This is a genomic window from Polyangium jinanense, assembly GCF_028435365.1.
Window position 1 is genome coordinate 1 of the sequence record NZ_JAGTJJ010000014.1, and the last position, 57,671, is coordinate 57,671.

General features: G+C 69.5%; 46 protein-coding genes (1 of these 46 running past the window's edge). 14 read left to right on the plus strand and 32 right to left on the minus strand.

What is annotated here, in order from left to right; translation table 11 throughout:
- Positions 1-134 precede the first annotated feature (134 nt).
- On the minus strand, positions 135-725 hold the full coding sequence (locus tag KEG57_RS23325; protein ID WP_272423057.1) for a malonic semialdehyde reductase: 591 nt from the start codon (positions 723-725) through the stop codon (positions 135-137).
- 28 nt (positions 726-753) lie between these two features.
- A complete protein-coding gene (locus KEG57_RS23330; RefSeq protein WP_308215639.1) occupies positions 754-2,361 on the minus strand; it encodes a protein kinase domain-containing protein in 1,608 nt (535 codons plus the stop codon).
- 35 nt (positions 2,362-2,396) lie between these two features.
- Here KEG57_RS23330 and KEG57_RS23335 point away from each other — a divergent pair, with 35 nt between their 5' ends.
- On the plus strand, positions 2,397-2,837 hold the full coding sequence (locus KEG57_RS23335; RefSeq protein ID WP_272423059.1) for a CAP domain-containing protein: 441 nt from the start codon (positions 2,397-2,399) through the stop codon (positions 2,835-2,837).
- 33 nt (positions 2,838-2,870) lie between these two features.
- Here the strand turns inward: KEG57_RS23335 and KEG57_RS23340 are convergent, their stop codons facing one another.
- The 8 genes from KEG57_RS23340 to KEG57_RS23375 form a co-directional block, all read right to left on the minus strand.
- A complete protein-coding gene (locus KEG57_RS23340; protein ID WP_272423061.1) occupies positions 2,871-4,430 on the minus strand; it encodes a 3,4-dehydroadipyl-CoA semialdehyde dehydrogenase in 1,560 nt (519 codons plus the stop codon).
- An 81-nt stretch (positions 4,431-4,511) separates the two neighbouring features.
- On the minus strand, positions 4,512-5,549 hold the full coding sequence (locus KEG57_RS23345) for a hypothetical protein (RefSeq protein ID WP_272423062.1): 1,038 nt from the start codon (positions 5,547-5,549) through the stop codon (positions 4,512-4,514).
- Between the two features lie 142 nt (positions 5,550-5,691).
- Positions 5,692-7,176, minus strand: coding sequence for a TolC family protein (locus tag KEG57_RS23350; protein WP_272423063.1), 1,485 nt, complete (start codon positions 7,174-7,176; stop codon positions 5,692-5,694).
- Positions 7,177-7,236: 60 nt separating this feature from the next.
- Entirely contained in the window at positions 7,237-7,914 is a 678-nt protein-coding gene (locus KEG57_RS23355) for a tetratricopeptide repeat protein (RefSeq protein WP_272423064.1), read from the minus strand.
- Positions 7,915-8,032: 118 nt separating this feature from the next.
- Positions 8,033-10,285: a DEAD/DEAH box helicase gene (locus tag KEG57_RS23360; protein WP_272423065.1), complete on the minus strand. Its 2,253-nt coding sequence runs from the start codon at positions 10,283-10,285 to the stop codon at positions 8,033-8,035.
- An 18-nt stretch (positions 10,286-10,303) separates the two neighbouring features.
- A complete protein-coding gene (locus tag KEG57_RS23365; RefSeq protein WP_272423066.1) occupies positions 10,304-10,795 on the minus strand; it encodes a hypothetical protein in 492 nt (163 codons plus the stop codon).
- Positions 10,796-10,814: 19 nt separating this feature from the next.
- Positions 10,815-11,831, minus strand: a complete 1,017-nt coding sequence (locus tag KEG57_RS23370; protein ID WP_272423068.1) for a tetratricopeptide repeat protein — start codon at positions 11,829-11,831, stop codon at positions 10,815-10,817.
- Between the two features lie 194 nt (positions 11,832-12,025).
- Positions 12,026-13,876 carry a L,D-transpeptidase gene (locus tag KEG57_RS23375; RefSeq protein ID WP_272423280.1) on the minus strand — a complete coding sequence of 617 codons (1,851 nt, stop codon included), beginning with the start codon at positions 13,874-13,876 and terminating at the stop codon, positions 12,026-12,028.
- A gap of 231 nt (positions 13,877-14,107) precedes the next feature.
- Here KEG57_RS23375 and KEG57_RS23380 point away from each other — a divergent pair, with 231 nt between their 5' ends.
- The 3 genes from KEG57_RS23380 to KEG57_RS23390 all read left to right on the plus strand — a co-directional run bounded on the left by KEG57_RS23380 (position 14,108) and on the right by KEG57_RS23390 (position 17,385).
- Entirely contained in the window at positions 14,108-15,649 is a 1,542-nt protein-coding gene (locus tag KEG57_RS23380; RefSeq protein WP_272423069.1) for a hypothetical protein, read from the plus strand.
- Positions 15,650-15,759: 110 nt separating this feature from the next.
- On the plus strand, positions 15,760-16,941 hold the full coding sequence (locus tag KEG57_RS23385; RefSeq protein ID WP_272423070.1) for a serine/threonine-protein kinase: 1,182 nt from the start codon (positions 15,760-15,762) through the stop codon (positions 16,939-16,941).
- 183 nt (positions 16,942-17,124) lie between these two features.
- Positions 17,125-17,385, plus strand: coding sequence for a hypothetical protein (locus tag KEG57_RS23390; protein WP_272423072.1), 261 nt, complete (start codon positions 17,125-17,127; stop codon positions 17,383-17,385).
- A gap of 52 nt (positions 17,386-17,437) precedes the next feature.
- Here the strand turns inward: KEG57_RS23390 and KEG57_RS23395 are convergent, their stop codons facing one another.
- The 9 genes from KEG57_RS23395 to KEG57_RS23435 form a co-directional block, all read right to left on the minus strand.
- Positions 17,438-21,616 carry an LBP/BPI/CETP family protein gene (locus tag KEG57_RS23395; RefSeq protein ID WP_272423073.1) on the minus strand — a complete coding sequence of 1,393 codons (4,179 nt, stop codon included), beginning with the start codon at positions 21,614-21,616 and terminating at the stop codon, positions 17,438-17,440.
- Between the two features lie 129 nt (positions 21,617-21,745).
- Entirely contained in the window at positions 21,746-22,723 is a 978-nt protein-coding gene (locus KEG57_RS23400; RefSeq protein ID WP_272423075.1) for a hypothetical protein, read from the minus strand.
- A gap of 78 nt (positions 22,724-22,801) precedes the next feature.
- Positions 22,802-23,728 carry a PfkB family carbohydrate kinase gene (locus KEG57_RS23405; RefSeq protein WP_272423076.1) on the minus strand — a complete coding sequence of 309 codons (927 nt, stop codon included), beginning with the start codon at positions 23,726-23,728 and terminating at the stop codon, positions 22,802-22,804.
- A gap of 11 nt (positions 23,729-23,739) precedes the next feature.
- Positions 23,740-24,618 (minus strand): S-methyl-5'-thioadenosine phosphorylase, encoded by an 879-nt coding sequence (gene mtnP / locus KEG57_RS23410; RefSeq protein WP_272423077.1) that lies wholly within the window; start codon positions 24,616-24,618, stop codon positions 23,740-23,742.
- Positions 24,615-25,244, minus strand: a complete 630-nt coding sequence (gmk, locus tag KEG57_RS23415; protein ID WP_272423078.1) for a guanylate kinase — start codon at positions 25,242-25,244, stop codon at positions 24,615-24,617. The genes mtnP and gmk overlap by 4 nt, the downstream gene beginning before the upstream one ends.
- A 47-nt stretch (positions 25,245-25,291) precedes the next feature.
- Positions 25,292-26,170 carry a YicC/YloC family endoribonuclease gene (locus KEG57_RS23420; protein WP_272423079.1) on the minus strand — a complete coding sequence of 293 codons (879 nt, stop codon included), beginning with the start codon at positions 26,168-26,170 and terminating at the stop codon, positions 25,292-25,294.
- A gap of 20 nt (positions 26,171-26,190) precedes the next feature.
- Positions 26,191-27,252, minus strand: coding sequence for an NAD-dependent epimerase/dehydratase family protein (locus tag KEG57_RS23425; protein ID WP_272423081.1), 1,062 nt, complete (start codon positions 27,250-27,252; stop codon positions 26,191-26,193).
- A gap of 37 nt (positions 27,253-27,289) precedes the next feature.
- A complete protein-coding gene (locus KEG57_RS23430; RefSeq protein WP_153817484.1) occupies positions 27,290-27,607 on the minus strand; it encodes a hypothetical protein in 318 nt (105 codons plus the stop codon).
- A gap of 17 nt (positions 27,608-27,624) precedes the next feature.
- A complete protein-coding gene (locus KEG57_RS23435; RefSeq protein WP_136929694.1) occupies positions 27,625-28,137 on the minus strand; it encodes a DUF507 family protein in 513 nt (170 codons plus the stop codon).
- Between the two features lie 191 nt (positions 28,138-28,328).
- On the opposite strand from KEG57_RS23435, the gene KEG57_RS23440 reads away from it, so the two are divergent.
- The gene (locus KEG57_RS23440; protein ID WP_232379562.1) at positions 28,329-29,069 is read left to right on the plus strand and encodes a Crp/Fnr family transcriptional regulator; all 741 of its coding nucleotides are present in this window, start codon (positions 28,329-28,331) and stop codon (positions 29,067-29,069) included.
- Positions 29,070-29,395: 326 nt separating this feature from the next.
- Here the strand turns inward: KEG57_RS23440 and KEG57_RS23445 are convergent, their stop codons facing one another.
- From KEG57_RS23445 to KEG57_RS23470, 6 genes are all read right to left on the minus strand, one after another.
- Entirely contained in the window at positions 29,396-30,478 is a 1,083-nt protein-coding gene (locus KEG57_RS23445; protein ID WP_272423086.1) for a TIGR04552 family protein, read from the minus strand.
- Positions 30,479-30,512: 34 nt separating this feature from the next.
- Positions 30,513-30,692 (minus strand): hypothetical protein, encoded by a 180-nt coding sequence (locus KEG57_RS23450; RefSeq protein WP_272423088.1) that lies wholly within the window; start codon positions 30,690-30,692, stop codon positions 30,513-30,515.
- Positions 30,693-31,030: 338 nt separating this feature from the next.
- Positions 31,031-31,504, minus strand: a complete 474-nt coding sequence (locus tag KEG57_RS23455) for a hypothetical protein (protein WP_272423090.1) — start codon at positions 31,502-31,504, stop codon at positions 31,031-31,033.
- Positions 31,505-31,517: 13 nt separating this feature from the next.
- The gene (locus tag KEG57_RS23460; RefSeq protein ID WP_272423091.1) at positions 31,518-31,958 is read right to left on the minus strand and encodes a c-type cytochrome; all 441 of its coding nucleotides are present in this window, start codon (positions 31,956-31,958) and stop codon (positions 31,518-31,520) included.
- A 119-nt stretch (positions 31,959-32,077) separates the two neighbouring features.
- On the minus strand, positions 32,078-32,692 hold the full coding sequence (locus tag KEG57_RS23465) for an OmpA family protein (RefSeq protein ID WP_272423093.1): 615 nt from the start codon (positions 32,690-32,692) through the stop codon (positions 32,078-32,080).
- A 424-nt stretch (positions 32,693-33,116) separates the two neighbouring features.
- The gene (locus KEG57_RS23470; protein WP_272423095.1) at positions 33,117-34,199 is read right to left on the minus strand and encodes a hypothetical protein; all 1,083 of its coding nucleotides are present in this window, start codon (positions 34,197-34,199) and stop codon (positions 33,117-33,119) included.
- Between the two features lie 281 nt (positions 34,200-34,480).
- Between KEG57_RS23470 and dnaE the strand changes: the two genes are divergently transcribed.
- Positions 34,481-38,110 (plus strand): DNA polymerase III subunit alpha, encoded by a 3,630-nt coding sequence (gene dnaE, locus KEG57_RS23475; protein ID WP_272423096.1) that lies wholly within the window; start codon positions 34,481-34,483, stop codon positions 38,108-38,110.
- Positions 38,111-38,428: 318 nt separating this feature from the next.
- On the opposite strand, the gene KEG57_RS23480 is transcribed toward dnaE, so the two are convergent.
- Both KEG57_RS23480 and KEG57_RS23485 read right to left on the minus strand, forming a co-directional pair.
- Positions 38,429-39,280: a hypothetical protein gene (locus KEG57_RS23480; RefSeq protein WP_272423097.1), complete on the minus strand. Its 852-nt coding sequence runs from the start codon at positions 39,278-39,280 to the stop codon at positions 38,429-38,431.
- Between the two features lie 352 nt (positions 39,281-39,632).
- Complete coding sequence (locus KEG57_RS23485) at positions 39,633-40,568, minus strand: AAA family ATPase (protein ID WP_272423099.1); 936 nt, start codon at positions 40,566-40,568, stop codon at positions 39,633-39,635.
- Positions 40,569-40,644: 76 nt separating this feature from the next.
- Between KEG57_RS23485 and KEG57_RS23490 the strand changes: the two genes are divergently transcribed.
- Positions 40,645-41,916 (plus strand): DUF4388 domain-containing protein, encoded by a 1,272-nt coding sequence (locus tag KEG57_RS23490; RefSeq protein ID WP_272423101.1) that lies wholly within the window; start codon positions 40,645-40,647, stop codon positions 41,914-41,916.
- Positions 41,917-42,236: 320 nt separating this feature from the next.
- On the opposite strand, the gene KEG57_RS23495 is transcribed toward KEG57_RS23490, so the two are convergent.
- Complete coding sequence (locus KEG57_RS23495) at positions 42,237-43,745, minus strand: sigma-54-dependent transcriptional regulator (protein WP_272458810.1); 1,509 nt, start codon at positions 43,743-43,745, stop codon at positions 42,237-42,239.
- A gap of 79 nt (positions 43,746-43,824) precedes the next feature.
- On the opposite strand from KEG57_RS23495, the gene KEG57_RS23500 reads away from it, so the two are divergent.
- The 6 genes from KEG57_RS23500 to KEG57_RS23525 all read left to right on the plus strand — a co-directional run bounded on the left by KEG57_RS23500 (position 43,825) and on the right by KEG57_RS23525 (position 51,743).
- Positions 43,825-44,682, plus strand: coding sequence for an outer membrane protein assembly factor BamD (locus tag KEG57_RS23500; protein ID WP_272423103.1), 858 nt, complete (start codon positions 43,825-43,827; stop codon positions 44,680-44,682).
- Between the two features lie 5 nt (positions 44,683-44,687).
- Positions 44,688-45,014 (plus strand): hypothetical protein, encoded by a 327-nt coding sequence (locus KEG57_RS23505; RefSeq protein ID WP_272423104.1) that lies wholly within the window; start codon positions 44,688-44,690, stop codon positions 45,012-45,014.
- A gap of 86 nt (positions 45,015-45,100) precedes the next feature.
- Positions 45,101-45,577 (plus strand): transcription elongation factor GreA, encoded by a 477-nt coding sequence (gene greA, locus KEG57_RS23510; RefSeq protein WP_272423106.1) that lies wholly within the window; start codon positions 45,101-45,103, stop codon positions 45,575-45,577.
- Positions 45,574-48,915 carry a sulfatase-like hydrolase/transferase gene (locus KEG57_RS23515; protein ID WP_272423108.1) on the plus strand — a complete coding sequence of 1,114 codons (3,342 nt, stop codon included), beginning with the start codon at positions 45,574-45,576 and terminating at the stop codon, positions 48,913-48,915. The genes greA and KEG57_RS23515 overlap by 4 nt, the downstream gene beginning before the upstream one ends.
- A 123-nt stretch (positions 48,916-49,038) precedes the next feature.
- Positions 49,039-50,367 carry a tetratricopeptide repeat protein gene (locus KEG57_RS23520; protein ID WP_272423111.1) on the plus strand — a complete coding sequence of 443 codons (1,329 nt, stop codon included), beginning with the start codon at positions 49,039-49,041 and terminating at the stop codon, positions 50,365-50,367.
- Between the two features lie 11 nt (positions 50,368-50,378).
- On the plus strand, positions 50,379-51,743 hold the full coding sequence (locus tag KEG57_RS23525; protein ID WP_272423112.1) for an outer membrane protein assembly factor BamB family protein: 1,365 nt from the start codon (positions 50,379-50,381) through the stop codon (positions 51,741-51,743).
- Between the two features lie 458 nt (positions 51,744-52,201).
- Here KEG57_RS23525 and KEG57_RS23530 read toward each other — a convergent pair whose 3' ends face one another.
- Positions 52,202-52,750, minus strand: coding sequence for a GNAT family N-acetyltransferase (locus KEG57_RS23530; protein WP_272423114.1), 549 nt, complete (start codon positions 52,748-52,750; stop codon positions 52,202-52,204).
- Between the two features lie 21 nt (positions 52,751-52,771).
- Positions 52,772-54,331, minus strand: coding sequence for a hypothetical protein (locus tag KEG57_RS23535; RefSeq protein ID WP_272423116.1), 1,560 nt, complete (start codon positions 54,329-54,331; stop codon positions 52,772-52,774).
- 292 nt (positions 54,332-54,623) lie between these two features.
- Here KEG57_RS23535 and KEG57_RS23540 point away from each other — a divergent pair, with 292 nt between their 5' ends.
- On the plus strand, positions 54,624-56,408 hold the full coding sequence (locus tag KEG57_RS23540) for a serine/threonine protein kinase (RefSeq protein WP_272423118.1): 1,785 nt from the start codon (positions 54,624-54,626) through the stop codon (positions 56,406-56,408).
- A gap of 325 nt (positions 56,409-56,733) precedes the next feature.
- Here the strand turns inward: KEG57_RS23540 and KEG57_RS23545 are convergent, their stop codons facing one another.
- Both KEG57_RS23545 and KEG57_RS23550 read right to left on the minus strand, forming a co-directional pair.
- A complete protein-coding gene (locus KEG57_RS23545) occupies positions 56,734-57,507 on the minus strand; it encodes a hypothetical protein (RefSeq protein ID WP_272423119.1) in 774 nt (257 codons plus the stop codon).
- Between the two features lie 122 nt (positions 57,508-57,629).
- Positions 57,630-57,671 carry the end of a carboxylate-amine ligase gene (locus tag KEG57_RS23550; protein ID WP_272423120.1) on the minus strand. Its footprint extends 1,086 nt past the window's final position, so the window shows 42 of its 1,128 coding nt (coding positions 1,087-1,128); the start codon falls outside the window, past its right edge — the gene reads right to left on this strand; the stop codon is at positions 57,630-57,632.

Here is a 57,671-nt window from a genome sequence, read left to right on the forward strand (position 1 = left end):
TTCGCCCGGCCGACCGCGCGCATCGCGCGCTGTCGCCCCGGGTCCAGCGCTTGCGCTGGTCCGGGTGCAGGGGCGGATAGCCCCTGCTGGGGTCCGGGGTGAAACCCCGGCGCTACGCTGTGGAGGAGCCCCTCTCAGAGAATCGTGCAGGCCTCGTCGAAGCTGAAGCGAGGGCTGCGCGGGAAGAGTTTCGTGGCGTCGCCGTAGCCGAGGTTCACGAGGAAGTTCGAGGCGTAGCGGCCGTCGGGGAAGAACTCGCGGTCGAGTTTGTCGTTGTCGAAGCCGGACATGGGGCCGCAGTCGAGGCCGAGCGCCCGCGCAGCGAGCATGAGGTAGGCGCCCTGGAGCGTGCCGTTGCGGAACATGGTCTTCTCGGCGAGGGCCTCGTTGCCCACGAACCAGGAGCGCGCGTCGGCGTGCGGGAAGAGCTTGGGCAGCTCGTCGTAGAAGCGGCGGTCGTTCGCGAGGATCGCCGTGACCGGCGCGGTGCGGGTCTTCTCCTGGTTGCCCGCGGAGACCACGGCGAGCAGGCGCGCCTTCGCCTCGGGGCTCTTCACGAAGACGACCCGCATCGGCGCGCAGTTCGCGCTCGTGGGGGGCATCTTCGCGAGATCGTAGATCTCGCGCAGCACGTCGTCCTCGACCGGGCGCTCGAGCCACCCGTTGTGGGTGCGCGCCTTGCGGAAGAGTTGATCGAGCGCGTCGTCGTCGAGCCGATTCGCCATGCGATCCGTCACCTCTCTGGAGACCCGTTCATTGCGTCAGAAAAAACACGACGGCGCCCACCGTGATCCCCACGAGGACCGCGATCGGGACGAGGAGCCAGAAGCTCGTGCCGCCCTTCTTTTTGCGCGCCACCGCGCGCGGTTTGTCCGTGGCGAGCGGGGCCGCGGCCTTGCGCGTGTCGGAAGGCACGCTCACGACGATCGGCGGCTTCGGCGACGCGGGCTTCTTCAGGCCCGGCGGAGGCTCGCGGCCCGTGGCGAGCGTGTCCGTGACCGACGGCGCCGCGGGGATGGTCGGCGAGGAGCCGAGGACAGGCTCGGCGTCGGCCGGGACGCGGATGATGACGCCGTCCTTCGAGATTTTTCCGCCCTCGGGATCGGTGTCGCGCTCGGCATCGTCCGGAGACGCAGCGGGCTTGATCCCCTTGCGCTTGATCGTGAGCTCCTCGGACGGGAGCGTCGACTGCTCGGGGATCGTGGCGTGCGCAAAGCGGACCGACTCGACCGGGACCTCGGCGATGTTGCGGCGCGCAGCGGATGTCGGCGCGTCCTCGCGCGAGGTGCCGCCGAGCCGATGCGGCGTGGTGCGGAGCTCCGGCAGGACTTTTTCCAGCGCGGCCTTGAGCTCGGTGGCGCTCTGCTGCCGCTGCGCGGGCCATTTTTCGAGCGCGGTCAGGATGATGGCCTCGAGCCCTTTGTGCATGAAGGGCGTGGCGTGGCTCGGACGCGGCGGCGGCTGGCGGATGTGCTTGAGGGCGATATCGATGATGGAGTCGCCGCTGAAGGGGATCTGGCCGGTGACGAGCTGGTAGAGGAGCACGCCGCACGCGTAGATGTCGCTGCGCTGATCGACGCCCTCGCCGCGGCATTGCTCGGGGGACATGTACTCGGGCGTGCCGACGATGACGCCGACCGTGGTGATCGCGGAGCTCGGCGCCGCGCTGATCGGCGGCGCATCCCCGCCTTCGCCCCCTTCCTTCTGCGGCTGCTCCTTGTCGAGGATCTTCGCGATGCCGAAGTCGAGGACCTTGATGCGCTCGCGGCCGGCGGCATCGGGCTGGCCGAGGATCATGATGTTCTCGGGCTTGAGGTCGCGGTGCACGACGCCCTGGTCGTGCGCGACCGTGAGCACGTCGCAGACGTCGATCAAGATGCGCGCGGCCCGCGCCTCGGACAGGCGCCGCTCGACCGAGAGGATCTCGAAGAGATCGCGGCCCTGGAGCAGCTCCATCGCGATGTACGCGACGTTCCCGTCGACGCCGTAGTCGATGATCTGGACGGTGTTCCTGTGGTTGAGGCGCGAGGCGGCCTTGGCCTCGCGGCGGAAGCGCTTGGCGAAGGTGGTGTCGCGCGCGAGCTCCGGGTGCATGACCTTGACCGCGACCTCGCGCGGGTCGGCATCCTGCACGCCGCGGTACACGGTCGCCATCGCTCCCTCCCCAAGGAACGAAGTGATCCGGAACCGACCTGCCAGGGTGCTTCCGATGAGGGCCGCGGCGGTGCTCATACGAACGGGAACATCCGGCAGCCTAACGCGATAAGATGCCCCGTATGGTGAAAATGTGCCGCTCGGCTTCGTCCCGCGGGTCCGTTTGGCCCATGCTCCCCGTCCTCGGTGCGCTCGGTCTCGCCCCATGCGTGGGCTGCTCGACGGTCGAGTACGCAGATAGTGTGAGCCAGGCAAATCCGCTCGACGCCGTCGAGAGTGAGCTCGTCGTCAAGCTGAACGAGATGCGCACGACGGCCGGCGTGCCCGTGCTGAAGGTTTGCGCGACGCTGAACGAGTCGGCATCGGCGCACAGCGACGACATGCGGGACAAGGGGTACCTGAAGGACGTAGGGCTGGACGGATCCACGTCGGTGACGCGCGCTTGCGAGGCGGGATTTTCCGTGGCGTGCGACGGGACCGTGGGAATGGCCGAACTTCTGGCGAAGGGTTACGCCGGCGCCGCGCAGACGCTGGAGCAGTGGGCCACGGACACAACGACGCAGCCGGTGCTCGTGAACGGGGATTTCTCGACGCTCGGCGTGGGTCGGTCGATGGGCGGGGAAGCGCCGATCTGGACGCTCGATCTCGCAGCCGCACAGGATCCGAGCTGCGGCGATCTTTAGGAGGAAGCGCGCCGTGGGGCGCGCCCCCACGACTCAGCTCTTCAGATCGAGCGCGGCTTCGAGGATGGGCCGCGCGCCCTGGATCGCCGCGCGGTGCGAGTAGAACGCAAGGCCGCGGCGTCCGCCGAGCTCCTCGCCACCACCCGCGCGGCCAGGGCCGCCGTGCACGCTCTGCGGGAGGACCGTGCCCGGGCCAGGCGTCTGATCGGCAATCTTCTCGCTGCCGAAGTAGAGGCGGCCGTGGTACGGCGACAAACCGAAGATCATGTCGGTGACGAACGCGCGATCGTCGCTGTACACCGAGCCGACGAGCATGCCGCCGCCGCGGCGGACGAGGTCCGTCGCGCGGGCAGAGGACCCGTCGTAAGGGACGATGGTGGCGCAGGGACCGAAGACCTCGTGCTGGTGGACGTCACGCGCCGCATCGGGATCCTTGCAGTGGAGGAGCGTGGGCGGGACGAAGTAACCCTTGCCGTCCTGCGCGCCGACGCGCTCGAAGGAGCCGTCACCGAGGACGATCGAGGCCTCCGCGGCGAGCTTCTGGATGCCGGCGCGGATGTCACGGAGCTGCGCAGCCGTCGCGAGCGGGCCGACAGTGACGCCTTCGAGCGCAGGGTCGCCAACCTTGACGTCGCGCAGGAGGCTCGTGAGCTCGTCCTTGATCTCGCCCTCGATCGCCGCGGGGACGAGGATGCGGCGGATGGCGGTGCACTTCTGTCCGGCCTTCTGCGTGATGTCGCGGGAGACCTCGCGCAGGAACATGCGGTACGTGTCGGAGCCGGAGGTGACGTCGGGCCCGAGGACGGCCGTGTTGAGGCTGTCGGCCTCGATGTTGAGGCGCACCGAGCCGTGCACGACGGCCGGCAAGGCGCGAAGGCGCGCGCCGGTGTCGGCGGATCCGGTGAAGGCGAGGACGTCCTGGCCACCGAGGTGATCGAGCATGTCGCCGGGCGCGCCCGCGATGAAGGAGAAGGCGCCCGCGGGGAGGATGTTCGCCTCGACGAACAGGCGCGCGATCCGATACGCGAGCAGGGCCGTGCTCGTCGCGGGCTTGGAGACGACGGGCATGCCGGCGAGGAGGGCACAAGCAGCCTTCTCGGCGAGGCCCCAAGCGGGGAAGTTGAAGGCGTTGATGTGCACGGCGACGCCCGCGCGGGGGACGAGGACGTGGAAGCCGAAGAAGCGCGGGCTGCGGCCGAGCTTTTCGCCCTCGCCGTCGACGAGGAAGCGCGCGTCGCCGAGCTGCTTGCCGAGCTCGGCGTAATACGCGAGCGTGCCGGAGGCGCCGTCGATGTCGAACTTCGCGTCGCTGCGGGTGTTGCCGCCGTTCTGGATGGCGACCTCGATCAGGGCGTCGCGGTTCGCGTGGATAGCGCGCGACAAGGCGAGGAGCAGCTCGCCGCGCTGCGCGAAGGAGAGGGCGCGGAGCGCAGGGCCGCCGACGTCGCGAGCGTGGGCGAGGGCGCCCGCGAAGTCGATGCCCTCCGTGCTGGCCTCCGCGATGGGCTCTTCCGTCGTCGGATTGACGAGCACGGCCGCCTTGCCAGAGCCGTGAACCCAGGCACCTGATACGTAGCTTGCGAGTCGTTCCATCGGTCCGCGCTCTATACCGCGGACACGCGCCTCGCGGAACCCGGGAGCGCGAGAGGCCGAGCGAACCCGGCCCCCTCCTGATCAATCCATGAAGTCGGGATCGTCGCAGGGAGCCTGACGCAGCGCGCGCTTCGTGACGGTCTTGTTCGAGGAGTCGCCCTTCTTGGTCTTGATCTCGACGCTCTCGGGCGTGTCCTGGAACCAGAACTCGATCGTGGTGGGCAGCTCCCAGATGTTCTTCGTCGGGTCGAGGGTCTTGAAGCGGTCCTGGTTGCCGAGCCCGACACTGATGGTCTTGTACTCGTCCGTCTGGACGATGAAGCAGGTCTTCGAGTCGGCCGCGCGGCCAGGGGCGTAGACGTAGCCGTTCGTGCCCGACTTGAACTCGAAGGTGAAGCTCTCGAGCACCTTGCCGCTCGCGTCCTTCGCTTCGAGCTTGTGCGCGCCGCTCGCGACGTTTTTCGTGACGACGACCGCCGCGTTCTCCGTGGCCGCGTTCTTCAGGTCCTTGGCGAGCTCTTGGCCGTCGAGCGTGACGCTCACGCCGTCCTTGCCCGTGACGTTGACGATGCGGACCGACGGGTGCGTGTAGCCGTACCACACGAACGCGCCGATCCCGGTGGCGCCCAGGACCACGGCGACACCGATGCCCACGACCTTGAGCATGTTGAAGCCGCCGCCCTGCGCCTGCTGCGGCATGGGCGCGCCCATCGGAACGCCCATCGGGGGAGCACCCATGGGAGCGCCCATCGGCGGAGCGCCCATCGGAGCGCCCATTGGCGGCGCACCCATCGGCGCTCCGGGCTGCGGGCCGTACCCCATGCCAGCGTGCGGAGCATTTCCGTACGGCGGCGGCTGCCCCACGCCAGCCTGCGGAGCATCTCCGTACGGCGACGGCTGCCCCATGCCAGCCTGCGGACCATACCCGGGATACGGCGGCGGCCCCATGCCAGCGTGCGGAGCATTTCCGTACGGCGACGGCTGCCCCATGCCAGCCTGCGGGTCATTTCCGTGCTGCGGAGGGCCGTAGGCGCCTCCCTGCTGCGGATAGCCTTGCGGCGGATAGCCGGGCGGACCTCCCGGGGGATACCCCCCACCCGGGGGCGGCATGTTGGCCATGGCGGATTCTCCTTCGATACGAGACGTCGTCGCGCCGCGTCACGCGAGCGCGCACCCCCACGAAAACGAGCGTGCGCGGCGATGATAGGAGGGATCCGAAGCGGCTGTCTCGGGCAAAGAGGGAAAACCGCGGCGAGCTCTCTCAGCCGTCACAGACGGCCGCAGCAAGCAGCGCGCCGATCCTCGCGCGGACGAGCTCGAGCTCCCGCACCGCGAGATCGAGCTCAGCCTGGCGGAGGCTCTGCGCGGACGTGACGAGCTCGAAGCTCGTGGCCGTGCCGGCGTCGTACGCGAGCTGCGTGAGCCGCGCCGTCTCGCGCGCCAGATCCCGCGCCTTTTCCGAGATGACGAGCGCCTGCTCCGCGACCTCGACGGCGCGCATGGTCTGCTGCGTGTCGAGCCGCGCTTGCCGCTCGGCCGCCTCGAGCCGCGCCTCCTGCTGCTGGACGGCCGCGCGCGTCGTCCGGACCTCGCCGTAGCGGCTGCCCTCGTAGATGGGGATCGTGAGGACCGCGCCGATGGTCCACGTGTAGTTCTTGAGGTTGCCCTGGCCGAGGTTCATGGCCGTGAGCGTCGTGGTCGCCTCCGCCGTGGGCAGGAAGCCGAGCCGCGTCTCCCGGGCCTGGCGCTTGGCCACCTCGAGCTGCTGGCGCGCCGCCACAACGTCGGGCCGATCCTCGGGTTTACCCGCGGAGCACGTGCTCTCGATGCTGTGCTTCATGTCGTCGAGCGAGATCGTGGGCGGCACGCCGTACGCCACGTTCTCGCCGAGCGCGAGGCCAAGCGACTCCCGCGCGCGGCGCAGCGACTCGTCGCTCTGCACGATCTGCGTGCGTGCGAGGTTCGTGTCCTGCTCGGCGCGGACGACGTCGAGCTGCGTGCCCGTGCCGAGCCGCGCCTTTCGTTTCGTGAGCTCGAGGCGCTCCAGCGAGGTGCGCAGGCCGCTGCGATTGATTTCGCTCGTGCGCTCCGTCGTGACGACATTGACGATCGCCACCGCCAGGTTCGCGAGGAGCTGCCGCCGCCGATCCGAGACGCTGGCGCGCGCCGCGTCGACGTTCTTTTGCGCCGTTCCGATCGCGTACCAGTTGCGCAGCGACAGAATCGGCACGCGCGCCGTGACGTCGCCGCGAAGGACGGGCGTGTACGGCAGCGGGATGTACTGCGCCGGCGTGTTGTCGATGAGGCACGTGCCCTGCGTCCTCTCGTCGTTGGTAGGGACCGCCGGGCCCACGGGGCAGAAGAGGAACCTGCCGTCCGACAGGATCATGTTGTGGTTGACCGATCCCGTGGCCGTGACCGTGGGCAGCGCGCGCCCGAGGGCCTGCGTGCTGAGCCCCTCCGCGCGCGCGACCTCCGCCTCCGCGATACGCAAATCGGGCGCGCGCGTCTCGACGATCGTGACCGCCTCGCGCCAGGTCGCGAGCGTCTTCGGCGCGGCGGGGACCGGCGCGAGGAGCGGATCGTCCACGGCGATCGTCGGCGGCGTCGCCGCGGGCGCTTGCGGCGCGGGGGGCTCTGGCACGCGCGGCGCGGCCGGCTGCGCGGCGAGCGGCGCGGAGACGAGCAACGCGAAGGAGAGGAGCGGCGTAACGAGCGAGGCTCGGACCCAGCGAGAACGGCGCATGGCGCTTCGATGTAGCACCGCGCGGGCGACGACAAGCGGGAAGCGGATCGAAAGCAGCAGTTAGTCGCGCGCGGAAGGACGCTGGCGCGCCCGCTGCTTCTTCGGTTTGGCGCGCCGCTCACGGCCCGAGGCTTCCACGCTCTCCGGCGCGCCGGCATCGAGCCAGCGCCAGAGCGCCATCTGATCGGCCGTGGCCCCGCGCCGGATGGCGCGCTTGAGCACGCGCTTGGCGAGAACGAGCTTGCCGGAGCGCGCGAGGGCATGCGCGTAACTCGCAGCGATGTCCGCCTCCTCGGGCTGCGCCTCGCTGGCCTTCGCGAGCAAGGGGAGCGCGTCGTGCGGGCGACCCAAAGCCACGTCGTAGAGGTGGCCGAGGTTATGCGCGTACCAGGGGTTGTCCGGCGAGAGCGCGAGGGCCCGCTCGTAGGCGCGCGCCGCATAACGGAAGTTTCGCAGGAGCGACTGCGCGAGGCCCATGACGGCCCACGCCCCATCATCCCGGCCGTCATGCGCGAGGACCTTGCGCGCGAAGAGCGCCGCGCGCCAAGGGTCGTGCTCGACGCCGAGCTCGGCGAGCTGCCGATGCGCCGCGACCCAGGGCACGCTGCCCGGCTCGGCGATGCGGGTGATGCGCGCGAGCAGGGGCAGGATGTCCTCGACGCCGAGGCCCGCCGCGATCGCGCCGTCGACCTCTTGCCGGAGCCTCCCGACCTCGTCCTCCCATCCGCGCCGCGCCATATCCAAGGGGATACGACCTTCGTGCATTCTCCGCCAGCGGGGTAATTGGAGAGCAGGACGCCGGAAGTGATCCGGCGTCCCGAGTGTCGACCAAGGGCGGAGATCGCCGGGAATTGGCTCAGGGCTCGACGACGCCCGCAGCGTCCGCGTCGATTTCGCTGCCCGCGGCGCCGCGCTCCCGTGCCGGCTCGGCCATTACGGTGCGACCGGCAAGCGTCGCCCCCGACAACCCAGCCACGGCACGCGTGAGCTCGGTGCGCCGGACGCTGACGAACGCGTTGCGCTCGCGGACGCGGATCCGCTTGACATCCGCCTTGTCGAGGCCGATCTGGTCGAGCAGGAGCGACTGAAGGTCGGCCGCGCGGACGCCGTCGCGGCGACCCACGCTGACGAAGACCTCGGCGTAGTCCCCGGACGAACCCTCCTGCGGGCGCCCCGGATCCGTGTCGTCCGGCCCCACCTCACGCGCGACCTCCCGCGGACCCGAGAGCGCCGCGTCGCCGAGAATCGGCTCGTCGTCGCCCTCCTCCTCCGGCGGCTGCCAGCTCGTGAAGTCGGCGTGACGAACCGGCGCTGCGGCGCGCGCCTTCGGCGGCGGCAACGGATCGGCCGCGCTGACGGGCGTCGGCGGAACCTCGTCCCCGCCACGCGCGCGGGCCGGCCGCGGCATCTCGGGCCGAGCCTCGCGGCGACTGCGCGTACGGCGCCCCGACTCCCGCGGCTCGCGCTCCTCGCCCGAGGCGCGCTCCTCGCGCTCCTCCCGACGCGGCCGTTCCTCGCGCTCCTCGCGACGAGCACGCTCCTCACCGGCCGCGCGTGGCTCGCGCTCCTCGCGGCGCGGCTTCTCCTCACGCGCCTCGCGCTCCTCGCGGCGCGGCTTCTCTTCGCGCGGCTCGCGCGCGGGCTTGGCCTCGGCCTTCGCCGGGGCAGGGGCCGCCTCGACGCGCTTCGGCAGAGGACCGGCGCGGCGCGCAGCCGCCGCTTCGTCCTTCACCGTCGGCCGCGCGCCCAGATGATCACGCAAGAGCCCCGCGAGAATCCGCTCGTTCGCGTCATGCGAAAGAATGCGACGCGCGAGGGAGAGATCGTCCGGGTGCGTACCTTTCGGAGCGAACGCCTCGGCGAGCATGTTCACGAGGTCCGCCTCGGCGCGCGTCTTGAGCTCGCCCTCGGTCGGGATCTGCCGCTCGATCGGACGGATCTTGTACGTGAGCCGGACGAGGTAGAGCCCGCCGATGTCCTGCGGCGCGATGAGCGAGATCGCGGTGCCCGTGCGGCCCGCGCGTCCGGTGCGGCCCGTGCGGTGGACGTACGCCTCGGCGTCCTGCGGGAAGTCGTAGTTGATGACGTGCGTGAGGAGCGAGATGTCGATCCCGCGCGCCGCCACGTCCGTCGCGACGAGGAACCGGAGCCGGCCCTCGCGCGTCGCGCTCATGACCTTCTCGCGATCGGACTGCGGCAGGTCGCCGTTGAGCCAGTCCGCATCGAAGCCCTGGCGCTGCAGCGCGTTCGCCACGCGCTCGGTCTCGTCGCGCGTGTTGCAGAAGATGACCGCGCTCTCCGGGTTCTCGACCTCGATCACGCGGATGAGCGCGCCGAGCTTGTCGCCCGCGACCATGTACACGAAGTGATCGATGGAGAGCGCGCCGATGTGGTCGCCCGAGAGCGTGACGAACTCGGGGTTCTTGAGCTTGCTCTTCGCCATCCGCTCGATGTCGGGCGGCAAGGTGGCCGAGAAGAGGAGCGTCTGGCGGTTCTCGGGCAAACGCTCGAGGATCGCGCTGAGCTCACGCTCGAAGCCCATCGAGAGCATCTCGTCGCACTCGTCCAGGACGAGCAGGCGGATGGTCTTCGGCTCGAGCGTGCCGCGGCGCAGATGATCGAGCACGCGGCCAGGCGTGCCCACGATGACCTGCGCGCCCGCGGCGATCGCATCGATCTGCCGCGGCATCGGCGCGCCGCCATACACGGGCACGACGCGCACGCCCTTGCGCTTGCCAAGCCGCTCGATCTCGGCCGTCACCTGCAGCGCGAGCTCGCGCGTCGGGCAGAGCGCCAAGACCTGCACGTTCGCAGCCGAGCGCTTGACGATGTGATCGACGATCGGCAGCCCGAAGGCCGCCGTCTTGCCGGTGCCGGTGCGCGCTTGCACCACGGCGTCGCGCCCGCGTGTCGCGGGCTCCCACACGGCGACCTGCACCGGCGTGGGGTTCACGTAACCGATCTCGGCCAGCGTCTCGCGCAGCTCGGCCGAGAGGGGCAGGACGTCGAAGGTGGGCGCGGTCGCGGCTGCCTGGCCGGCCGCTGCGGGATCACTCGTGCGAGCCTCGGAGGCGTTCGCGCCCTGGGAGGTGGGATTCTGGTCTGTCATTCGTCGCCGCTCTGGAGTTCAGGGGCCTTTGGGGGGTTCGCTGGCTTTCGCGAGATCGGTGTTCACGATCTCCTGCACCTGGCGCCGCAGCGGGGCCAGGTCCGAAGCCTCCCGCCGCGCTGCATGTTCCTCCGCATAGCGGAGCCGCTCGATGGCGTCGAGAGCGCCCTCGTCCTTCGCCGACCCCTTGCACGTGGTCGCGACACCCTCGAAGTACTTCCACTCGGGCTCGAGCGCCGCCCGGAAGCGCGCGATCGCCCCGTCTTCGCCGTCCGTACCGGGGGCGGCCGCCCGCGCCCGATCGACGGCCCCGACGAGGGCCCGGAGCCCCTCGTGGCAGCCGCCATACGGGGAAGGGGGGTGCGCAGTGAAGAACACCTGGACGGAGATCTGGATGGTGCCCGCGAGGCAAACGGCGCCGATGATGCCGTAATAAATCGCCCCGGCGACCGTGCGGCCGCGTCTTCGGGCGGATACGGGCCTCGCGGGCCTCTCGGGGTCGGGTTCCATGGCGAACGGTCCCCGCCCGTCAGTTGAGCTCGCTCTCCGGGCGTTCGGCCTGCTCGGCCTCGAGGAACGTCGCGGTGATCTCGCGTTCGAGCGCCAAGCTGATCTCCCGCTCGATGCCCTCGACGCTGCCCGCGAGCCGGGCGACGTTGATGGCATACACGAAGATCCGCGCACAAGGCGCATCGTTCCGTCCGCCACGCGAGAGCTCGTCGGAGACGAGCCCATCGAGCAGGACGAGCGCCCGCGGATCGACGCCCTCGGCGACGAGCTCCATGCCCGGGACATCGGAGACGTACACATCGGCTCCGTCGACATACCGACGCAAGACGGGATTCAGCCCGGCGATCGCCTTCTGCGCGAGGCCGGCAAACGCCTCGCGACCCGGCGCCCACGGAGGCAGCCCCATCTCGATGTCGAGCTCGCGCGCATGCAAGAAGGCCTGCGTTGCGCCGCGCATGTCGCCGCGTTCGTCGCGAACGAGCCCGAGGTAGTAGTACGCCTCGACGTGCCGCGGATCTTTCATCGCCGCCTCTTCCACGAGCCGCGCGGCCCGCTCCGTCTGCCCGATCTCGTATAACGCGCGCCCGACGAGGAACGTGTGGTTCGGGTTGTCGTAAGGCCCGCTCGGAATCCGCTCGACCACCCGCGCCGCCTCTTCCGTGTCCCCCTTCGCGAGCAGGGCATCGAACTTGAGGAGGAGCGCATCGATGATCTCTTCGTCGACCTCGGCGAGATCGAGCGCCTGGTCGCACATCTCGATCGCCTGGTCGTACTCGCCGAGCGGGTGGATGTAGACCTCGGCGGCGTTGAGCATCGCCTCCAGGTACGTGTCGTCGAGTGCGATGGCCTGCCGGTAATTCTCGATCGCCTCCTCGCCGTCCCCTTCGAGGGCCGCGACGTAACCGAGGAGGTTGTGGGCCTCGGGGGAGTTGGGATCGAGCTCCAGCGCTCGGCGCGCCGAAGCCTCGGCGCCGCGGGTATCCCCACGCTGAACGAGATCCCACCCGCGATCGAGGTGGGCCGAGAACTGGTCCATGACGGCCTCAACAACTGTTCGACACTCCGCCCCAAGTCAAGTCTCTTGGGGAGGGTGTGGGCTCGATGGCCCACACCCTACGGCCCTCAACTCCGCTTCGCTTCGTTCGGGCCTACCCGGCGTTCGGGGCTGCTGGCTCGCTGGATATGTCCAGATTACCAGAAAGGCCGTAGGTGCTGGTTTTTTCTGAGGGATTACTCGTGGACGACCACGAGCGTGCCGCGGTTCTCGGGCGTGGACCAGACGGCATGCCAGCCTCGAGGGAGGCGAGGCTCGGCCCAGAAGAAGATCTTCTTCGCGTCGAGCGGCGACAGGTTCACGCATCCGTGGCTCATCTCGCGGCCGAAGTTCGAGTGCCAGAACGCGCCGTGCAGCGCATACGAGCCCTCGAAGTACGCGACGTACGGGACGTCCTCGATGCTGTAGGGCAGGTCGCCCGCAACCGTGCCGTCGCCGTCCATGGTCACGGCGATGTGCTTCTCGCGGATCCGGAACGTGCCCTTGATCGTCGAGTGATCCTTCGCCTTGTTCGTCGACTTCCGCCCCGGCGACACGAGCGCCGCGTACACGGGCTTGTCGCCCTCGATCGCGAGGATCGTCTTCCGCGTGATGTTGACGTCGATCCACTTCTCGCCCGGCGCGAGATCCGCCGGCGGAGGGCCAGGCTCGGTGTAGGTGGCGTCGACGCCCTTCATCCACCAGCCTTCGGTGGTCTGCCGGTACACGACCGACTTCACCGTCGCCGTCACGCCCGTGAGCCCGACCGCAGTGAACCGAGGCGCCGGGCCCTTCACCTTCACGTTCTTGTGCTCGTCGTCGATCTCGAACTTCGACGACTTCGTCGCGAGGATGAAGCCGACCTGCTTGACGCCCTCGGGCACGTCGATGCCCTGCGAGGTCGGGGGCTTGACGATGTACATGCGGTCGCTCGGCGCGACGAGGCCCGCCGTGGTCTTGTACCAGAGCCGCCCGTTCCACCCGAACGTCTTGTCCACCGCGACGAAGAAGCCCTTCACCATGCGCTTCGCGACGGTGCCGTCGGCGTCCGACTCGAGCTCCTTCAGCGTGACGTTGACGGGCTTGCCCGGCTCGATCTGTTGCCACCAGGGCTTCGGCGGCTCCTCGACCGCAGGCCCCGCGTCGAGCATCGCCGCGACCTCGGCCGAAGGCATCGGCGACGGCGCGCTCGGGGCGCCTTCCTGGCTCGCCGCCGGGGCCGCCGTGTCGCCCGCCGCTGACGCGCTCGCCGAGGGCGTCGCCGCAGCCGATGCCGTCTGATCCTTCGCCGCCTCGTCCTTCGCGCTCTCGGCCTCCTCTTCGGCCTTCTTCTTCTTGCGCGCCTTCTTCGCCATCTCGAGGTACGGCTCGTACTTGATCATGTCCTCCTTCGAGGGGACCGATCGGTAGAGCGGCGTGCCGTGCGCCGTGTTGTAGGCGTAGCGGTAAGGCAGCACCTCCTCGAGGTTCGGCGCGGTGATGCCCATGCGAACCTGAGGGTTCGTGAGATCCGTCGTGGCGTACTTGCCGCAGACGTAGCCGCCGTCGAGCAGGCGATACCAGCCCTGCTGGCACGAGGCGTTTTTCGTCGGGTTCGGATCCACCGGGACCTTGCCGCCGAGCCGGATGTAGCCGAGCCGCTTCTTGCTCGACTCCATCGTCGGATAGACCGGCGTCTGCACCGCCAGCCCACCGAGCAGCGGGCCGGTGTAGGGCTTTTCGGCCTCGGCGACCTCGGCGCTCGCGTCGGCGGCCGCGTCGGCGCCCGCATCTCGGGAGTCGGCCGGCGTCGCCGTCGCGACCCGCGCAGAACCCTTCGGGGCCGGGGGCGTCGTGGGGGGAGGGGCGGGGAGCTGGCTCGTCCGCGTGGGCTTGTCGACGGAGGCGCCAGGCGGCGCATCCCCGTGGCAACCACTCGCCCACGCGACCGCGCCCGCGAGGCCCGCGGCCACCGCGAAGCCGAGCGCACTCGCCGCGAGCGTGGAAGGCGCCTTCCCCTCGGGAGGAGGAGGCGCGGGCTCGCGACCCGCCGGCACGCGGGAGTTCATCGCCACGCGGGGTCGATCTTGTTCACGCCGAGGCCGATCCACTGGAGAGCTTCCCATCGCCGAAAAAAGCGCCTCGTCTTCTCGACCAGACGGGCTCGGGGGTCTTCGTACCCGTTCCTGCATCGTCGATCCAGTTCTCTGCAAAAGGGATGAGAAAGCCGCTTGAAAGGAACGTGCCACGGAGCGCTCGGCCCCGATGACGCCCGGCCATGCGCTGCTACCGTAGGGTCCGTGGAGCAGCGGACGCGGCCCCGTGGCCGGAAAGACACGAACGAGCCGGTCACGCCTCTCGGGCGAATCCGCGCGGCCGCTCCACGCGCCTTCGTGGTTGCCCTGACGATCGCGCTCCTCCTGCACCTGCCGCTGCTGCCGACGCGTCTGTTCGCTTGGCTGTCGCTCCTCTTCGGCGAGGAGATGTCGATGGTCGACATGGAGGGCGAGGTCGTGATCCCCATCGATCTCGATCTCGTGCCCGGAGAAACCGCAGCGCCGGCGCCCGCACCGGAATCCGAGCCGACCGCCGCGGAGCCCGATCCCGCCGCCGAACCCACGAAACAAGCCGAGCCAAAGCCCAAGAAGAAAACAGAGCCGGCCGACGCAGGCCCGGATGCCGAGGCGCCAGACGCAGGTCCCGACGCAGAAGCCGAGGACGCAGGCACAAGCGACGCAGGGCCGGAGGACGCAGGGGTCCCCGATGCAGCGCCTCTCGATACGGATGGCGGCACGCAGGCGCCTGACGCAGGCGCGCCGATCGCGGAGCTGCCCGACGCAGGCGCCGACGCGGAGGTGGTCGCGAAAGCGGAGCCGGATGCGGGCCCGGATGCGGGCGCACCGGCGCCGGTCGCGGAGTTGCCCGACGCAGGCGCGGACGCCGGAGGCCCGAAGCTCAAGGATCCGCTCGCGACCGCGGGTTCGGCCGCGGAGATCGCTTCGAAAAACCCAAACGTGCAGGTGCTCATCGCCGGCGACCGGATCCGCAAGCACGAGCTCGGGACCTGGTTCAGCCGAATCCTCGTGGGCATCCCGCAGTGGCAGTCCTTCTTCAAGGACACGCCCATCGATCCCATCCGCGACCTCGACCACCTGCTCATCGCGGGCCCGCAGTTCCGCGACTCGCGCAAGGTCGTCGCGGTGATGGACTTCAACGTGCCCGAGGCAAAGATCCGCGCCTCGATCGAGGCGATCGTGAAGCGCAGCGATCCGCCGGGCCATTGGCTCGAAGACACGCCCGTGCCCGCCGCGATCGCCAAGGCCGACAAGGGCGAGCGCATCTTCGCGCTCGTCCCGGGCAAACGGATCCTCGTGGTCCTGCCCGCCGACGCGAAGGGCGAGCTCGCCAAGGTGAAGTCGACGAAGGGCTTCAACAAGTCGAGCGGCGTGGGGATCGCGCTTTCGATGGTCACGCCGCACCGGGCATTCAAGGGCCTGCCGTTCCAGATCCCCGATACGTTCAAGTGGATGCGGCTCTCCGTGACGCCCACGGACGACGGCGGCGCGGACGTGCTGCTCGAGGCGCAGGACAAGGACGCGGACCTGGCCCAGAAGCACGCCGGAGAGCTCGGGCCGATCGTCGAGGGGTTCCGGAAGGTCGAGATTCCTTTCATCGGCCGGTTCGAGGTCCTCGGGCCGACGCCGTTCGTCGCGGAGGGGGACCTGGTCCGCGCGACCACGCACGTGACGAACAAGCAGCTCAAATACATCATGAGCGCGGTCGAGCAGCAGCTCGCGAAACAAGCGAAAGCCGCGGAAGAGGGCGGGAAAAAAGCGCCCTGACGCACGGTCGGCCCACGGCCGGGCCTTCGAAAGAGCCCGGAAGACTAGCCAGGGCGCGCGCGTTCGGTTAAGTCGACCCGCGCGCGACGCGCGACAGAGCACGCCCTGCCATGCCCGCCGACCAAACGCCTCACGAAGTCCTCGCCGAGCTCGCCGGTCATCCGCGCGGCGACGATCTGGCCCGCCTCGTCCACGCCATCGCGTTCGCCTGCGCCGACGAGCGAAGGACCTCGCTGCCCGACGGGGCCCGCGACGCCGCTTCCAGGCTCGGCCTCTCGGCCGAAGACGCCGAGACCCCCTTCGGCAACGTGCTCGCCGCGCTCGAACGGAGCCCGAACGAGCCCACAGGGCCGGCGACACGCGCACTCCTGTCGGCGCTGCTCGCCCGCGGCATCGCGCTCGCCCCGCCGGAAGGCGTGGAAGCCGAGCGGCGCGTGGTCGAGGCGCTCGCGTGGGTCGCCGCGCACACGCCATTGGATGCGCTGTCCGCGATCGATGCTGCGCTCGGGCCGAAGGCTGACGGGCTCTGGCGAGAAGCCGCGGCGCTCGTGCGCAGGGCAGACGAAGGAGCCGCGCCGCTCGTGGGTCGCGCCGGGGCGCTCGTGGTGGCCGCAGCGCTCGGCGCGAGCTCGTCGCCGGCTGCGCGGGACGACGCGCGGACGCTCGCCGCCGAGGCGCGTGATCCCGTGGTGCGCGCGCTCCTCCAGGACGCGCGGAGCCCCGGCGCGGCCGCGGCCGCCGGTGAGCTCGTCCCGCCGCCGCGTGGTCCGGTGGCGCTCGTGCTGCTCGCCGTGACAGGCCTGCTCTTCCTGATGCCGATCGCCCGCCTGCTCGGGCGTTTCGTGCTCCGCTACCGTTGCCCCGCGGAGATGCGGGTCTCGCCGCGCTCGATCACGGTGCTCGCGAAGACGGAGCTGCTCGGACGGACGGTACGCGAGCGGGAGATGGTCTTCCCGGTCGAGGGTCTGACGCGCGTGGCCCGCGAGGTGCGCTATCCGCGGCTCGCGATGTACGCGGGGCTCTTCGCGCTGGCGATCGGCAGCTACGTGGGCATCTCGCTCTTCGTCGACGGTGCGCGCGCGGGCTCGCCGGATCTGCTCGGCATGGGCGCGCTGCTCGTGGCCGTCTCCATCGCGATCGACTTCGCCCTGACGAACCTGATGCCCGCCTCGCGGGGTCGCTGCCGCGTGGTGCTCGTGCCGCAGAAGGGCCCGACGGTCGCGCTCGGTCGCCTCGATCCAACGCTCGCGGACAGCGCGCTCGGCCGCTTGCTCCAGGGCAGCTCGTCCTGACGGCGACGCCTCTCGGAAAAACGATCGACAATTTGGCCCGACGCGCGCGCCTCGGATAGGGGACGTCGTGTACCGGCGATCCGGCGCGCGTGGCGCAGCCGGGTGGGCGAGGACCGACCCCAGAGGCGTACGCGCGTGGTGCGCGGCCGAGGCGGCAGCCTGCCGGATCGGGAGAGGTGTCTCATGCGACGCAAGAGCGAGATGCTGGCGGAGCTCAAGCAGATGTTGAACGAGGCCCTCCGCGCGCAGAGCGCGGGCGCGAGCTACACGAAGCTCGCCAAAGCGCAGGGCGCGGTCGACGGGTACATGCGGGCGCTGCTCGACTCCGGTGTCGCCACGAAGCAGGAGCTGCTCGAGATCGTCGCCGCGGAGCGCGCGCGGGTGAACGGCCCGGCGACGCGCGAGATGCTGCTGGAGACGGCCGCGGAGATCGCCGCGGCGTAACGCGGAGAGGGAAGGGAAGGGCGCGCCCCGAAGAGCGCGCCCTCGTCGTGGATCAGGGCGAGACGATCGAGACGTCGCCGCGCGGCCCCGCCTCGTCGAGGCGGCGCCACCAGTTGACGAGCATCAACTGGCCCTCGACTTCGATCGGACGCGAGAACGCGCCGGCGAAGCCGTCCTGCTCGACGGCACGCACCTTCCAGTCGACCTGATCACCGGTCGGCGTGCCCACGGCATACCGCAGCTTGCCGGCCGTCGCGTCCTGGTAGGTGATGTGGACGGCGCCGCTCGCGCCGACGTAGATCGCCGAGTCGTCGCCGACCAGGTGCTGGCCGTCGTCGAACTTCGTCATCCCGTCGATCGTGAGGCCGTCGTCCACGATGCCCGTGAACTTCACGGTCGTGCCCTTCGTGACCTGCGCGTAGCGGAGGCCTTCGGACAAACCGTCGACGTAGGAGAGGTGCCAGTCGCCCTTCTCGTCGATGAAGAGCGAAGAGCCGATGCCCATGTCGCCGGTGTCCGTGCCATCGGCTGCCTGCCCGTCGACGATCGTCGTCTGCCACATGCCCGCGTTCTTCGAGGCGATCACGAGGTTACCCCGGATGCGATCGTAGAACGCGAGGCCAAGCGCGCCCGCGGGATCCTGCGCGAGCGAGATGTAGTCGCCGATGGCCTCGGGGTAGGTGTCGATCTTCGCAGCGTCGAACGTGTCCGCGCACTGCGTCGCGCCGCCGATGTCCACGCACGCCGAGCCCGATCCGCACTTGGGATCGCACGCCGTGAGCTTCTCCTGGCAGCGGCCGGTCTCCTGCACGCACACGTCGCCGAGCGCGCAGTTGTACGCGCGGCACGGCGTGGCTTCGTCGACGGCCACGTCCTCGAACGTCCACTCCGCAGCCCCCGGCGTCGCAGTCGTCGCCGCCGCGATGCGGACCTTCGAGGTGATCGCACCGTCCTTGCCAGGCTCGATCGAGAGGTACGCGATGGTGGGTTTGTCGCCACCCGCCATGAGGAGCTTCGCGTACCGCCCGATGTCGGCCTGCGCCTTCTGCTCGACCGTGACGATGTTCCACGTGCCGCCCACGCGCTGGGCGAACTTGAGGGCCTTGTTCGTACGGTCGTAGTAGGCAACGGCGGGGTTACCGTCGCTGCTCACGGCGATGCTCGTCCACGTGCCGACGTCGTCACCCGAATCGAGCTGGCCGCCGCGGAAGCCGTTCTTGTTGAACTTCGTCGGATCGACCGCGGGCTCGGCCGGGACGCCGTCGATCGCGGACCAGCCGACGCTCGTGCCGTTCCACGTGCCGACGACGAGATCACCCCAGCTATTTTCGTTCGCCCAGTCCGCCTCGACGTACCCGGCGACCCAGATCCCCTTGCCGGAGACCGCGACCGACGTGTACGCGCCGATGAGACCGGGTTCGAGCGTCGTGCAGCCAGGCGCGACGCAGCTATAACCCGCCGCGATCGCACTGTCGTCACCGCCGCAGTTGCAGCCGGCGAACGAGCCCGCCGCGCCGATGATCGCGAGCCCGGAGAGCGCGCGGATCGTGCGGCGCGACGAAGCGCGACGCGCGGGAGCGGGAGCCGCCACAGGCTTCGCAGCCACGGCCTTCGGCGAGCGGCGACGGCCGAACCGGATCACCGCGCCGAGCAGCGCGAGGCCAACGATCCACATGGGCTTGCCCTGCGTGCGATCGTCGCCGACGACGGCGCAGCCGCAGCCTTCGCCCGTGATGAGCGCGCGACCACGGATGAGCGCCTGCGAAGCCTCGGCCACGTTGCCCTCGGCGTCCTCGGCCTCGACGTCGATCTCGGCCGACTCGCCCACGTCGATCATCCCGAGCTCGGTGACGGGCTTCCACGCGGACCACGCGCCGCCGTCGAGCCGGTAGCGCACGCGGGACTCGCCGCCGCCGCCCACGAGGTCGCGCACGTCGATGGACACGCGGTTGCCTTCCTGCACCTCGCCGACCGCGATCACGGGCGGCTCGGCGTCGATCACGACATCGATCTCGGCCGGGGTCTCGTCGAGCGTCTCGGGCTTGCCCACGACGCGCGAACGCACGCTCACCGTGTGCTTGCCTTGCAGACGCAGCCACTCGTCGCGCACGTCGACGGTGCGCTCACGCGTGAACGGCTTCCACATGCCGCGATCGACACGGTACGAGTACTCGACGGGCACCGCGCCCAGGTCGCTCGGCGACGACATCTGCAGCGTCACGACCGGCGCGTTCTCCTCGTCCACCGTGCCGAGGCGGAAGCCCGTGCGATCGAGCTTCTTCTCGATCACGCGCGCCGTCGTCTCGATCGGCTCGGCCTTCGCCGCCGAACCCGGGTTCGGCGCGACGGGCGACGCCTGGCCGACGCCGAGCGTCGCGAAGATGCCGAGGTAGTTGTCGCTGCCCTTCGAGAGCTTGCGCAGGCCGGCAGAGCCCTGGCCTTCGACCGTCTCGGGGATCGTGAGCGTGAGGCCCACCGAGCTCAGCGCGTCCGCGAGGTCGATCGCGCTGATCCCGCCGAGGAACTGCGAGCCGAGGCCGCCGATGAGGCCCTGGAGCGCGCTCGCGATGACCGCCGGATCCTCCTTGAGGAGCTCGGAGTTCGTGACCACGCCGTTCGTCACGCCGATCTTGTCGAGCACCGGGAGCAGGCCGTCCGGCGTGACCGTGAGGTTCACGGGGACGTCGAGGTCGAAAGTCGCCGTCATGAAGCGGATGAAGCGGTCCGTCGACCAGATGTAGAAGTCGAACGATGCCTGATCGAGCTTCACGCGGATCAGCGGATCGGCGTTGATGTCCGTGCCGTTGCCGAACGTCGCCGTCGGCGGGCGGCCCGGCCGGATGACGAGCGCGACCTGCTGCGGCTCGCGCTGGAGGCCGAGGTCCTTGAGCGAGGCCGCGAGCAGCGAGAGCGTGCCCGAGGCGAGCTGCGGCACCGTCTCGGTGGAGATGCCGAGGCAGAGGAAGCCGCTGTTGTACATGCCGTTCAGCGCGTAGTTCGCGAACCGCTCGGAGACCGCGACCCCGACGTGCGGTCCGTCGAGCCCCGCGGGCCAGTTCGAGACCGTGTTGGACTGGATCTCGTCCGGGATCGGGATGCCCGTGGGCAGATCCATCGGCGAGAACTTCACGCACTGCGAGATGGGCGTGGGCTCCGCGCCGCCGTACATGCCGAGCGTCGCGCCGCCATCGATCGGGTTGAGATCACCCCACGCGTAGCCGCTGTTGTCGGTCCGCTGGCTCGCGCCGCCGACCGCGAAGAGGATGTCGAGGCCGCCCTTCGTGCCCGGCGAGACGCTCGCGAGCAGGCTGCCGAGGTTCACGTTGCCGTCGGTGCCGAGGATGATCGAGGCACACTCGTCGCTCTCGGCCGTTCCATAACGACAAACGCCGCCCACGTCGTTCGTGCCGAGCGGGCAGGAGGGGTTCAGATCCGGGTTCGCCTGCTGGCAGAGCTGCTCCTCGATCGTCTCGGAGAGCGTGCCGATGAGCTCGCCGACGAGCAGATCGAAGACGATGCCCTTCATCGCGTTGAGCACGAAGTTCGAGAACCCGCCACCGCAGAACTCGAGCGAGTCCTGGAGCTGGGTCTCGTTGACCGAGAGCGTGCCGACCTTGACCCGCGAGTAGCCGTACCGCGAGTGCGCCGCGTTCGTGTCGACCTCGATCGAGATGTCGACGTTCAGATCGATGTTTGCAAACGTCGACGGCGTGGTGCAGCCGTTGCCCGTCAGGCGCGCCGTGGCGCTGTCGGGGATGCCGAAGTACGAGATGTCGATCGGCAGGTCCTGGAGCCGGAGCGGCAGCGGGCCCGTGATCTTGATGTTGTGCGGCGTCGACGTGTCGATGTTGAGCTGGGCGTTACCGACGTCGATCTCCGCGACGCATTTCGGCGGGTTCGAGCCCTCGTTGGGGCCGTCGGGGCAAACGTCGTAACCGATGCCCGCGGTCGAACCGCTCGTCGAGGGGATGGGGAACGTGACGACGCCGCCGCTCCCGCTGCCCCCAAGGAGGCTCTTGGCCAGAGGCCCGAGGTTCTGCTCGAGGAACGTGAGCCCGGATTGCGTGAGCCGCACCGAGCCGGCGTTCTCGATCCGGGCGTTTGGATCGAAGCCGCCGGGCAAGGGTGTCATGCCACAGCCCGAGCATCCGCTCGAGCAACCACCGCCGGCACAACCGGCGATGAGGATCACGACCATGATCCCGATGAGATGTCTGAGAAAGCGAGGCATGGCGAAGACCTCCGAAGCGCCACCGATGCGGCCTCTCGCACACGCCAGAGGCCGTTTTTCACCGGATTTGCGCGATCGTACGCGTCCTACGGCGCACGCCGCAAGCGTGACGGACGGGACGTCTCCGCGTCAGAGCGGACAGCCGCCGTTGATCTTCACCGCGCTCGCCGCGAACTCCGCGCCGAGCTGCACCGCGTCGGCGCACGTCCCGTCCGCAGCCGCGTTCGTGGCGTCGCACCAATCGCCCTTGTAATCGATTTTTCCGTTCGCATCGCGCACGCACTTCGCGATCGGCGTGGCGGCGTCGTCCTTGCCCGTCAGGAGCGCGCAGAGCGACTTCTTCGCGAGATCGACCTCGACGGCATCCGCATCTTCGAGCGTGATGTACCCCTCGATCTTGCCCGCGTTGTTGAACGTGAACTGATTCTCTTCGGGGTACGGCTTGCAGAGGTTCAGCGGATCGAGGCCCTCGGCGTTGTAGCTGCCGACGCAGTTGTTGTTGGACGAGAGCTTTCCGCCCAGGATCCGCGCCTTCTTGAGCGGCAGGAGGATGGGCTCGCCGCCCTCGGCCGTGTACACGGGGACGATGATGTCCTGACCCTGATCGACCTCGAAGTTGCCCTGCGAGAGATCACTCGAGAACTTGATCGGCGTGATGTTGAAGCCGCCGATCATCTCGTTCACGAAGGTGTAGCCGTCCGCGGGGTTCGCGACGGGCTTCGCGCCGCCCGTGCACACGGTGTTCGTCATCGTGTCGAAGTGGAGCAACCACGAGAACGTGCCCTGGCCGGACAGGTTGCACTTCGTGTCGTTCAGCGCGACGCCGCCTGCGACGGTCTTGCCGATGAAGCTCGCGGCCGCGAGCGTCGCAGGCTTGCTGATGATGATCTGCGACATGCGCAGGCCGAACTCCGTCTGGCTCGCGTTGTCGACGAGCGCGATACACGTGGGATCGGCCGAGACGCACTCGGCCGTGAGCGCGCAGTTCGCGTTCGAAGGAGGCGGCTGGGAGGGCGGGGTATCCTCACCGCCGCAGCCGCTGCCGAGGACCCCGAGAGACAAAAGCCCGAAAGCCGCGAGCGACGCGGCCACATTCGAAAAGCGCATCCGTGTTTCCTCCACGCAAAAAGGAGCGCGGAGACTATCACGGACGGCGCCCACTCCGCGCGGGGCGGAGCGGGTGGATCACATCGTGCTGGCGCCGAACTCGTAGAGCTTCTGGATGTCGGCGACGCGCGCGGAGACCTCGTCGCGCGCGAGCACGCCGACCTTGCCCGTGCCTACCGCCTCGACGCAAAACGACGCCGTGGCCGTCGCGTGCACCATCGCGCGCCGCAGCGCGAGCGGCGTGACGTCGGACTGCGTCGCGAGGTAGCCAAGGAAGCCGCCCGCGAACGAGTCGCCCGCGCCCGTCGGATCCACTTCGTCCTCGAGCGGGAATCCGTGGGCCGCGAACACGCCCTCCTCGTCGAAGAGGAGCGCGCCGTGCTCACCGCGCTTGATGACGAGGCGCTTCGGGCCACGCGCGAGGATGTCGCGCGCCGCGCGCCGGATGTTGTGGATGCCCGAGAGCTGTCGCGCCTCCTCGTCGTTCACGATGAGCACGTCGATGCGCTTCAGCATCGACGCGAGCAGCGTGGGCTCACCCGTGATCCAGAAGTTCATCGTGTCGGCCACGACGAGGCGAGGCGAGCGCACCTGCTCGAGCACGTCGAGCTGCAGCCCCGGATGGATGTTGCCGAGCAGGAGGAACGGCGTGTCGCGGTAGGACTCGGGCAGGCGCGGGCGGAAGTCGGCGAAGACGTTGAGCTGCGTGTCGAGCGTGGTGCGGTGGACGAGATCCTGATCGTACCGGCCCGCCCAGCGGAACGTTTTTCCATTCGCCCGCTCGATGCCGCGCGTGTCGATGCCGCGGGCCTGCATGGCGATGAGCACGTGCTCCGGAAAATCGTCCCCGACGACGGCAACGACACGCACCGGCGCGAAGACCGACGCGGTCATGGCCGCGTACGTGGCCGAGCCGCCCACGACGTCGCGCGCCTTGCCCGAGGGCAGGTCGAGATCGTCGAAGGCCATGGATCCAACGATGAGAATCGGAGAGGACGTGCTCACGGCGGCCCCTTCTAGCACGAGAGATCCGGCAAAAGCCACGACAGCCGCGCCCGCGTCTGTTCGGGTACGAGATCACGTCGGGTCATGACCGCGTTCGTGAGCGCGCCGTGCGCCGGGCTCGTCTTGGGATCGGGCAGCGTACGCGAGAGACCCCGCAGCGCGCGCCGCGCATACGCCACGTTCTCCCGGAGCACCGCGATCACCGCCTCCACCGTCACCGCCTCCTCGGTCGCGTGCCAGCAGTCGTAGTCGGTCGACATCGCGAGCAGCGCGTAAGGCAGCTCCGCCTCGCGCGCGAGCTTCGCCTCGGGCATCGCCGTCATGCCGATCACGTGCACGCCCCAGCTCCGATAGAGGAGGCTTTCCGCGCGTGTCGAGAACTGCGGGCCTTCGATGCACACGTACGTGCCGCCGCGGTGGAGCTTCTTCTGCGTATCCGAGAGCGCCTGCGAAGCGGCGTCCGCGAGCGCGGACGAGAGATGCGGACAAACCGGATCGGCGAAGGCCACATGCCCCACGACGCCGCCCTCGAAAAACGTGCTCGTGCGGCGCTTCGTGAGATCGATGAACTGATCGACGATCACGAGATCCCCAGGCGGGATTTCCTCGCGCATGGATCCCACCGCGCTCACGCTGACGAGGTGCGTGGCGCCGAGCTTCTTCAGCGCGCACACGTTCGCGCGGTAGTTGATCTCCGTCGGCGAGAGTCGATGGCCTCGTCCGTGGCGCGGCAAGAACAGCAGCGTCGTCCCCGAGTCGCGATCGCGGCCGCGGAACACGAGGTCGCTCGGCGGACCGTACGGCGTCTCGACGTCGACCTCCTCGACGTCCTCGAGATCCTCGAGCGCGTACACACCGCTGCCGCCGATCACCCCGAGGACGTGGCTCATGTGGAGGCTCCGACCTTCCCCTCGGCGAGCATCTGCTCGCAGAGCAGCGCGTGCCGGCCACGACGGCAACGCTCGGCGAACACCACCGCACGAAGCTGATCGTACGCCCGCTCGAGATCGTCGTTCACGATCACGTAGTCGAAGAATCCGTAATGCTCGATCTCGCTCTTCGCCGCCTGGAGGCGACGCAGCGTGGTCGGCTCGTCCTCGGTCCCGCGGCCGCGCAGCCTGCGCTCGAGCTCGGTGAGCGAGGGCGGCAGGATGAACACGGAGGCGGCCTCGGGCATGCGCGCCTTGATCTGCCGCGCGCCCTGGTAGTCGATGTCGAACAGCACGCCGCGCGCCTCGCGCTTCGCGATCTCGATCTCGGCGACGCTCGTGCCGTAGTAGTTGCCGTGCACCGGCGCCCACTCCGCGAACGCGTGCTCGCCGATCATCCGATCGAACGCGTCCTTGTCGATGAAGTGGTACTCGCGCCCGTCGAGCTCGTTCGGGCGAGGCTTGCGCGTCGTGTGCGAGACCGAGAAGCGCAGGTCCGGGAACTCCGCGCGAAGCCGGTTGCAGAGCGTCGTCTTGCCCGCCCCGGAAGGGGAGGAGACGATGAGGAGGAGGAAGTCGCTCACCATTCGTGTCGGTCTCGTGCTGGGGTTCTGGGCCTTCGGGCGTGTCCGCGTCACTCGACGTTCTGCACCTGCTCGCGAAGCCGCTCGAGCTCGACCTTGATGCCGACGACGAGCTGGCTGACCGAGGCGTCCTGGGCCTTCGCGCCGAGCGTGTTGGCCTCGCGTACCATTTCCTGCAGAAGGAAGTCGAGCCGCCTCCCCACGGGCTCGCCCCCACTCGACGCGAGCACGCCTTCGAGCTGATCGAGGTGGCTCCGCAGGCGCGTGAGCTCCTCGGTGAAATCACTCTTGTCCACGAGGATCGCAAGCTCGAGCTCGAGCCTGCCCCGATCCACCGTGAGCTCCGCGCTCGCGAGCAGACGTTCGAGCCGCTCGTGCAGCCGCCGCTGCGCCGCCTCGCGCAAACCGTCCGCCTGTGAAGCAATCGCTTCGATGAGGCGCCGGAGCGCCTGGCACCGGCCCGAGAGATCCGCGTGCAGCGCTTCGCCCTCCGCGCGGCACATCGCGTCCATCGCCGAGATCGCGGCCTCGATCGCGCGCCTGACCGCGTCGCGCACCGCCGCGAGCTCCGGCCCCGCCGGCGGGATGAACAGATCCGGCACGGCCGAGAGCAACGCGAGCGGCAGCTCCGCGCCCGGCGCGAGCTCGTCCCGCAGCGAGAGGAGCTGACGGAACGCCGAGCGCGCACGCGCCACGTCGAGCGTCGCCGCCGTCAGCACCGGCCCCTCCGTACGCACGACGAGCTCGACCCGTCCGCGACGCAGCCGCTCGCGCACGACTTGCTCGGCGAAAAGCGCGATCTCGGCGAGCTCGCGCGGCAGTCGCGTTCGAACGTCGAGGAACCGCTGGTTGACGGAGCGGATCTCGGCGAGCACGCGGCCCTCTCCGAGGGTCACCTCGCCGATCCCGAACCCCGTCATGCTCCGCATGGCTCTGCCGGATACGTCGCTCACCGAAAGAGTGCAACAACGTTGGTTGTCGCACCCGCAAGATTTGCGCTCTCCCGCGGACTTTGTGCGCGTCGCTCGGCCGACCGCCGAGCGGCCTCGGCGGGTCCCTGCGCCCGGAGCGCCTCCAGGTACGCGATCGTCGGGGCGATGCCGTCCTCCCACCGCACGGAAGGCTCGTACCCCAGGATTTCCCGCGCGAGGCTCACGTCCGCGAGCGAATGTCGCACGTCGCCCGGTCGGGCCGGGCCGTGCTCGACGGCGAGCGCACTCCCGAGGACGCGGCCGATCTCGACGCAAAGCGCGTTCAAGGACACGCGCCGTCCGCCCGCGATGTTGACGACCTCGCCCGCGAGCTTCCGCGGCGACGCAGCGGCGAGCAAGTTCGCCCGCACCGCGTTGTCGACGAAGCAGAAGTCACGCGTCTGCTCGCCGTCGCCGAAGATCCGGATCGGCCTTCCCGCGAGCGCGGCGTCGACGAAGCGCGGGATCGCCGCGGCGTACGGCCCCTCGGGCGTCTGATGCGGGCCGAAGACGTTGAAGTACCGCAGGCACATCGTCTCCAGGCCGTAGATCGAGGAGAAGACGCGGCAATAACTCTCGCACGCGAGCTTCGTCACGGCGTACGGCGAGAGCGGCATCGGCTGCATGTCCTCGCGCTTCGGCAGGACGGGCGTCTCGCCATACGCCGAGGACGACGCGGCGAACACGACACGACGCACGCCGACGCGGCGCGACACGTCGAGCACGGTGACGGTGCCGCCGACGTTGACGGCGTCGCTCGTGACCGGGTCTTCGACGCTGCGCGGCACCGACCCGAGCGCGGCCTCGTGAAAGACGACCTCGACCCCCGCGGCGGCCTTGGCGACGGCCTCGGGGTCGCGGATGTCGCCCTCGATGCGCTCGACCGCGGAGGAAGGGGAGATCCCGTCGAGGTTCTCCCACATCCCCGTGGCGAGGTTGTCGAGCACGCGGACGCGCTCGCCCGCGGCGACGAGCGCCGCGACGATGTTGCTGCCGATGAAACCGGCACCGCCGGTGACCAGGTAACGAGGCGTGGACATGCCCGTTTCGATGCTCGAACGCGCAGGCGCTCGCGACTTACTTCTTCTTGAACAGATCGTCGAGGCGGGCCTTCGACTTGGCGATCTGCGCGGACGTATCTTCGGGGACGCCGTTCTTGAACGTGAAGAACGTGCAGAAGTTCGCTTTTTCCCGGTCGGGGATGTACTCGGCGATCCGCTCCTTGCACTGGTTGTGCGCGGACGGATCCCAGTACTCGCAGTTCTTGCAGCAGTGCATGTCGACGCCGCAGTGCGGACACGTGTCGGCGCGCTGGAGCTTCACCTCGAAGACGAGCTCGTTCTTGCACTTGTGGCAGAAGTGGCGCTTCTGCTCGACCTTCGGAATCCAGCCCATCGGTCTCTACTCTCCCCTCAAACGAGGCCCTTGCGGCGCTGGATCTCGTTCTTGATCTTCTGGTACTCGACCTCCCAGGTCCGAGTCCCTTCCTGCAGGTTCTTCATCTTGTTCCGGACCTCGGCGTCGAGCTCGTCGTCGGCCGCGAGGTACTTCTTCAGCACCGGCCGCATGCGACGCCTGAGGTCGTGATCCTGACCGTAGACCTCGTCGACGTTGCCCGAGTGCATGAGCATCTCGATGCACTGGTCTAGCAAGTAGTCGAGGATGTCTTCGCCGATCTTGATGCCTTTTTGTTCGGCGATGATCTTCCGGATCCGCCCGAGCTCGGACGGCGGAAGGCCACGCGACTCCAGCGTGGCCTTCGACTTGTCCATCACTTCCTTTTCCGTCGCGAGGTACTGAGAAAAGACGGACTCCAGGTCGCGGACCACCTCTTTTCGGTCCTCACACTCGATCTCCCCGTTGTCCGCCAGGGTTTTGACGATTTCTTCGCTGAGAGGGGCAATTTTACCGCTAAAGAGGCGCATCCAACGATCCGTAGCTTCAGGGGAGCGGGGCACCGGATCCCCGCCAACTTGGGTTCTTCGGCTGGGGCTTCGGCCCCCGAAAGGTACGGGCCGTACTTCGGAGATGTCAACGCAAGCCGCGTTCTTTTTCAGGGCCCGCACGGCGAAAACGCACCTAGAGGAGCAGTCTCGATATGATGGGTAAGGATGCGATGGCACCGAACGTCCCGGCTCGTTCCGGCGCGGTCGGCAACGACGGGGGGCTCGATCCGGACGCACGCAAGCGGCGGATTCTACGGCGTGGAGCGGTCGGTAGCGCGGCTTCGCCCGCGTCGCAGACCCTCTTGGCCGACGCTGGAACGATCCAGCGAGTGACGCGCGGCCGGCCACTGGTGACCCAGGGCGACCCCGCAAACTCGGTGGTGATGCTCGGCAGCGGACGCGTCCGCCTGGTCCGGGCGCTGAACGAAGGGCACACGCTCTCGCTCGGCTACCGCGGCGCGGGCGACCTCCTCGGCGAGGCCGCGCTCGGCGGCGTCCCGAACCACCGCGAGAGCGCGATCGCCACGGAAGACGTGGAAGCGCTCGTCGTTCCGATCGCCACGATCCGCGGGCTCATGTCCTCGGATCAGGCCTTCGCGAACGCGCTGGTCGGCGCGCTCGTGGAGCGCAACGCCGAGACGGAAGAGCGTCTCGCCTCGATGCTCTTCCGCAACGTGGAAGCGCGTCTGGCCGAGTTCCTGCTCAAGGCCGCCCAGCGCTGGGGCATCCCCGACCCGCGCGGCGTCCTGATCTCGGCCCCCTTCACGCACCAGGAGATGGCCAGCATGATCGGCTCCACCCGCGAGACCGTCACGCTCACCCTGGGCGAACTCCGCCGCAAGGGCATCATCGAGGTCGACCGCCGCCGCATCGTGGTGCTCGACCGCGAAGGCCTCAAGACCCGTACCTGATCGGCCGTTCTTGCCCCTGGCGGGAGGTTGGGGCGTTGCCCCAAACCCCAGCCGGGGGCTGTCCGCCCCCGGCACCCCGGACCAGGCACGGCCTGGACCGAGGGCCGAGAAACCGCGCGATGCGCGGTTTCTCGGACGGGCCCAAACAAGACCACCCACCACCTCGCCAACCAAGACAGCGACGCGGACGTGTCGCTTGGCGACGTTGTCCTTGTCGACAGCGCGCATCGCGCGCTGTCGCCCTCGGTCCAGGCCGTGCCTGGTCCGGGTCCAGGGGTGGACAACCCCTGGTCGGGTCCGGGGTGAAACCCCGGCGCAAACGTTCCCTAGCGATTCCGCTTCGTCGTCGGCACGCGCGTCGGCGCTCGCCCGCCGAGCTTCAACCGACGCATCACGGCCACCTTTTGCCGCTCCTTGTACTTCGCGTGGCTCGCGTCTCCGAGCTCGTTCGCCGCTTCCGTCTCGCGGTCGATGAGCTGGAACTCGCACAACACGAACACGATTGGACCGAGTGCCCACGCTGCCGGCGGCGCCAGCTCCATGATCTCGGGCGGCAGCCGCACCGGCAGATCCACCACGAAGTGGATCACGCGATAGCTCTGATCACTGAACGTGTTGTTGCTGAGCGTCAGACCGTCATCCACGCCTGCTTGCAGCTCGCGAAGCAGCATGCGCAGGAACGGGTGACGCTCGCAGTAACTACGGAAGTGAAAGATTGTGTTCGTGCTCTGCCCGGGCACGACGTAGTTGAACGGGAACAGCCGCTCCGACAGGTACAGCAGGATCGGCAGGATGTCGTCTGCCTCCCGCGTCACGATCCGGAACCGCAGCTTGTCGTAGATTGCCGCTGCGGTCGTGTCGGTCTTCGAGAGCAGCTTCGTGTAGAGCGAGTCCTTGTTCTTCCGCCCCCCGATGAACTCCGTGATGGGGAAGCCGGCCGCGAGCATCCCGCCCACGATCCGATAGACCTTCTCCTCCACCAGGTGAAAAACATCCTGGTCGGACATCGGGATCGAGAAGAGCAGCTCGCGCCCTTCGAGGTGATGGATGATGTGCATCGCCTTCAGGATCGTGCAGGCGCAGAGCTGCCTGTGACCCTTGCCCGAGGCGAGCACCAAGAGCTCCTCCACGGAGCAGCGAGCGACGGGCTTGGGGATCGGGAACTCGAAGTGCCGACGTAGATAGGCGATCGCTTCGTTCTTGATCGCCTCGAGCCGCGCGCGATCTGCGGGCTCTTCGGGCCGGAACTCCTGCGCTCGCAGGAGCGTGCGCGCCTCTTCCTCGTCGCGAACGTGGAGCCTGTGCCAGTCGACGACGGAGTCGCCTCGCAGGATGAGACGCACCGCCTCGAGGTCCATCAAGGAGAACTCGTCCAGGCCCTTGAGAGAGCCGACGGTGTCGTACGTCATGACCCGAGGTTAACAGTGCCGAACCGACGCGCGTTCACGCACGCGCGTTCGGCGGCGAGGGCGGGGGAGCGTTCGGCGTCCGGCCGAGCGAGAGCGTGCCAAAGAAGATACCGATCGTCAGAACGACGACGGCCGCGTGCCCGAGATATGCACCACTGCACCCAATCGCGGCGAAGGGAGCGAGAGCGGCCAGGTACCAGGGCGTGATCTTCATCGGTCCTCCATCAGTGCAGGCGACCCGTCCCTCGGGTCGCCCTCCGGCGCCGCGACGCGGCCCCTGTCCAGGAACGACAGGGTGCGCTCATCGGCGACAGATAAGAGCATGTAGGATAAGCTGCCACACCCCAAGCCAACGGGCCAAGAAGTAGCGGTGTCTGGGGCGCCGCATCAAGCGAATTCGTCACACGTTCCGTTCCCGCACGAAGCCTCACCGGCACGAACGGAGAAATACCGAGCGAATTCGTACGCTTGATGGCTGATTTGCAGGTCGTTTCTCGACCCGCGAACCGTGTCCCGCGAGACGCAGGCGATGCTTGAAGGACGCTCTCTGCCTCAGCGAAGCGGCACGGTGATCTGCTCGGCGTCTCCGAGTGTCAGCGTGCGCTGCATCGAGTCGCTGCGATCCGCGCGGTCGATGCGGATGTCCAGTGCATACGAACCATCCGGCAAGTGCACGGACGTGTGGACGATTTTCGGCGCGCGCCCGGGCTCGAAGTGGAACGAGCTGCCGCTGACGGCCTCCGCCTCCCCGCCGGCCCGCGACCATGTCACATCGAAGCCGACGACCGTGCCGGTCTCGCCGTCGAGACGAAAATCGACCGAGCGCTCCTTGGGCCAGTGCGGCGAAAGCGACAGGAACGCCGCGCCGCCGCCCGCGAGCAGGAGCAACGACAGGAGCCGTCGCCGCCGCGGCGAAGGCGTGAACAAGGGCTTCGCCGGTCCTTCGGCCTGCGGCTGCGTTTCCTCGTCCGTCGTCGTCTCCCGCTGCATCGGCCGCAACGTGACGAGCAGGAGAGGGGAAGTCAACGTGAGGCGCGGATCAAGGCGAGCGGTTCGCGCGGATGCGGCCGACGAGGCCCATGATGACTTGATCGGGCAGGTTGCTGAACGGCGGCATCCGGTTGCGACCTTTGCGGATGACCTCGGCGACCTGATCGTCCGTCACCTGCGCCTGCCAGTCCGATCGTGTGAGATCGGGCGCGCGCACCATCGGACCTTGCGGCCCGTCGCCCTTGCCGCGCTGACCGTGACAGCTCGCGCAGTTGCGCTGCCAGGCGATCTCCACGAGGCTCTGATCGGGCCCCTGCTCCGCGGAGTTGCGAGGACGCGCGGCGACCTGCCCGGGCTGTTGACCGAGGGGCTGATCGTGATCCGTCGGCTTCCACTCGCGCACGTCGCGCGAGGAGGAGTCACACCCCGCCGCGAAGACGAGCGACGAGCCGAGGAGCAGCGACGTGAGGACGAGCGGGCGCATGGCCATGAAGGGATGATGGGCCCGGGGCGGATTGGCCAGCGTTTTTCGGCGGCTGGTCTCGCCTCACCCCGGGGTTCGGGAGGGGAGGGGAAGGACGGTGGGAGAGGAGGGGAGACGCGGGATCGTCAGGGCGCGCAGGCGTCGAGGACCTTGGGCGCGCCGCCGTCGACCGGCATCTTCATGATGGGCTTGCCGTTGAGCGCCGCGTTGATGAAGTCGGTGCGGCGGTTCTGGGCCTTGCCCTCGGCCGTCTTGTTGTCGGCGACGGGCTTCGTCACGCCGAACCCGACCGCGATGAGGCGCTTGCAATCGACGCCCTTGCCCACGAGGTACTTCGCCGCCGACTGCGCGCGCCGCGCGGAGAGGTCGAGGTTCTTCGCCGCGTCGCCGTCCGCGTCCGTATGGCCCTCGATGCGGAGCAGCGTCACGTTCGGCTTCGAGTCGAGGTACGTCTTGACCTGATCGAGGATCGGGAAGCTGACCGGCTCGAGCTCCGCGCTGCCCGTCTTGTAGACGATGGCGCCGGGGAGAACGAGCTTGTTGCCCTCCGTCTTGAGCTCCGCCGCGGGCGGCGCGGCCGGCGGGGGCGGCGGGGGCGGCGGGGGCGGCGGGGGCGGCGGCGGGGGCGGCGGCGTCTCCGCACCACTACCCACGGACGCAGAGGCCGTGCAGCCAGTCATCGCGCCGAGGGCGCCGACCATCAGCACGGTGCACAGAACGGGAGCCAGGAACTTTTGCATAGAGATTGATCTCCTCCGAGAAGCACGGGCCGCGGCCAAGCCATGGTTCACCGGCGTGCAGGCAGCCGTCGAGCCGAACGGGTCTTGGACGCGCTTCTATCAGGTTTCTTCAGGCGGTTTGGAGTTTTTCTTTCCACCGCTCGATCCCCCACCCAACGTCGCAGCATGCGGACGCCTTACGCGCCCCCGCTTCTTGCCCCTCGACGTTTCTCGCGGGCCAAACGGCTCACCCGGGCACGTTCCCGCCGTCCACACGCCCGGTCCCCCTTCAACACGATCCCCCCATGACAAACTGTAGGGCGCGCGCCGCCGAAGCACACGCATTCCCCCCCGCTGGCGTGCGCCGAATGCGCCCTCCGTCCTGCAACGTCGGGCCACGAGGGGCAGACCCCGTGGGCCGGCCCCTCGTGTCCGACGTGAGCCTTCACGGCATCGGCATCGCGCAGGGATCCGGCGGGGGCTCGCCCTTCGGCGCCACCGGTCCGAGCTGCACGGCCTTCGCGTCGAAGCCGAGGCCGATCGAGATGCCGTCACACTCCACGGCCGGATCCTGCGTGCCGTTCTTCATGATGTCGGACGCCTGGCGGATCTGGTTCAGGATGCTCTGCAGCGTGGGCGAGTCCTTATCGCAGAACGACTCGTCGAACGCCGCCGCGACCTTCGAGATCTCCGTGATCAGCGCCTCGGTCTCGATGACGCCGGCGATCGTGCCGTTCGTGCCGCCGTTGCGCTCCGCGTTGAGGTCCACCGTGATGACCGCGCTGTTGATGTCGAGCGCGATCGTGAACCCGCTGATCGAGAGCGAGAGCTTGACCGTGCCCTTCGTGCCCGAGACCCACGTGTCCTTCACGACGTAGCTCTTCGGGAAGACGATCTTCGCCGAGGTCGGATCCATTTCGTTGCTCAGCAGCTCGGGGATGAGCGGCCACTGGTCGGTGCCGTCCCACTTCGGCGGAGCGCCGAGGTCCGCGCCGCCGTAGAGCTTCGACGTCAGGCTGTTGCAGTCCGACGACGTGCCGAGCGTCGCCATGTCGAGCATGATCGTGAACTCGCCGTTCGCGATCGCCTCGTTCGCCTGCGCGCTGATGTCCGACGCGAGGCCGAGGATGACCGGCAGGATGTTCTTGCCGAACGAGTTGTCCCGGCCCTCGTCGCCATCCGGATACACGACCGCCGGCGAGCCGCCTGCGCGCGGCTTGCAGAGGCCGACCGACGCCTTCGTCGAGGCGCGACCGTCGAGGTCGTAGCCGAACGCCTTCCAGCCACCCGTGGGATCCGGCGTGCCGTCACGCTTCGTGTCGCCGAGGAAGATCTGGCTCATCGCCATGACCTTGCCCGGCCCCTCGCACGCGGACAGACCAGCGGGCTCCTCCGGAGGCGCGAGCCCCACGGGATCCTCGGGCGGCGGCGCCGGGGGTTTTTCCGAGACCGTGTCGGAGCCACAGCCCCCGAGAACCGCGAGCGAAGTCGCCGTGAAAACCGCAGTGAGAAGACGAGTGCGAAGCATAGAAACCTGACTCACTTTCCCGAACCCGAACCCGGGTCGTTCGCAAAGCGCACGGCAGCCAGTCGAGTGCCCGTGGACGGGGCGCATGCTAGCCATGCCGTTGCCTTTTCAGCAAGGGCGATCCCGGGGCGCGACGCACCGCACACGGCCAGAGTGAAGCCGTACGATGCAGCTTCACCAGCGACGCGAAGCATCACGAACAGGCGCCTCGTTTGGGTGACGCGCGCCTATCCTGAAGCGAGCTCGCCCGAGCCGAAAGCAACGCCGAGGCAAGATCGATCGTGGCAGCCGAGTTCGTTCATCTCCACGTCCACTCGCAGTACTCGCTGCTCGACGGGGCCCTCAAGATCAAGGACCTCGTCGGCAAGACGAAGGCGCTCGGAATGCGCGCCGTGGCGCTGACCGACCACGGCAACATGTTCGGCGCGATCCAGCTCTACAAGGCGTGCAAGGACGCACAGGTAGGCGCCATCCTCGGCTGCGAGGTGAACGTCGCGCGGCCGCGCACTGCGCGAAACGATGTGCCGAGCGGCAAGACGGACGACACGCCGGTCGATCACCTGGTGCTGCTCGCGTCGAACCTCGAGGGCTACAAGAGCCTCGTTCGGATCGTGTCCGAGGGCCACGTGACGCCCATGAGCGGCGCCGCGCCGAGCGTGTCGCTCGACTTCATCGCGCAGAACAACAAGGGCCTGATCGGCCTTTCCGGCTGCATGGGCGGCGTGCTCGCGCAGCGCGTGCTCGAGGAGGGCGAGGACGAAGGGCGCGCGGCGATGGGTCGGCTCGTCGAGGCGTTCGAGCCGGGCAGCCTGTACGTGGAGCTGCAGGATCACGGGCTTGTCGAGCAGCCGGTGCTGAACGGGATCCTCACGCGCCTCGCGAAGGATCGGGGCCTGCCGATCGTCGCGACGAACGACGCGCACTTCGGCAGCCGCGACGACGGCGAAGGGCACCTCTACCTCTCGTGCATCGCGGCGAACCGCTCGTATGCGGACGCGTTCGCGGCGCATCACCAGAGCTTCGAGATGTTCCTCAAGTCGCCGGACGAGATGGCGCACGTCTTCCGCGACCACCCGGAGGCCATCAAGAGCACGCTGGAGATCGCCGAGCGGTGCGCGGGGCTCAAGCTGAAGCTCGGCCAGCCGATGCTGCCGACGTTCGCGCTGCCGGAGGGGTTCGATACGAACTCGTACTTCCGGCACGTCTCGCACGAGGGGCTGACGAAGCGCTTCGAGGAGTTCGGCCGCGGGGGCAAGACGGTCGACCAGGAGGCGTACCGCAAGCGCCTCGACATGGAGCTCGACGTCATCATCGGGATGAAGTTCCCCGGCTACTTCCTGATCGTCTGGGACTTCATCCGGCAGGCGAAGGAGATGGGGATCCCGGTGGGCCCGGGCCGCGGCTCGGGCGCGGGCTCGCTCGTGGCGTACGCGCTGCGCATCACGGATCTCGATCCGATCCCGTACAACCTGCTCTTCGAGCGCTTCCTGAACCCGGAGCGCGTGAGCATGCCGGACTTCGACGTCGACTTCTGCATGGATCGGCGCGACGAGGTGATCCGGTACGTCGCCGAGAAGTACGGCAAGGATAGCGTCGGGCAGATCGCGACGTTCCACGAGCTCAAGGCGAAGAGCGTCATCAAGGACGTGGCCCGCGCGATGAGCTTCCCGCCGGCCGAGGCGCAGAAGATCGCGAACCTGATCCCGCAGAAGGGGCCGGGGCAGACGTACACGATCCCCGAGTCGATCGAGATCGAGCCGAAGCTCAAGGCGCACATGGAGAGTGATCCCTCGGTGCGCGAGCTGCTCACGCAGGCGCAGAAGCTCGAGGGGCTCACGCGGCACGCCGGCATGCACGCGGCCGGCATCGTGATCAGCGAGGGTCCGCTCTGGGACCACGTGCCGTGCTTCCGGAACGGCGAAGCGCTCGTCACGCAGTACTACAAGGACGACGTCGAGCAGGCGGGCCTCGTCAAGTTCGACTTCCTCGGCCTGAAGACGCTCACCGTGATCGACATCGCGGTGCGGCTGATCCACGCGCGACCGGATCAGAAGGGCAAGGCAGGCGCGGAGGTGTTCGACATCAACGCGATCTCGCTCGATGACGAGGAGACGTTCCACCTCCTGCAATCGGGCGAGACGACGGGCGTGTTCCAGCTCGAATCGAGCGGCATGCAGCAGCTCTTCAAGGACCTGCGCCCGACGAACTTCGAAGACATCGTCGCCGCCGTCGCGCTCTACCGCCCCGGCCCGCTCGGCACGGGCATGGTGAAGGACTTCGTCGACTGCAAGCACGGGCGAAAGCCCATCGCGAAGATGCACGACCTCGTCGACGATCTGCTCAAGCCGACCTACGGCGTCATCGTCTACCAGGAGCAGGTCATGCAGATCGCGCAGCAGCTCGCCGGCTACACGCTCGGCGGCGCCGACCTGCTCCGCCGCGCGATGGGCAAGAAGAAGCCCGAGGAGATGGCCAAGCAGAAGTCCATCTTCGTCGAGGGCTCCTTGAAGAAGGGCGTGTCCGCCGAGGACGCCGATCGCATCTTCGGTCTGCTCGAGTTCTTCGCGGGCTACGGCTTCAACAAGAGCCACTCGGCCGCGTACGCGTTGATCACGTACCAGACCGCGTACCTCAAGCGTCATTACCCCGTGGAGTTCCTCTGCGCGCTGATGACCGCGGATCGCGACAAGATCGAGAAGGTCGTGCGGATCATCGCGGAGGGCCGCGCCTGGGGCGTCGACATCCTCCCGCCCGACATCAACGAGTCGAACATCGACTTCTCGGTCGTCTACAGCGAGCCGGGCAAGGCCACGAAGAAGGTCGGCCGGAAGGCGCCGAGCAAGATCAAGGACGCCGATCCGTACGATCCGAAGATCCGCTTCGGCCTCGGCGCGATCCGCGGCGTGGGCGAGTCGGCGCTGGAGGCGGTGCTCGAAGTGCGCACCTCGGGCGGCGCGTTCGCCGATCTGTTCGACTTCGCCCAGCGCGTCGACGCGCGGCGCGTGAACAAGGGCGTGCTCGAAGCGCTCACGCAGTCGGGGGCGTTCGACGCGACGCTCGTGCCGCGCGGGATCACGAGGGCGCGCGCGTTCGCCGCGCTGGACCAGGCGCTCGAGCGCGCGCGGAGCGCGAGCAAGGATCGTGAGCGCGGGCAAGGGTCGCTCTTCAGTCTCTTCGCGAAGGCGGCGCCCACGACGGAGCAGAAGCTCGACGAGTACCCGCAATGCGAGCCGTGGGATCTGCGCGAGATGCTGGTGCGCGAGAAGCAGTCGCTCGGCTTCTACGTCTCGGGGCATCCGCTCGATCGATACGGCACGGAGCTCAGTCGCTTCGAGGTGATCGCGGCGAGCGCACTCCCGCACAAAGATCCGTGGTCGAAGGTGCGCGTGGCCGGAATGGTCGAGGGCTATCGCGAGCGCATCTTCAAGGGCGGCGGCGGCAAGGTCGCGTTCTTCCACCTCGAAGACACGAGCGGTCGCGTCGAGGTGAAGGTGCGCGACAAGCAGATCGAGGCGTATGGCACGCTCCTGCAAGGCAACGAGCCAGTGCTCGTGTCGGGCAAGGTGAGCTTTCCGCAAGTGGAGGAGGGCGCCGAGGACGAGCAGGCGGCGCCGCGGGAGCCGACGCTGATGCTCGACGAGGTCGTGCTGCTCGCGGACGCGATCCGCGCGGAGACGAAGAGCGTGCGCATCCGCGTGCAGGCGCGGAAGGCGACGCGGGATCACATCGGCAAACTGCGGGACGTGCTGGCGTCGAGCCGCGGCGTTTGCCCGGTGCACCTCTTGATCCAGCTCGACGACGGAGCCGAGGCAGTGCTCGCGCTCGGGCGTGATCTCACGGTGACGCCGAGCGACGAGATGCTCGCGCGCCTGGAGAAGCTGTTCGGGGAGAAGGTCGCGGAGCTGCGTTAGGTCGCCGGCAGATCCGCCATGGCTCGGGACAGATCCGCCATGGCCTGGCGATGGATCCGCCATGGCTCGGGACACGTCCACCATGGCTCGGGACGCGTCCGCCATGGCTCGGGACGCGTCCGCCATGGCTCGCGACAGTTCCGCCATGGCTCACGACGCGTCCGCCATGGCTCGCGACGTATGCGCCATGACCTGCGACGCGTCCGCCATGGCTCGCGACGGGTCCGCCATGGCTCGCGACGTATGCGCCATGACCTGCGACGCGTCCGCCATGGCTCGCGACAGGTCCGCCATGACCCGCGACAGTGTGACCGTGCGTCAGGCCGGCTCTGTCGGAGCAGCCCGCCGCCGCGTCGTGCCAAGCAGCCGCCGCGTGGTGATCGGCAAGAGCTGCGGGATCGAAGGATCCTGTTCGTGCGCGCGATTCCACACCTTCATCACCCGCTCCATGTACGCCAGGCAAATCCCATCCTGCAGATCGAGCTCCGCCTGCGTGACGCCGCCCTGCGTGCGCGCGCCGGCAGCCTTCTCGCTGGTCGACTTCACGCGGCCAGCAAGCGCCTCGCTCTCATCGAGGTCCTCAGCCGTGAGCCCCCCATCAAAGAGTTGAAGCGCCACCTTGGACCCTCCCTCGGCAACGAGATCACGCGCGAGCGCGACGAGCGCAGCGAGCGAGGTAGCAAGGGTCTGCGCATCGACGACGCGGCTCCGCGCCTTGTCCACCCGCTCGGCGAGGCCAGGCGCATGGTCCGCGACGCCCTCGAGCGTGGTCGCAAGGCGCTCCCGCTCAGCCATCCCCTCGGCATAAGTCGTCTCGGCAATCGCAACAGCAGCAGCGCGGTTCCGCTCGCGTCCCTCGACGGAGAGGTTCCGTTGCTCCACGAGATCCGCGAGCTTCTTGCCCGCATGCACGAAGACACGCAGGAGCGCATCGGAGAACCCGAGGAGGAGCTTTCTCTGCGCCAGCGTGGTCTTGGGCCAGAACTCCGCCGCGATGCCGCCAATACGCACGAGATCCGTGAGAATCTTCTCGCTCCGAATACGCGTGCCGCGCTCGATGAGCTCGCCCGGCGGAACATCGATCGCGTAGAGGGCAGCCTGTTCCGGGGTAGGCAAGGGGACCACCTGGAGAAGGTAGGACCAGGTGTAGGTCGCCGGCGCGGATGTCATGGGCCCGAAGGTACCCGAGGGGCGCAGTGGATCGTAAGGGGCGTCGCGCCGGGGTTTCACCCCGGACCCGACCAGGGGCTATCCGCCCCTGGACCCGGACCAGCGCAAGCGCTGGACCCGTGGTCGATGAACTGCGCGATGCGCAGTTCATCGAACAGGTCGAGGCAAGACCGGCGAGCAACGCTGCCAAGCAAGACCGCCGCGACTGGCAACGCCGTCCCTGGTCTTGCACCGGCCTGTGGGAAGAACTGCGCATCGCGCAGTTCTTCCCCAAATGGTCCAGGGCTTGCCCTGGCGCGGGTCGAGGGGCGCGTAGCCCCCGCGGGGCCCGGGGCAGCGCCCCGGCGAGACGTCACCCTTCCGACGCGCGCGTCAGCAGCGATTCGAGGCGCGGCTCGACGGAGACCTTGTCTTCCTGGTGCTTGAGCAAGAGGCCGAGCGTGCCCTGGACGAGGTCCGGATCGAGCTTGCTCTTGCCGAGCAGGACGAGCGCGCGCGCCCAGTCGAGGGTCTCGCTCACGGCGGGCGCTTTGCGGAGGTCCATCTTGCGCAGCTCGCCGATGAACGCGACGAGGTGCGAGGCGAGCGTGCGATCGATGCCGGGGACGACGAGCTCGAGGATCGCGAGCTCGCGTGACGAGGATGGGTAGTCGAGGAAGGCGTGCAGGCAACGCCTGCGGAGCGCCTCGGTCATCTCGCGCGTGGCGTTCGTCGTGAGCAGCACGAGTGGTGGGTGCTTGGCGCGGAAGGTGCCGAGCTCGGGGATGGTGACCTGCAGCTCGGAGAGGATTTCGAGGAGGAAGGCCTCGAACTCGGGATCGGCGCGATCGACCTCGTCGATGAGCAGGACGACGGGCGCATCGTTGCGGATCGCGGCGAGCAGCGGGCGGGAGAGGAGGAAGTGCTCGGTGAAGAAGGAGGCTTCGCTCTTGGCCACGATCTGCGCGGCCCCAGCGATGGTTGCGCCGTGTGTCTCCGCGGCGATCGCGTCACGCAAGAGCTGCGTGTAGAGCATTTGCTTGGCGTAGTCCCACTCGTAGAGGGCCTTGGCCTCGTCGAGGCCCTCGTAACACTGGAGCCGGACGAGCGGTCGGCCGAGGGCCTGGGCGGCGGCGCGGGCGAGGTCGGTCTTGCCGACTCCCGCGGGTCCTTCGAGCATGAGCGGGCGCTCCATGCGGAGGGCGAGCCACAGGGAGAGGGCCGTGGCCGGGTCGCAGAGGTAGCGCGCCCCGCCAAGGGCAGCCGAGAGCGCCTGGGGAGAGGCGATCGGATCGGGGGAGGCGGTCACGGGGAGCACGGTAGCATGGCCATCCCCGCGGAAAGCCGAGGCATGTTCCGCTCGTGTCCTGCTATAAACCGAGCAGATGGGCGAGGACGGCCACGATCTCGTGCGCGTGGACGGCACGGGTACGGCGCACCCAGTCGGCAAGCTGGCAAGCCAGCGGATGCGCGCGCGACAAGGCGCGTTCCGACTGATGCCGGCACCCGCGCACGTGGTCGTCATGCGTCGCGCGGACGCGCCCGAAGCAGGGAGCCTCCGGCTCTGCGGCGAGATCACGAGCGCGAGCGCGCTCTGCGACATCGTGTCGATGATCGGCCAGAGCGCGTGGACCGGCGAGCTCGCGATCTACGACGGCGCGACGAACCGGAGCATCTTCTTCGAGCACGGCGCGGTGGTGGGCGCGTACTCGAGCGCTGAAGGAGAGCGGCTCGGCGAGGTGCTCTATCGGTACGGCGCGCTCTCGCTGGAGCAGCTCCAGGAGGTGGCGAAGGCCGTGACGGGCGACGTGCGCTTCGGCGAGATGGCCGTGCGCATGGGGCACATCTCGCGCGAGACGTTGTTCCAGCTCATGGGCCGGCAGGTCGAGGAGATCGTCTACGCGGTGATCCGCGCCGAGAGCGGGATGTTCTACTTCCTCGATCGTTTCGACGAGGCGCGGCTGACGTCGCGACAGAACGTGCCCGTGAGTGGCCTCCTGATGGAAGCGGTGCGGCGCATGGACGAGATGCGCTACTTCCGCGAGCGCATCCCGTCGGCCGAGCACGTGCCGGATCGCGTGCCGGATCGGCCTCCGCCGAACGACGGCGATTTCGCGCAGGTCTACCGAGCGATCGACGGCGTGCGATCGGTGGCGGACATCTGCCGCGCGGTGGGGCAGGGGGAGTTCGAGGTCACGCGGCAGATCTTCCAGCTCGTGCAAGGAGGCTGCGTGACGGTGCGCGCGCCACGGCCCACCGGGCCGGCCGCGATCGTCGCGCTCTTCAACGAGGCGATGTCGATGGTGATGCGCGAGGTCGACGCCGTGAAGCGCGGCGACGAGGTCCGGCAGCACCTCACCTCGTTCGCGACGGGTGCGGGCATCTACGACGCGCTCTTCATGCGTGCAGGACCGAAGCCGGACGGGACGCTCGACGACGGACAGATCATCGAGAACGTGGCGATGCTCGTGGGCCCCGATCAAGCGGAAGCAATGCTCGCGCAGTGGCTCTACGACTACGTCTCGTTCGCGATCTTCATCGCGGAGCCCGTCCTGCGCGAGGCATCGACGCGAAGCGGGGCAGGTGCGCCGCTGCTCGCGAAGAGCGTGGCCGACATCATCGCGCCGCTCGTGGTGGGGGGCGCCGGTCGGCCCTGAGGCCGCCGCGCCGGGGCGCTGCCCCGGACCCCGCGGGGGCTGTCCGCCCCTCGACCCGGACCAGCGCAAGCGCTGGACCTTTCGTCGATGAACTGCGCGATGCGCAGTTCATCGAACAGGCCGAGGCAAGACTGGCAACGACCTTGCCAGTCAAAACCGCCGCGACTGGCAACGCTGTTTCTGGTCTTGCCACCGGCCTGTGGGAAGAACTGCGCATCGCGCAGTTCTTCCCCCTGAGGTCCAGGGCTTGCCCTGGTCCAGGTCCAGGGGCGGATAGCCCCTGGTCGGGCCCGGGGTGAAACCCCGGCGCTACGCTCCGGTCATCCCCGCCGGATGTCGTAGGCGCGGATCTTCTTGTGGAGGTTTGTGCGCTCGACGCCGAGGACGATCGCGGCGCGTGAGATGTTCCATTCGAGACTCTGCAGCACCTCGATGATGTAGCGACGCTCGGCCTGATCGCGGAACTCGCGTAGCGTCAGCCGGCGACCGCCTTCTGTGCGCGGGATGTTCTCGATCGAAGACGGGAGCGGGCCTGGGGGCGTGCGTATGGGCTCGCTTGGATCCTGCGCTTCGGGGGTTTGGAGATCGTCGTCGAATGGGCTTGCGTGCGGATCTTCGGGCAGGTCGGCGATCGTGACTGTGTCGCCCGAGAGGATGGCTGCGCGCTCGATGGCGTTCTTCAGCTCGCGCACGTTGCCGGGGAAACTGCGACGTTCGAGCGCGGCGTGGACGGCTGGATCCATGCGCTTCGTCTTGAGCCCGTTCTCCTTGCAGAACGAGGCCATGAAGGCTTCGGCGAGGGGACGGATGTCCTCGTTGCGCTCGCGTAGCGAGGGCACGCGGATGGGGAAGACTGCGAGACGGAAGAAGAGGTCCTCGCGGAAACGGCCGGCCGAAACCTCGCGGCTGAGATCTTTGTTCGTTGCTGCGAGCACGCGCACGTCGACTTGCAGCGTCCGCTCGCTGCCGAGGCGGCTGATCTCGCCGGATTGCAGCGCGCGTAACACCTTCGCCTGGGCCGAGGGCTCCATGTCGCCGATCTCGTCGAGGAACAACGTGCCGCCGTGCGCTTGTTCGAAAAAGCCGCGCTTGCGCGACTGCGCGCCTGTGAAGGCGCCGCGCTCGTGACCGAAGAGCTCGCTCTCGATGAGCTCGCGCGGGATTGCCGCGCAGTTCACCTTGACGAAGGGGCCCGCGATGCGCGGCGAGAGACGGTGGATCGCGCGGCTCACGAGTTCCTTGCCCGTGCCGCTCTCGCCCGTGATCAGCACGCTCGCCTTCGTTGGCGCGACGCGATCGATCTCCTTGTAGAGCTTCTGCATCACCGGCGCGCGACCGATCATCTCGTAACGCGCGAGCAGCTCCGCCTCGAGATCTCGCACCTTGCGCGCGAGCTCCGACGAGTAGAGCGCGTTCTTGACGCTGACGAGCACGCGCTCGCGGCTCACGGGTTTTTCGAAGAAGTCGCCCGCGCCGAGCTTGATGGCCTTCACCGCGTCGTGGACCGTCGCGTGGCCGCTGATCGCGACGACTGGCAGGCTCTTCGTGGCTTCGTCGCGCCGGATGCGCTCGAGCAGCTCGAGGCCGCCCATGCCGGGCAGGAGCAGATCGATGATCGCGAGGTCGACGGGCCTTCCGCCGTTCGCGAGGATCTCCAGGGCTTGCTCGCCGCTCTCGGCTTCGATGACCTCGTAGCCTTCGCCGCGCAGGACGAGATCCAGGGTGCGACGGATGTTCCGCTCGTCGTCGACGACGAGGACGGTGGGGGCGACCGCGGCTCCCAGGGCCTCGCCGGGGGGCGCCTGGGGCGTAACGAACGAGCTTTCCATGCCGCACCTATCCATACCTGCCTCTCGGCGGGGCAGGAAGCACTGGCGCGCCGGCCGCGAAAGGGCTACGGAGCGCGGGATGGGCAAGGTCTGCGGTTCGACGTCTTCGAGGCCCTCGGCGAGGCTCGCCCGGGCCCTCGGCCTCGTCGCGCCTCTGCTTCTCCTCGCGGCCGCGGGGTGTGATCTCCAGGTCGGCGACGGACGCAAGGCGACCCTGACCTACACGGACGACGCGCGCTCCGCCTACGAAGAGGCGATGCGCTCCTACCGCAGCAAGGCCTGGGAAGACGCGCGCGCCCTGTTCGCCGAGGTGCGCAAGCTCTTTCCGTACAGCCGGTACGCGACGCTCGCGGAGCTGCGCATCGCGGACGTCGAGTTCGAGCAGGAGAAGTACGCGGACGCGGTCTCGGCGTACCGCGAGTTCATCCAGAACCACCGCACGGATCGCGACGTCGAGTACGCGCGTTACCGCATCGCGAAGTCGCTCTTCCGCGACATCGACGACACGTTCCTCCTGCCGCCGCAGGAGGAGCGTGATCAAGGCACGGCGCTCGAAGCCTACCGCGAGCTCGGCGCGTTCCTGCGCGACAACCCGCGGAGCCGCTACGCGGAGGACGTGCGCAAGATGCACGACGCCGTGCAAGGTCGGCTCATGCGGCACGAGCTCTACGTGGCGCGCTTCTACCTGCGGCAGGACGTCTACCCGGCGACGATCGCGCGGATCGATCACGCGCTGAAGCTCTTCCCCGGATCGGCGCTCGAGCCCGAGGCGCTCGTGCTCAAGGGCGAGACGCTCATGCGGATGAACAAGCCCGACGAGGCGCGCGTCGTCTTCAAGAAGGTGCTCGACGAGTATGGCGGGCCCTTCGCCGTGACGGCGAAGCGGTTCCTCTCGGAGCTCGACGCGCAAAAAGCGGCGAACAAGCAGGGAACCTAGAGCGGATGGACGCGTCGCAGAGGCGCCCCACGGCGGGCGTGCGGTACGCGCTGGAACGCGCGGCCGAGGAAGAATCAGGCGCGACGTACCGGGGGTTTGCGCACCTGCCCGATGCGGACCTGCCGCTCGAAGTTCGTGTCGAGCAAACGAGCGAGGGCGGCGCCGAGGGGCGGGCGAACGTGACGGCGCGGATCGAGGGCGCAGCCGTTGGGGTGGACGTCGCGGGTCTGGAGAAAGCAGGCGCCGCGTTGGTCAAGGCGGCTCTGCGCGCGGCGCGTGACGCCGGGCGGGCGATGCCGCGGCGGATCGTGCGCTGGCGTGGCCCCACCTGACGGTGGGCGCGGCTTCGGCGTGAACATGCTAAAGGGGATCCAAGGTTCGGCTCGGCATGTCCGAGCGTCTTTGTCGAGGTGTTGCGATGTCTGAAAAGGTGCCCATGACGCCCGAAGGGCAAGCTCGGCTGCGCGAGGAGCTCGAGCGGCTCAAGAAGATCGAGCTCCCGCAGGTGGTCAAGGACATCAGCGTGGCCCGCGATCACGGCGACCTGTCGGAGAACGCCGAGTACCACGCCGCGAAGGAGCGTCAGGGCCTCATCGTCGCGCGCATCTCGTTCATCGAGCAGACGTTGAGCCGCGCCGAGGTCATCGACCCGAGCAAGCTGAGCGGCAACAAGATCCAGTTCGGCGCGCGCGTGAAGCTCGTGAACGTCGATACGGACGAGGAAGTCGTCTACCAGATCGTCGGGCCCGAAGAGGCCGACATCAAGCAGAACCGCATCTCGGTGTCCTCGCCGCTCGCGCGCGCGCTCATCGGCCGCGAGGTCGGCGAGGAGGTCCGCGTCGTCATGCCGGCCGGGCCGCGTACCTACGAGATCCTCGAGATCACCTACGCATGACGAACCGCGGCGGGGAGGGCGCACACGTCCCGCCCGCCGCGCCCCGACCGAGCCGCGCAAAGGGTCGGCTCGCGGTCTCGGCACCCAAGCCGGACCGGGACGGCGCGAGCGTGGTGCGGCCGCGCGCGCGGACGGGAGATCTTCCGCTCGGATGGCGCATCGCCGACGGCTACCTCGCGATCGGCGTGTTCCTGCTGGTCGAGCTGGTCGTCGTCGGGCTCGTCTTCCGGCGTGAGCTCGTCGGGCTCCACGAACTCACGCTCGCGTTCTGGAAGCTCTGGCCGATCGCGTTCGCGGCGGCGGCGCCGGCCGCGGCGATCGGCGGGGTGATCGTCGAGTGCGCACGCCACGCGGAAGGGCGATGGGGTCGGATCGGTCTCGCGCTCTCCGCGGCGGGATTTGCCGGCGCCGTGGCGTTTGGCGTGTCCACGGGGCGCCTTCTGTCAGGGCCTCTCCGCGCGCCGTTCGTGGGCATCGTCGCGGGGGTCGCGTTCGCGGGCGCGTTCGTGCTCGGGCCGCTCGTCGCGCGGGCGCTCGCGCCGAAGCCGCGACGCACGTTCAGCCTGGGCGTCTTCCTCGGCGTGATCGCGCTGATGTTCGCGGTCGAGCTCGTCAACCTGCTCGTCCTGCCGCGCCTCTATCCGGCGTTTCATCGTGGCCTCGCGCTGCTCGTGCTCTTGCTCGCGCCCTTCGTCCCGGTCGCCTGGGATGCGCCGCGACGCGTACGGCCTGGGGCCACGGACGATGCGGAAGGAGCGATCGCGCCCTTCGGCATGAAGCTCGCGCGTGCGGCGCTCGCGCTCGGTTTGTTCGCGCTGTCGGCGGCGGTCGCGCCCTCGGCGGCCGAGCGGCTCGCGCCTGCGGACAACGTGCGGCTCGTGTACCTGACGCGCGCGCCGGTGCTCGCGAACGCCGTGGAGATCGCGGCCGCGCTCTCGCCGCCGCCGCCGCTCGACGACACGCCGCTCGTCGTGAACCAAGGGCAGGCGGGGCGCGCGGTGGATCTCGCGGGCCGCGACATCGTGCTCGTCACGATCGACGCGCTGCGCGCCGATCACGTCGGCGCGTACGGCTACGGCCGCAAGACCACGCCGACGATCGACGCGCTCGCGGCCGAGGGCGTGGTCTTCGAGCGGGCGTACACGCCGACGCCGCACACCTCGTACGCCGTCACCTCGCTCATGACGGGCAAGTACATCCGCCCGCTCGTGCTCCAGGGCCTTGGCGCCGACTCCGAGACGTGGGCCGGTCAACTCCGCCGCTACGGCTACAAGACCGCGGCCTTCTTCCCGCCGGCGGTCTTCTTCATCGATGCCGAGCGCTTCGGCCCGATCCGCGAGCGCGGCCTCGACTTCGAGTACCGCAAGGTCGAGTTCGCGAGCGCCGATCGCCGCGCCAAGCAGGTCGAGACGTACCTCGACGGCGTCGACAAGAACGCCCGCGTCTTCTTGTGGGTGCACCTCTTCGAGCCGCACGAGCCCTACGAGACGCACCCCGAGCACCCGTTCGGCGATCGTGACATCGATCGCTACGACGCCGAGATCGCCGCGGCGGACGCGGGGCTCGGCTCGATCCTCGCCACGGTGCGCGCGCGCCGGCCGAACGCGGTGGTGATCGTGAGCGCCGATCACGGTGAGGAGTTCCAGGATCACGGCGGCCGCTACCACGGCACCACGGTGTACGAGGAGCAGGTCCGCGTCCCGCTCGTGGTGCACGCGCCGGGGCTCTTCGCGCCGCGGCGCGTGACGGCTCCCGTGCAGCTCGTCGATCTCTTGCCGACCGTGCTCTCGGGGCTCGACATCCCGCGGCCGGCGCGCGTGCGCGGCGCGGATCTCGGGCGCGCGCTCGCGGGCACCGCCACGAGCCCGGAGGACGCGCGAGGCTTCGCGTTCGCCGAAACCGAGACGATGACCATGCTGGCGCGTGGTTCGCTCCGGCTCGTTTGTGCTCGAAGGATCGGCGCCTGCGCGCTCTACGACGTGGAGCGGGATCCGGCCGAGACGCGGGATCTTTCGGGCGCGCGCGCGGCGGACATGGCCGACATGCGGAACGAGCTCCGCGGCGTGGAGGCCTCGCACGGGCGGTACGAGATCGCCGGTCTGCGCAGCGAGGGCAAGGGTTGGCCCGAGGCGCTGCGGCGCGGGATCGCGGGGGATGCGGACGCGGCGCTCGACGTCGCCGCGCTGCTCGACGACGCGGACGTGCTCATCCGGCGCAAGGCCGCCGAGGTGTTGTTTGACCTCCAACGGCCCGAGGTCTCGCCGACGATGCGGCTCGCGCTCGTGCGGGACGAGGACGACGAGGTGCGGCGCTGGTCGGCGCTCACGCTGACGAGGCTCGGCGAGGGCGCGCCGCGCACGCGCGAGCTGCTCGAGGATCGTGATCCCAAGTGGCGGCGCCTCGCGGCGCTCGCGCTCGCCGAGGGCGGCGACGGCCGCGGCGAGGACGATCTCGTGGCGTGGTTCCGCGAGGCGTACGGCAAGCGCGCGGACAAGCGCGAGGTCCTCTCGTTCGAGCGGGCGAAGGAGATCGTCGCGGCGCTCGCGAAGATCCGCGCCAAATCCGCGCTGCCCGTGCTCATCGCGGCCCTCGACGACGTACGCCTGCGCCCGCATGTGGCCGAAGCGCTCGCCGCGATCGGCCAGGACGCGGCCCGCCCCGCGCTCGCCGAGCACCTCGCGACCGAGCGCTACCAGCACGCGCGCGTGGCGCTCTCCGAGGCGCTCGTCGCGCTCGGCGCCGGCCCCGAGCTCCGCGCCCCGCTCATCCGCCTGCTCGGCGTGCCCGATCCGCTCCCGAACGGTCTCCGGATCGCGCTCCAGGCGGACGTGCTCGAGCTCGTCGGCGGCCCGCGCGATCGCGACCTGGAGAAGCTCAGGCGATTCGGGCGGAGCGGCGTCTCGGTCGGCATGGTCGTGCCGAAGTCCGACGGCAGCGGCGACGCGCTGCGGGTCCTCTGCCGCGCGCGCTCGAACGACGACCGGCCCGGCGAGATCCGCTTCGGCGTGGGGACGCGGCGCCTCGTGAGCAGCGGCGATCGCGAGACGGGCGGCCTCGTTCCCAAGCGCGCGCCCGAGCTCGATGCGCGCACCGCGGCGACGCTCTACGTCCCGCCGGGCGACAAGCCCCAGGAGGTCTTCGCGCCGCTACCCGCGGCGGTGAAGGTGCGCCCCGGTCAACACGGCGAGTTCGTCGTTTACGCGACGCAGAACGTGGAGCTCTCGGCCTGCGCGGTCGTCCCGCTCGTCGCCGAGCTACCTCCGCCGCCGCCCGAGCCGTGGACGCCCGAGAAGGGCGGCGAGGGCTCGACCGACGGAGATCCTCCGCAAAATCCGTGACTTTTGTCACGAACGGGCAGGGGACGGAGGCGCTCCGCGCGGCCCTGGAACGGCACGCGAAGTCCCGCGGAAACCGCGATGAGGCCGATTGACGCCGGGGGCGGCGCGGCTAGAGTCCCGGGCGTGTCGCGAGAGGACAAGCAGTCGGAAGAGGGCCGCGCGAAGCGCGAGGACGAGGACGCGCGCGAGGCGGAGGGCGCGGGGGACGACGAGCCTTCGAAGGCGCGCGCGTCGGGGTCCGAAGAGGAAGCGCCGGACGAGGCCGCGCAGCGCGTCGCCGCCGCGCTCGGCGTCGCGGGCGAAGAAGACGCCTCGATCGAGGGCGGAGACGCGGCTGCGGAGCCCGACGAGGACGAGAAGCAAGAGGCTGCGAAGCCGAACCGCGCGGCGCGCAGGCGCGAGGATGCACTCGCGCGGCGCAAGAAGCGCGTGGGTGGCGCGGCGGCTGCGGAGGACGACGCGGCGCTGCCTCGCGACAAGAACGCGCGCGCCAAGGAGCTCCTGAAGCGACGCCGCGAGCAAGCGGACGCGGCCGAGCGCCGCCCCGTCGCGAGCTCGCTCGACGCGGGCGAGATGGTCGACGACGCGCTGGCGCGGAGTGCCTCGGCCCTCACGAAGTGGCTCAAGGCGAACGTCGGGGTCCTCCAGTGGGTGGTCCTCGCGGCGCTCGTCGGCGCGGGCGGGTATGCGTTCTGGTCGTCGCGCGTCGACAAGAAGCTCGGCGACGCCTCGGCGGATCTCTTCTCGGGCGTGGCTGCGAATCGCGGGCTCGTGATGGAAGAGGACAAGCGCCCCGACGATCAGAAAGAGCTCGATCCGACGCGCGTCTTCAAGAACGAGGCCGAGAAGTCGCAGGCCGCGCTCGACGCGTACGGCAAGGTCATCGACAAGTACGCGGGCACGGGCGCGGCGCTGCTCGCGCGGCTCGGCCAGGGCGGCACGTACCTCGAAAAACGTGAGTGGGACAAGGCGATCGAAGCCTACGCGTCCGTGCTTTCGTCGCCGCTCGCGGCCGCGGATCCCGACGTGAAGGGCCGCGCCACCGAGGGCATCGGGTACGCCAAGGAGGGCAAGGGTGATCTCGACGGCGCGATGGCGAGCTTCAAGGAGCTCGCGAGCATCGACGTCAAGGGATACAAGGACCTCGCGACCTACCACGAGGCGCGCCTCCTCTTCGCCAAGGGCAACAAGGACAAGGCGAAGGAGATCCTGAAGCCACTCGAGGACAAACTCGCGCTGCCCAGCAAGGAGCCCGAGCCGCTCGAGTACCTCAAGAGCGCGGTGCATGATCTGATGGTCCAGATCGATCCGACCGCCGCGGCCGCGCAGATGCCTGCGTTCGGCGGGGGCGGCGCGCCTGCGCCGATGCCGGCCGACATCCAGGAAAAGGCGCGGCGCTTGGTCGAGGAAGCCCAGAAGAAGGCGGCCCAGCAGCAGGGCGGGACGCCGTGATCGAAGGACGCGTGAGGGCTCCCGTCGCGATCTCCCGTGGCGTTCTCGCGGCCGCCGCGGCCCTCGCGCTCCCGCTCTTCGGCTGCGAGAGCCTGAGCATCCCGGCGACGCCGCAGGTCCCGACGTGGCTGCACCACCCGGGCGGCACGCTGTCGATCACGTATCGACGGCCGCTGACGGCCGAGTCGCGCCAGCAAGCCGAGGTCTACGAGCGCGGCAAGCCCGCGATCGACGTCGCGGGCCGGCGCGTCTTCGTCCCGTCGAGCGACAACGGCCTCTACGCGCTTCGGGTCGAGGACGGCTCGACGATCTGGCGCTTCGAGACGATGGGGCCGGTCCAGAGCGAGCCGCTCTTCGACGCCGACGAGAACGTCGTCTACTTCGGCTCGAACGACGGCGCGGTTTACAAGGTGAACGCGAGCGACGGCCGCATGCTCTGGCGGTTCTCGACGAACGCCGAGGTGAGCCGGAAGCCGGTTCTCCGAAACGGCGTGATTTACGTCACCAACGCCAACGACACGCTGATCGCGATGAACGCGGCGACCGGGGCGCTCAAGTGGCACCAGCACCGGACGCCGGCGTTCGGCATGGAGGTCGCCGGGTACGCGGGTCCGGCGCTCGGGCGGGACAAGGTCTACACGGCGTTCTCGGACGGCGTGGTGCTCGCGTACGACCTCGAGGACGGCTCGGAGCAGTGGCCGGCCGTGGATCTCGCGGCCGAGGCGGAGCAGCAGACCGGCGGTGATGCGCCGCGTTATCTGGACGTCGACACGACGCCGTTGGTGGCACGGATCACCTCGGGTGAGGTCGTGTTCGTGGGCAGCTACGCGGGCGGCCTGTACGCGCTCGACGCGGAGAACGGCACGCGGGCGTGGGTGAACGAGAAGGCCGTCGGGGTGACGGAGCTCGTTTTGTGGGAGCAGCCGGAGCATGCGCCGCGGACCGGGCCGCTCGTCAACGCTCGGGGGCTGCGCTCGGACGAGCCGAGCTACGCCCCCAAACCCCCGTCCGTGCCTGGGCAGCGGATCCTGTTCGCTGCGAGCGGGCTCACAGGTCTCTGGGCGCTCGATCCGAACGACGGGCGGACGCTCTGGCGGCGGAACCTGCCGGAGGGCGGGATCACGGCGCCGGTTCCGGTGGCCGGCGCGCTGCTCGTGGGGACGACGCGGTACGGCTTGTTCCTGTTTTCGCCCGTGACGGGTGGGCTCATCGACGGGCTCCTGCCGGGCGGCAGCTTCGCGATGACGCCGGCCGCGTACGGCGTGCGGGCGTTCGTGGTGGGCAACGGGGGATCGTTCCTCGGCGTCCAGGTCATGCCGCCGACGCCGGCACCGGCGCAGACGACGATGAGCTGGCTCGGCGTGAAGGGCGGCTGACGAGCTCGCGGGGGGCGGAGGGGCGTCCGGGGGGATGTCGACGCCCGAAGCCTGAACGGCGGGGACGGAACGGGCGCAGTTGACGATCGCGCCACGCGGCCGAGGTGCACGCGCGCGTCGCGGGGCCGCCGTGTGTCCAGACGAACCCGATGAACGCCTGGTTTCAGGCCGGTTTTCGGCTCGGATCCCCCTCCTCCGGGCTCATCTAAATTTCGCATAAGATACATTATGTCAACTTGCGCGATCCGCCTCAGGACAGGTGTGGACGCGGAGCCGGACCTGGCGACGGACGCCTCCCGGACCCGGCCGCGGACCAACCCGAGCCCCGGCCGAGCTCCACGCAGCAGCCCCAGACTCCGACCCGCCGACCTCGCCCGGAAGACACACGTCTCCCTCGGCGCGTCCTCCTCGCGCACCCCGCCCCTCGCGCGGCGCCGTCCCGACCTACCGACCGGACGTCACTGCGCCCGGAACGACTTCCAGATCAGGACCTCGCCCGGCCTCGTCAGCGGACGCCCACCCGAGCGCTCCTCCCGCCACCCGAGCACCTTCCGCGACGCCTGGTCGCCGAGCTGCGCGAAGCCATGGTGCGCGTAAAACGCCTGCGCCCACGTGGCCTTCTCGAACATCCGCGCGATCACGTCATATCGCTCACAATTCAGAGCGTCCTCCTCGAACCGCTGGAGCAGCCGCGTCCCCACGCCGAAGCGCTGGAACCGCGGATGGACCGAGAGCTCTTCGAGGTACGCGACGCCCGGCGACTCGTCGCGCCAGGCCAGGTAACCGGCGACCTCGTGATCAGCCTCGGCGACGAAGACGTTGTGGTGCCGCGGCAGGTGCGCGATGTCGTTCCAGGTTCGCGGCGGCACCTCGGCCGCGTCGAAGCCGAGGTCGTGGTACATCGCCGTGCAGGCCTTCTCGAGCTCGACGAGGTCGCTGACCTGCGTCTCCTGCAGCTTCGTGATGCGGATGCGTTGCGGCCTCACTCGTTCCGATGCGTCCGTCATGGGCGATCCCCTTTCGAGCGTCTAGAGACCCACGAGGCGGCCGATCACGGCGGCATCCTCGTCTGCCGTGGGAACGAGCAGGGCCGTGGCCGTGCCAGGCGGCGGGGCCTGACCCGGCGCGAGCGGGACGACCCGGATTTCCCCTTCCCGACCGACGACCGCGACCCGAACCGCGACGACCAGCGCCACGCGAGGGGCCATCGGAGCGGCGGGGGCAGGCGCGGGTGCAGCCGCAGGCGCGGCGGCCGGAACCGCTGCGATGGCGGGAGCCACGGGGCGCACCGGAGCGGGCCCGACAGGAGCGACCCGGGCCGGCGTTGGCGTGACCGCCGCGACGGGCGCCGGAGCGGGCGCGGCAGGAGCGACCGGAGCAGCCACGGGCGCGGGCGCAGGCGCGGCCACCGGAGCAGGCGCAGGTGCGGCGGCGGGCTCCTGCGCCACCGGGATGCGGCCGAGGTCCTTGCCCGAAAGCACGGCCGTCTCGCCGTCGAGGTCATCGACCGGAATGTCGAACTCGCCGCGGGCCTGCGAGGCGGTGATCTCTTCCTCGAGGGGCGGCGGCGGCGGCGCGACCGGCGGCGCCGAGGGCCCGAAGTCGCCCCACGCCTGATCGATGACGGTCGTCTTCGGGGTGGCGCGTTTCGGCGCGGCCGTGGCAGGCGCGGGAGCTACCGCGATGACCGGCGGCGCCGCGGGCACGGCCGGGGCCGGCGGGCGGGCGCTTGCACGCGTGGGATCCGCGACCGCGGCCATGTTGGTGGCGCTCTTGCGTGCGCCGGTGCGTGACGGGAGCCGCTTGCGGGGTCCCGGCGCGCCAGGCGCCTTGCCAGGCTGCGGCGCGGCGGGCGCCTCGGCAGGCGCGGGCGGAGGCGCGGCGGCGACCGGCGCGGGAGCGGGCACGCGCGGCGCGACCCCCGCGGGAAGCACGGGACCACCCGTATTCGGCCGCACGTGGCTCTGCGGCCCGACCGAGGGAGGCGCGGGCGTCGCCGCCGTCGGCACGGCAGGAGGACGCGCCCCGCGCGGCAAGGGAGGAGGCGGCGCGCTCCGTGTCACGGGCGCATGCGGGGCCGGCGCTTGCGCGACCGGTGGCTGGGTCACGAGCGGCGCGCGCGGCGCGGGCGCAGACCCAGGGACCCCACGCCCAGGCGGGAGCGGCGGCGGACCCGGACGCCCCGGCGGCGGCGGTGGCGTCGAGCGGAGCGGCGCGGGCGCGGCCTGCGGAGCCGGCTCCGGCGCGGGCGCAGCCTGCGGCGCAGGCGCCGATTGCGGCGCAGGCGCGGGTGGCGGCGCGGGGGCCGGCTCCGGCGCAGGCGCAGCTTGCGGCGCAGGCGCGGGCGCAGCTTGCGGGGCGGGCGCGGGCGCCGCGGCAAGCATGGGCGCGATGTCCGCGGCCGCTTTGAAGAGCTCGAGCGAACGCATGTCCTTGTCCGCGTCCGAGGCCTGCTCGGCGGCGCGCTTCAGCCAGCGCAGCGCTTCGGCTCGCTCCCCGCGGCCCCACAGCGCGGAGGCCGTCGACAGCGCCCAGTGGACATCCTCGTCGTCGTCGTCTTTCGGGGGCGGGATCGGGCTATCAACCATGGTCGTCGCGCTCGTTTGCCTCGCAGTTTGCCCAATACCACGACTCTCCTCGCGCCGTCTCCCGCCGCGCACGGGCCCGCCCTGACGCACTGCGGCCCTGCCGGAAACCGCTCGCATTTTCCTCGCTCGCCCTCCTCGCCGTGCGCGCAATTGCCTTCGCATGGCGATTCCGCTGCTTCCTCTTGAGCCGTGAGCGGCGATCGTGACACCCTCCCATGCGCGGTAGCCTTCGCTCCCCTTGTCCTTCGCGGTCCCGCTGCCGAGGACGACGCATCCCAGAGGATCCTCGTTGTTGCTTCATAACCGAGATCTCAAGCCCGGCGTCACGCTAGGACGCTACGAGATCCTCATGCCCGTGGCGCAGGGCGGGATGGCCGCCGTGTGGGCCGCTCGCATGGTCGGCTCGCGCGGCTTCCAGAAGATCGTCGCCATCAAGACGATGCTGCCGGGCCTCTCGGAAGATCCCGAGTTCGAGGCGATGTTCCTCGACGAGGCGCGGCTCGCGGCGCGCATCCGGCACCCGCACGTCGCCGAGATCCTCGACCTCGGCGACGAGAACGGCGTGCTCTACATCGTGATGGAGTGGATCAACGGAGAGTCGCTCTTCGTGATCAACCGCAACGCCAAGGACCAAGGCGGCTTCCCCCTCCCCTTGCTCCTGCGCATGCTCTCGAGCGCCTGCGCGGGCCTGCACGCCGCACACGAGATGCGCGACGACGACGGCCGCCCTCTCGGCCTCGTGCACCGCGACGTGAACCCCGCGAACGTCATGGTCTCGTACGACGGGATCGTGAAGATCGTCGACTTCGGCGTCGCGAAGGCCACGGCGAGCGTCACCATCACGCGCGTGCCCGGCATGATGAAGGGCAAAGCGCACTACATGTCGCCCGAGCAGATCCGCGGCGAGCGGCTCGATCGTCGCTCGGACATCTTCTCGCTCGGGATCCTCATGTACGTGATGATCACCGGGCGTCACCCGTTCAAGGCGACCACGGACAAGCAGACGATGGACAACATCGTCGGCACCGAGCCCGTCCCGGTCCACGAGCTCGTGCCCTCGGTGCGCCCCGATCTCGAAGCCGTGGTCATGCGCGCCCTCGCGAAGCGCGTCGAGGATCGCTGGACCGACTGCGCCGAGATGCAACGCGCGCTCGATCAGATCACGAACGCCATCGGCGCGGCCGTGACCGACGGCGACGTGTCTTCGTTCGTGAGCAAACTGATGGGCGAGCGGTCGTCGCAGCGCCGCGCCGAGCTCGCCGCCGCGATCCAGGCCGCGGATGCGCGCGGGCTCGAAGCCGCAGAGGCGCCTGCGTCGCGGCGGGCCGAAGGGCCTGTGTCGCGAAAGCGCAGCGGCACGCCGTCGTCGCGCGGCGGCACGCCGTCGTCGCGTGGCGCTTCGCTCGAAGGCATCATCCCGATCTCGCTCGACGACGGCGAGTCCGTGCCGCCTCCACCGCCCGCGATCGTCGTCCCGAGCGTGCCCCCTCCCCCGCCGTCTGCGGCGCCAGCGCTCGTCACGTCGAAGCGCAAGCGATCGGTCTGGCCATGGCTCGGCCTCACCCTCGTCGCAGCGCTCGGCGGCGCGGGCGCTGCGCTGCGCCTCGGCCACTTGCCCTGGGCCGAGCCGCTCGTCCCACCGGCGCTTCGCTGGCTTTTGCCTCCGCCGAAGACCGCGCCCGCGCCCGCGCCACCTCCGCCGCCTGCGAGTGTCGTGCCCGCGCCGACCGCCATGACGAGCGCGAGCGCCGCACCTTCCGCGAGCGCGCCGAGCGACGAAGCGCTGGCCCTCGATGCAGGCGCGCCGAGCGACGCGGGATCCGACGCAGGCGACGCCGGGAGCGACGCGGGTGATGCAGGCTCCGACGCAGGCGACGCAGGCTCCGACGCTCTCGACGGCGGCTTGCCCGACGGCGGCGGCTACAGGTTTCTCCCGCCGAACCCCGGTGGCGGCTGGAAGCGCATCGACGGCCTCTGGTATCCGCCCCCGTGGTGGAGGCCGCCGTCACGCCTGCCGGGCGGAGCCCCGACGGCCCCGGCGCCCAAGGTCGACCCGAACGATCCGTACGGCGACTAGCGCGTAGCGCCGGGGTTTCACCCCGGACCCGAGCAGGGGCTATCCGCCCCTGCACCCGGACCAGGGCAAGCCCTGGACGCGGGGCGACAGCGCGCGATGCGCGCTGTCGACAGGGAAGACGTTCCCAGCACGTAGGGCAGCGCTGCTGTCTTGGTCGGCAACGCCGCTCGTGGTCTTGCCACGGGCCCGTCGGATAAACCGCGCATCGCGCGGTTTATCCGCCCTCGGTCCAGGCCGTGCCTGGTCCGGGGTGAAGGGGGCGGACAGCCCCCTTCTGGGGTGCGGGGCAAAGCCCCGCGCACGCACATCCCTGTGGAACCCCCGCTCAGTACAGGCCCGTCTGCTCAGGCAAGCAGACGCCCATCGAGCAGAGCAGCAGATCGATGTCCGCGCCCGCGCAGCTCACCTGCCGCGCGCAGTAGTCATCGTATGCACACAAACGATGGCAGGACTGATCCGACCCGAGCGCGCGCACGTTCATGAGGCAAGCCCAGCCCCCCGTGAGCCACAGGCCCTCGGGTTTGTCGAACAGGCAGACCTCCTTGCGCTCCTCCGGATCGAAGACCTCGGCCGTGCAGGCGTCGCGCTCGATCTTCTCGCGCGACTTCCCCATCGTGTTGAGCATGTACGTGAAGTCGCAGGCGCCCGCCGAGGTCGAGTCGCGCGCGACTCGGTAGCGCAGCGTGGGGACGTCGAGCGAGCGTTGACGCACGCCCCGCAGCATCGCGACGAACTGGTTGTTGCCGCCGTCTTCCTTCGGCCCCTCGCGCAGCGCCGCGAGGATCTGCTCGTTCTGCTGCTCGACGCCGGGGTCTTCTTTGTCGGAGTAGCCGAGCCGGATGTACTTCTCGGGCGTCTTCGTCGTGCACGGCTTGGCGTGCTCCCAGAGCTTCTCGCTCACGACGGGCGGACGCTTCGTCCCCTCGCGCTTGCACACGCCGATCGCGCCCGCGGGCACCGCGCCCGAGGCGCGATCGGTCGGCTGACCGGGCGGCTCCTGGATGAACTCCGTGGACGTGCAGCTCACCGCTCCCACAGTCACCACGAGCCCCGTCACGGCGAGGGCGGCGATCCGATGCAACGCGCTCTTCGTACCCACGAACGCACGGTATCACCGCGGAGGGCCCGGACAGAAATCCTCGGTGACGAAAGGCGCCTGACCGAAGGCCAAGTAGCCGGATCTTTTTGGTTTTTGGGCGGGAATGCGGGGACGCGCGGGGCTCAGGCGCCCATGGCGGTCTGCTCGATCAGGTGATCGACGAT

What these genes read in the sequence shown, in the direction of transcription:
- KEG57_RS23480 (WP_272423097.1), bottom strand. Translation starts at nt 39,280, where the DNA reads ATGACATCCGCGCCGGCGACCTACACCTGGTCCTACCTTCTCCAGGTG.
- KEG57_RS23385 (WP_272423070.1), top strand. Translation starts at nt 15,760, where the DNA reads ATGCCCGCCGACCAAACGCCTCACGAAGTCCTCGCCGAGCTCGCCGGT.
- KEG57_RS23535 (WP_272423116.1), bottom strand. Translation starts at nt 54,331, where the DNA reads ATGGTTGATAGCCCGATCCCGCCCCCGAAAGACGACGACGACGAGGAT.
- KEG57_RS23435 (WP_136929694.1), bottom strand. Translation starts at nt 28,137, where the DNA reads ATGCGCCTCTTTAGCGGTAAAATTGCCCCTCTCAGCGAAGAAATCGTC.
- KEG57_RS23420 (WP_272423079.1), bottom strand. Translation starts at nt 26,170, where the DNA reads ATGCGGAGCATGACGGGGTTCGGGATCGGCGAGGTGACCCTCGGAGAG.
- KEG57_RS23360 (WP_272423065.1), bottom strand. Translation starts at nt 10,285, where the DNA reads ATGACAGACCAGAATCCCACCTCCCAGGGCGCGAACGCCTCCGAGGCT.
- KEG57_RS23500 (WP_272423103.1), top strand. Translation starts at nt 43,825, where the DNA reads ATGGGCAAGGTCTGCGGTTCGACGTCTTCGAGGCCCTCGGCGAGGCTC.
- KEG57_RS23350 (WP_272423063.1), bottom strand. Translation starts at nt 7,176, where the DNA reads ATGCGCCGTTCTCGCTGGGTCCGAGCCTCGCTCGTTACGCCGCTCCTC.
- KEG57_RS23390 (WP_272423072.1), top strand. Translation starts at nt 17,125, where the DNA reads ATGCGACGCAAGAGCGAGATGCTGGCGGAGCTCAAGCAGATGTTGAAC.
- KEG57_RS23465 (WP_272423093.1), bottom strand. Translation starts at nt 32,692, where the DNA reads ATGCAAAAGTTCCTGGCTCCCGTTCTGTGCACCGTGCTGATGGTCGGC.
- KEG57_RS23430 (WP_153817484.1), bottom strand. Translation starts at nt 27,607, where the DNA reads ATGGGCTGGATTCCGAAGGTCGAGCAGAAGCGCCACTTCTGCCACAAG.
- gmk (WP_272423078.1), bottom strand. Translation starts at nt 25,244, where the DNA reads ATGGTGAGCGACTTCCTCCTCCTCATCGTCTCCTCCCCTTCCGGGGCG.
- KEG57_RS23425 (WP_272423081.1), bottom strand. Translation starts at nt 27,252, where the DNA reads ATGTCCACGCCTCGTTACCTGGTCACCGGCGGTGCCGGTTTCATCGGC.
- KEG57_RS23325 (WP_272423057.1), bottom strand. Translation starts at nt 725, where the DNA reads ATGGCGAATCGGCTCGACGACGACGCGCTCGATCAACTCTTCCGCAAG.
- KEG57_RS23490 (WP_272423101.1), top strand. Translation starts at nt 40,645, where the DNA reads ATGGGCGAGGACGGCCACGATCTCGTGCGCGTGGACGGCACGGGTACG.
- KEG57_RS23505 (WP_272423104.1), top strand. Translation starts at nt 44,688, where the DNA reads ATGGACGCGTCGCAGAGGCGCCCCACGGCGGGCGTGCGGTACGCGCTG.
- KEG57_RS23355 (WP_272423064.1), bottom strand. Translation starts at nt 7,914, where the DNA reads ATGGCGCGGCGCGGATGGGAGGACGAGGTCGGGAGGCTCCGGCAAGAG.
- KEG57_RS23495 (WP_272458810.1), bottom strand. Translation starts at nt 43,745, where the DNA reads ATGGAAAGCTCGTTCGTTACGCCCCAGGCGCCCCCCGGCGAGGCCCTG.
- KEG57_RS23330 (WP_308215639.1), bottom strand. Translation starts at nt 2,361, where the DNA reads ATGGGGCGAGACCGAGCGCACCGAGGACGGGGAGCATGGGCCAAACGG.
- KEG57_RS23515 (WP_272423108.1), top strand. Translation starts at nt 45,574, where the DNA reads ATGACGAACCGCGGCGGGGAGGGCGCACACGTCCCGCCCGCCGCGCCC.
- mtnP (WP_272423077.1), bottom strand. Translation starts at nt 24,618, where the DNA reads ATGAGCCACGTCCTCGGGGTGATCGGCGGCAGCGGTGTGTACGCGCTC.
- KEG57_RS23530 (WP_272423114.1), bottom strand. Translation starts at nt 52,750, where the DNA reads ATGACGGACGCATCGGAACGAGTGAGGCCGCAACGCATCCGCATCACG.
- KEG57_RS23445 (WP_272423086.1), bottom strand. Translation starts at nt 30,478, where the DNA reads ATGACGTACGACACCGTCGGCTCTCTCAAGGGCCTGGACGAGTTCTCC.
- KEG57_RS23395 (WP_272423073.1), bottom strand. Translation starts at nt 21,616, where the DNA reads ATGCCTCGCTTTCTCAGACATCTCATCGGGATCATGGTCGTGATCCTC.
- KEG57_RS23470 (WP_272423095.1), bottom strand. Translation starts at nt 34,199, where the DNA reads ATGCTTCGCACTCGTCTTCTCACTGCGGTTTTCACGGCGACTTCGCTC.
- greA (WP_272423106.1), top strand. Translation starts at nt 45,101, where the DNA reads ATGTCTGAAAAGGTGCCCATGACGCCCGAAGGGCAAGCTCGGCTGCGC.
- KEG57_RS23340 (WP_272423061.1), bottom strand. Translation starts at nt 4,430, where the DNA reads ATGGAACGACTCGCAAGCTACGTATCAGGTGCCTGGGTTCACGGCTCT.
- KEG57_RS23460 (WP_272423091.1), bottom strand. Translation starts at nt 31,958, where the DNA reads ATGGCCATGCGCCCGCTCGTCCTCACGTCGCTGCTCCTCGGCTCGTCG.
- KEG57_RS23440 (WP_232379562.1), top strand. Translation starts at nt 28,329, where the DNA reads ATGGCACCGAACGTCCCGGCTCGTTCCGGCGCGGTCGGCAACGACGGG.
- KEG57_RS23375 (WP_272423280.1), bottom strand. Translation starts at nt 13,876, where the DNA reads ATGAACTCCCGCGTGCCGGCGGGTCGCGAGCCCGCGCCTCCTCCTCCC.
- KEG57_RS23400 (WP_272423075.1), bottom strand. Translation starts at nt 22,723, where the DNA reads ATGCGCTTTTCGAATGTGGCCGCGTCGCTCGCGGCTTTCGGGCTTTTG.
- KEG57_RS23345 (WP_272423062.1), bottom strand. Translation starts at nt 5,549, where the DNA reads ATGGCCAACATGCCGCCCCCGGGTGGGGGGTATCCCCCGGGAGGTCCG.
- KEG57_RS23365 (WP_272423066.1), bottom strand. Translation starts at nt 10,795, where the DNA reads ATGGAACCCGACCCCGAGAGGCCCGCGAGGCCCGTATCCGCCCGAAGA.
- KEG57_RS23450 (WP_272423088.1), bottom strand. Translation starts at nt 30,692, where the DNA reads ATGAAGATCACGCCCTGGTACCTGGCCGCTCTCGCTCCCTTCGCCGCG.
- KEG57_RS23370 (WP_272423068.1), bottom strand. Translation starts at nt 11,831, where the DNA reads ATGGACCAGTTCTCGGCCCACCTCGATCGCGGGTGGGATCTCGTTCAG.